Source organism: Enterococcus sp., assembly GCF_022711995.1.
In the GTDB taxonomy this organism is placed as follows: domain Bacteria; phylum Bacillota; class Bacilli; order Lactobacillales; family Enterococcaceae; genus Enterococcus_D.
Window position 1 is genome coordinate 1 of sequence record NZ_JALAHI010000136.1, and the last position, 45,045, is coordinate 45,045.

Here is a 45,045-nt window from a genome sequence, read left to right on the forward strand (position 1 = left end):
AAGTTAATGCCGCCTTTTGTTCATCAGGAGATCGGAAAAACTTCATTGTTCCAAAAGTATGTGTTTCTGTATTTTTAAATCCCTTCAAAGTCCATTCCGCATAACTATCTAGAACATAAACTTTTAAATATTCCTCATTGTATTTTTTTTGATCTGGATCCTGTATTTCTTTAATAGCTTCTGCAGCTCTTTGCACCATGTCATAACTTAGGTCATCCATTTTTAGCTTCTTACATTGAGGATCTTTAAATAAATTTTTCACTTCGCTAATTATGTAGTCTGATTTCATCGGCGTAGACTCTAATGTCCATTGAATGCTTGTGCTAATATTTTGAGCTTTAGCTTTGCTGGCATCAGGAATTGTAAGTGAAACATTTTCTAATTCTAAATCATATACGCCATTAACAAATTGTTCTCCGGTTGTATACATTACCGGTTTGTTTTCTTGTGTTAGTGTCACACTGTCCATTTTAGCTACTTCTTCTTTTCCAGTCTTTTCCACCTGGTTAGTTAGATCTTGTGGCTGAAATGGTTTTTCCCCGTCATTCATATTTCTTTTTACTTTATTTGTATTAGAATCTATTGAGATGGACATTCCTTCAGTATCTTCGCCTATTTCACTATTTAGTTTGGCATAAAGTGTCCAGTCATTTGTACTTACCCGTCGTTTATCTTTTACGCCTATATTAAAAGTTTTTTCGCTTGTTCGACTTTCCTCTGTACTTTTACTTTTTAAAGCATTGATAGTTTGTGAACCTACAGTATCCTCTAATTTTACAGAGCTAAAATCAAAGGTTTCTGGCACATAAGAAATACCAAAATAACTATTATTGATTGTAGTTTTTTTGTTTAAGTCACTCGGTGGATTGGGATCGTGGCCCCCATTTTCTGATAAATTTAGTTTTCCTTGAAGCGATGTAGTTGCTTCAGAAGGCTCCGGATTAGTATGTTCAGTCGCAGAAGCGTATGTACCACCTAATGCAAGCATACTACTCAAAGTAATTGCTTTTAGCACTGCCTTACTTACCCTCATTTGTTTCATCCTTTCTTTTATTCAAATTGACAAAAACAGTATAGCTGAGTCTCGTTTCTTCATTTTTTCATTTTTTTATAAATAGCTAGAACTATTTAAAAAAATATAAAATCTTCTCTCAACGGCTTAAAACAGCAAGTATAACTAGCTTCTTTATCAAAAGGTATACTTTTATCAAACGATGATACGCCTGCTATCTCTATTTATTTTCTTCAACTATTATTAGATCTTATTTAAACCACAAAACAATCCCACTGTTAATCAGCGGGCTGCGGGGTCGATTTCCCTATCCATTGGATGGTAAACTTACGAGGCTAGGACATCATTGACGCTAGGCAGCATTCGATAAGAATGTTCGTAGTTGCATTTTTTCATTTTTTTAATTGGCATAAAAGGCGATAGAAATTCTCACCTCCTTTATTAACTTGCAGAATAATTACATGACTATCATTAGTCCCTATTCTTAGTTTTGCCAAAGGTTTCCTACTTACGCCATGGTTTGAGTGAATCAGCACAAAAAAAAGCACGTCTTCAAAAACATGAAAACGCACTTCTATTTCTTTATTACAAACAACTCTTCTCGTTCTTCATTAATATCTACCAAAGGTTTTAAAATCACAAAAATAATGCTACTAGCAGATTTAAAATGTTGCAAAAAATCACTAGCCTCACTTAGTGAACTGAAACTATTCCCTATCAGGAACCAACTTCCAAGAAATAACGTTAGTAGCTAATCTTTTCTCAAGCAGATAACCACTCAGATACCATGATCTTAAGGATTGCAGCAATAGGTACTGCTAAAAACATCCCAACAATACCAAAATAAGCTCCGCCAATAGTTATGGAAACGATAATGATGATCGGATTGATATTTAATGCGCCACCCATGATCCTTGGGCCAATCACATTTCCATCAATTTGCTGCAAAACTAATAAAGCCAGAAGAATCGTGATTGCTTTACTTAGTCCTCCCGTAAATAATGTAACCAACCCGGTAATTAGCGATGCAACTATCGAACCAAAGTATGGAATCATATTACAAATACCTAAAAGTAATGCTAACGTAATGGCATACTTTATTTGAAAAAGAGATAAAATGATTGTAGATAAGAACCAGATGATACATGCATCTAAAAATTGAGAGCTAATAAATTTATAAAAAACCACATGTGTCGTATGGATCCATCTTTTCGAATTTTCAAATACGGTTTTTGACATTAATTTCTGAGCGACTAACGAGACAAAGCGGAATATCGAATCTTTGTAAATCAAAACATAGATAGAAACCACAATCGATAAAAAACTATTCAAGACAAAACTTGACAGATTTTTTGTAAGTCCCCCTAATGATGAAACAACTTGTAGCCAGTTTGAAGAAAGATTATCCGTTGAAATCTGATTCGTGATTTCTGATAAAAATTGCTCAAGAGGAACTTGTTTTAAGATCCCTCTTTCCTCAAGTTCTTGGGTGTATCTAAGCACTGTTTCTTGAATTTGTGGAATTGCTGCTATCAAATCGTTGATATTTTTAATGATTAAGGGAATCAAGTAACTTAATAAGATAAACAAAAGAAAGAGAATCGATAGATACAATACGAGAATACTCAAGGAGTGACTAGCCGATTGAATCCCTCGAATCGGAATTTTTTCCAATAAAATTTTAAAACGATTTTGTAATCCGCTCAGCAAATAGGCAATAATAAAGCCTAAAATAAACGGAGACAAAATATGTAAAAATCCACCTAAGTGATTGAGTACTATCTGATAGTTTAAAATGATTAATGTTGCAATGATGATACTCATACAAAAGATAAATTTACTTCCCCACTGATTCCAATGGACATTTAACTTTTTCATCAAGTCACCTCAAATTTCTATTCTTTTATTTTCTCATCTTTCTATGAGATTTTTTTCAAGAGTTCCTACCTATAGAATGATAGGATAACAATTTCATATTTGGTAAATAAATCAAATTCAATGACTCGGCTCTTTTCAATGAATTTCGCCTGTCACTTCTTATTTATGTGCTTTTAAGCAAGTGTTTGTTCTTTTCGATCAACTCTAGGAGAAATATTCTTCGCTGACAGTTTGCCTTTCTTACCAACCTTTCGAGGGTTCATTTCGTAATAAGGTATAGCTAGAATAGCTGCAGTGGTAGCAGCCCTAGTATCTGTTCTCTTTTGCTTGACGATAATCATACCGCTCAGATGTCCGCTTTTGCACATTCATTTACAGATAACTATTATTTGTGTGCTTATATCTGCAATTAATCATACTAAAGAATCTGCTCTTTAAATAGCCCTTTCTTATAAAAAAACAGCTAGGCATTTCTGCCTAACTGCTTCACTCATCCTCGCTAGTCACTTAATAAAACTGGCGTTAGATTCATGGATGATTTTAGATTTTCTCTTCATGCTTTACCGGACAGCTTTGATGGCAATCGGAACAACTGCCTTTTTTGACCATTCGATAAAGGACTTTTCCTGCATAGCCAAAGATCACTAGACTTAAAAGAATCGTTGCAATCATTTTTCGCCTCCGACTACTTGTAATAGTGGTGAATTTTTTTGTTGGGGTCTCTTTATCAAAGCAAACAGCAACAAGCCAAGAACAATCAATGCTGCCAAGGTTCCTACTGTCAGTTGTCCGCCTTCAAAGAAGACATGCCCGAATTGGTAAACAATTAGACTTGCGCAATAAGCCAGTCCACACTGGTAACTAATAGCCAACCAAGTCCACTTGCTATCCCCCATCTCACGATGGATCGCGCCAATCGCTGCAAAACAAGGGGCACACAATAAGTTAAAAATCAAAAAGGAGTAGGCGGCTACTGCGGTGTAATCGCCTCGCAGCACTTGCCAGATTTCGGTGCCGTTTTCTGACACACCACTTTGGCCGTATAAAATCCCAAACGTGCCGATAACATTTTCTTTTGCCACCAACCCTGTAATGGTGGCCACGGCACCTCGCCAAGTGCCCCAGCCTAGGGGCGCAAAAATCGGCGCCAACAAACGGCCGAAAAAGGCTAAGATGCTCTTTTCTTCCCCTACTCGATCAAAGGTAAAGTTGTAGCTAGAGGTAAACCAGATAAAGATACATGCAACGAAGATGATCGTTCCGGCTTTTTTGATGAAAGCTACTGCTCGATCAATCGCGCTTTTCAACACGGTTCCTAGTTGCGGCAAATGATAGGCAGGCAATTCCATGATAAAGGGTGCTGGATCCCCGGCAAAAAGAGCGGTCTTTTTCAGTGCAATGCCTGATAAAATAATGGCTCCCATCCCAATGAAGTAAGCCGATGGTGCGACCCATGAGCTTCCGGGAAAGAACGCCCCGGAAATCAATGCAATGATTGGCAGTTTGGCAGAGCAAGGCATAAAAGTCGTAACCATGACTGTCAAACGGCGATCTTTTTCATTTTCGATGGTTCGGCTAGCCATGACCCCTGGAACCCCACAGCCAGTAGCGATCAGCATCGGAATGAAGGATTTCCCAGATAAGCCAAACTTGCGAAACAAACGATCCATCACAAAAGCGATTCGTGCCATATAGCCGCAATCTTCTAATAAAGCCAAACAGAAGAACAGGACAAAGATCTGCGGCACAAAGCCGAGGACTGCCCCCACGCCTGCTACGATCCCATCTTGGATCAATTCTTGGAGCCATTGTGCCACTTGCCATTGTTCCATCAAGCGTTGTAGGGTATCCGGTACCCAACTGCCAAATAACACATCATTGACCCAATCTGTGCCCATCGTGCCTATTGTTTGGATGGATAAAAAGTAGATTCCCCACATGAAAAAAGCAAAAATCGGTAACGCCAATATGCGGTGGGTCAAGACACGGTCGATTTTATCACTTAAGGACAAACGATATTCCTCTTCCTTGATCGTCGCTAGATTCAACAACTGCTGAATGAATTCATACCGTTCATTTACTATAATCGCATCACTGTGCTCGTCAAAAATCATTTCCGTAATTTTGATGATTTCCGCTAATTCTTTTTCATTGCTGGGGGTCAAAGTGACTTGTTGACGAATCAATTCGTCACCTTCAAACAGTTTGATTGCAACCCACCGACGTTTGCTTTCAGAAATTTCTTCGGGCAAAAGGGCCTTGATCTCTGCTAAGGCAGCCTCTAACCGGGAATCATAGACAACCACTGAGTCGCCATTTCCGGCTTTTTTCTTTCCGGCATCGATCAGCTTATTCAGTCCGTGTTGTTTCAAGGCACTGATGCCCACAACCGGTACGCCTAAGCCATAGGCTAGCTTCTCAAAGTTGATTTGGATCCCTTTTCGCTTCAAAAGGTCGATCATATTGACCCCCACCACTGTTGGCAACTCCATTTCCAGTAATTGCAAAGTGAGATAGAGGTTTCGTTCCAAATTTGTGCCATCAACAATATCTAAGACAGTATCGATGGGGGCTTCTGCCAAATAGTTTCGGGAGATCACTTCTTCAGGGGTATAAGGGGATAAAGAATAGATCCCCGGCAGATCCTGGATCGTGATTTCTTTGGCTTTGCGGAGCTTTCCTGATTTCCGTTCGACTGTCACTCCCGGCCAGTTTCCTACGGTTTGCTTGGCGCCAGTCAGCTGATTGAAGGCACTTGTTTTGCCGCTGTTGGGGTTGCCAACTAATGCGAATTGATAGTTCATTCCTCTACTCCTTTTTCAACAAAAACAAACGCAGCTTCTTGTTTTCTCAATGACAGCTCATAGCCTCTGATACGAATTTCGATCGGGTCCCCCAAAGGAGCCAGCTTAACGACACGGATCGGAACATTTTTTGTGATGCCCATGTCCATCAATCGTCGTCGCAATGCGCCTGTCGTTGCGATCTTCGCCACATTGCCCCATTCTCCTACTTGCAGTTGATCTAGGGACGTCAAAACAGTCTGTTGTTTTTTCTCCGATACTTCAATTTGTGCCATGACACTTGCATCGAGAGCGATTCGATTGTCTTGATGCAGGATGATGCCGCTCTTACGACTTTTTTGAACCATGAGAATTTCAACGCCGACACGCAGGCCCAAATCATTTAAGTGCGCCGTAATATTCTTAGGTGTTGCGATCGCTTCGATTTGATAGATTCTGGAGGCCTCTGTTTGCGCCATTTTCATGATTTTTTACCCCTTTTGTGAAAAAATTCTAGACTTTTTTCTTGTTAATTGAGAATGATTATCATTATAATAGTGCGATTTATCAACAAAGTCAATCTTTTTTCAACATCGAAATTGAAAGTTCGTTCACAATTCGATTTTTTTTTACACACCACCACTGTATATTCTCGCTTCGAATTCACAATAAAGCGCGATTTTCTGGGAAAAATCACTGTTTTTCGCTTGTATAAAAACCAGATAGACACTATAAATTGTGTATGTTTTTTTCACAAGCACAATATGTAGTGTTTTTTCGTTGACTTTCTCCTAGACTTATTTATACTAGATTTATAACCATTACTGTCATGGAGGAAATCATTATGAATATTAAACTATTTTCAAAAAATAACTGTATGCAATGTAAAATGGCTAAACGCTTTTTAAGCGATAACCATATTTCTTTTGAAGAAATCAATATCGACAACCAGCCTGAAGCAATTGAGTTTTTGAAAGAACAAGGATTCCAAAGTGTTCCAATCATCACTTCTGATGCACAAACAATCATTGGCTTCCGTCCCGATCAATTACGTCAATTGGCCAGCTAAGTAGTCTTTTAACCAATGTGTTTTTGGAGGATTTGTCAGTCGTAAAGACCTGCAGATCCTTTTTTATACGATCAAAACAAGAAAAGAGGTTGCCTTTCTATGAGCTTAAAAGAAATCAAAGATGTAAGCTATTTTAAATTGAATAATGAGATCAACCGCCCCGTCGATGGACAGATCCCTCTACATAAAGATAAAGAGGCCTTAGCGGCTTTTTTTAAAGAAAATGTTGAGCCAAATACGATGACTTTCCCTTCGGTCACTGACAAAATCAATTACTTGATTGAACATGACTACTTAGAAGAAGCATTTATTCGGAAGTATCGTCCTGCGTTTATCGAAGAACTTTATCAGTTTTTATCTGAACAAAATTTTACTTTCAAGTCCTTTATGGCAGCATACAAGTTTTATTCCCAATATGCGTTGAAAACCAATGATAGCACAGCCTATTTGGAAAGCTATGAAGACCGTGTGGCATTCAATGCCCTCTATTTTGCAGATGGCGATGAAGAATTGGCTTTGGCTTTGGCAGATGAAATGATCTATCAACGCTATCAACCGGCAACCCCTTCTTTCTTGAATGCTGGTCGTAAACGTCGAGGAGAACTGGTTTCTTGTTTCTTGATCCAATTGACCGATGATATGAATGCGATCGGTCGGGGCATCAATTCCGCATTGCAACTTTCTCGGATCGGCGGCGGCGTGGGCATTACGTTGTCGAACTTGCGGGAAGCTGGGGCACCTATCAAAGGGTATGAAGGAGCTGCCAGCGGTGTGATGCCGGTCATGAAATTGTTCGAAGATAGCTTTAGCTACTCCAATCAGCTAGGTCAACGTCAAGGTGCGGGTGTCGTCTATCTGAACGTGTTCCATCCAGACATCATTAGTTTCCTGTCTGCCAAAAAGGAAAATGCGGATGAAAAAATTCGGGTCAAAACCCTTTCTCTTGGCGTGATCGTACCGGATAAATTCTATGAATTGACCCGGAAAAATGAAGATATGTATTTATTCAGCCCTTATAGTGTCGAAAAAGAATATGGGATTCCATTTTCTTACATCGACATCACCAAAGAATACGATAATTTAGTGATGAACCCTAAGATTCGTAAAACCAAAATCAAAGCTCGGGATCTTGAAAATGAAATCTCCAAATTGCAACAAGAATCCGGCTATCCTTACATTATCAATATTGATACGGCCAATCGTTCCAACCCGATCGATGGCAAAATCATTATGAGTAACCTTTGTTCCGAGATCTTGCAAGTGCAAGAGCCTTCAGTGATCAACGGCAAGCAAGAATATGAAGTGCTGGGTACCGATATCAGTTGTAATCTTGGTTCAACGAACATCGTCAACTTGATGGATAGTCCTGATTTTGGAAAATCCGTTCGTGCCATGACTCGTGCATTGACTTTCGTTACAGATGCCTCTGACATCGACGTTGTTCCTTCTATTCAAAATGGGAATGCATTGAACCATACGATTGGTTTAGGTGCGATGGGCTTGCATACCTACTTTGCCAAAAATCAAATGGAATATGGTTCTCCTGAATCACTGGAATTCACAGATATCTACTTCATGTTGTTGAATTATTGGACATTAGTAGAAAGCAATGCCATTGCCAAAGAACGGGGCGAAGTGTTCCATAACTTTGAGAAATCCGCCTATGCAGACGGCAGCTATTTCACCGACTATATTACCGGAAAGTATCAACCACAATCGGAACAAATCAAATCACTATTTGATGGGGTCTTTATTCCTTCTGGAGAAGATTGGGCGGCATTGGCAGAAGCAGTCAAAAAAGACGGCTTGTACCACCAAAACCGTTTAGCGGTTGCACCAAATGGTTCCATCTCTTATATCAATGATACTAGTGCCAGCATCCATCCCATCACACGAATGATCGAAGAACGCCAAGAAAAGAAAATCGGGAAGATTTACTATCCTGCGCCTTACTTGAGCAACGATACGATTGGTTACTATCGTTCAGCCTATGATATGGATATGCGTAAAGTCATAGATGTTTATGCCACGGCACAAAAACACGTGGACCAAGGAATGAGTATGACTCTCTTCATGCGTTCAGAGATTCCAGAAGGCCTTTATGAATGGAAAGAAACCAGCAAGCAGACAACCCGTGACTTGAATATTCTGCGCCATTACGCGTTCCACAAAGGAATCAAATCGATTTACTATGTACGGACCTTTACGGATGACGCAGAAGAAATCGGCAGCAATCAATGTGAAAGCTGTGTGATTTAATCACGGGCATGAAGCAAGCCATGCACTGACTAGGAACAAAAAAGCGAGCGGATTGAATTCAATCGTCTTTATCGCGGGATCAAAGAGCATCCCCAGAGATGACTGGCAGAAGCAACGAGCAATCAGGCGGACTTCTTTTGTTCCTGTCTCTTGTATCAAGATTACTATTGGAGGAACCTACGATGGGCAAAACTTATTATGAAGCAATCAACTGGAATGCGATTGAAGACATCATCGATAAATCAACTTGGGAAAAACTGACGGAACAATTTTGGCTGGACACACGTATTCCATTATCCAATGATTTAGATGACTGGCGGACACTTTCTGATCTGGAAAAAACGACAGTTGGTTATGTGTTCGGCGGTCTGACATTGCTGGATACCGTCCAATCAGAAAGCGGAATGGAGCAACTGCGTAAAGATGTCCGCACACCCCATGAAGAAGCTGTTTTAAACAATATTCAATTCATGGAATCCGTCCACGCAAAAAGTTATTCTTCCATCTTCAGTACATTGAATACGAAAGCGGAGATCGACGATATTTTTGAATGGACCAACACCAATCCTTATCTGCAAAAGAAAGCAGAACGGATCAATGAAATCTACAAAAATGGCACACCGCTTGAAAAGAAAATCGCTAGCGTCTTTCTCGAAACCTTTCTTTTTTATTCCGGTTTTTATACACCGCTCTATTACCTAGGCAATAACAAATTGGCTAACGTTGCCGAGATCATTAAACTGATCATCCGGGATGAATCGGTTCACGGTACGTATATCGGCTATAAATTCCAATTAGGTTTCAATGAGCTTCCTGAAGAGGAACAACAACGGTTGAAGGACTGGATGTACGATTTGTTGTATGAATTGTATGAAAATGAAGAACGCTATACCGAAGAATTGTACGATCCAATTGGTTGGACCGAAGACGTCAAAACGTTCTTGCGCTACAATGCCAACAAAGCATTGATGAACTTAGGCCAAGACCCGCTGTTTCCAGATACGGCCAATGATGTCAATCCAATTGTCATGAATGGGATCTCAACCGGAACCAGCAACCACGATTTCTTCTCTCAAGTAGGAAATGGCTATCTGTTAGGTACCGTTGAAGCCATGAAAGACGACGATTATTTCATCGGTCTTGATGATTAAAAAAAAGCTTGGCCCTCTATTGCTAAAGGGTCAAGCTTTTTTTCGCGTTTTGAAGCATTACAACATGCTATTTTTAAGGAAATCGAGGGTTTCATCCAAGCATTTCTGTGACTCTGCCAACGAATAATCAAATTGGTATTCGTGATTGACTGCTTCTGGTGCATCTTTATAAAACAAAGATTTGACCGGTACGTCTAATTCTTGCAGTTTCTGATCAAAAGCGATTCCTTGATCTTGGAAAGAATAGGCATTGCCGTCGGTGATATAGGTTGGCGGGAATTCTTTGGTCAATTTATTTACCAGTGAGACTTGCTGCAATTCTTTGCTGTTCTTCCAGTCTTTGGTTCCTAATAATGACCAAGCCACTGTTTTAACAAAGAATTTCATAAATCGATCATCCGAAGTTTGCTGGGCCATTTGTTTTAAATCAACAGGTCCGCAGTAGGAAATAAATCCTTTTAGGTCATCGACTGGTATCACCTGTGCCATCTTCATCTCCTCGGCATAATCCGGATTGCTCTGAATCGCTAAAAATTGGCCGGCGATTTGTGAGCCAGCAGAGTCTCCGCCAAAAATAACTTGTTTAAAGTCTAGCATCGGATACTGGTCAGCCGCTTGCTTGATCGATTGGTAGGCTTGATTGATTTGTTTGACTTGTCCTGGGTATTCTAAACTAGGTGCCCACTCATAATTCAGTGACACCACCGCCACTTGCCCACGATCTGCTGAATAAGTCGCAAATTCTTTGGTTCCTTCCTTGTCACCACCGACATAGCCGCCGCCATGTACCCAAAATACGACGGGTAATGCTTTTTCGGCTCCTTTGGGGTAATAAAGGTCAAAGGTACTCCGATCATAGTCAGAGGTATACGTCAGATCATTTTTTACCGTCACACGGGAGAGACTTTCTTGATAGGCGGTTTCATCTGTGATCTTCACCTCGTCATTAAACATTTTACCGATCAAATAAGCACCCGGACGTGGGGATACTTGAAAGGCAATCAGTACGACTACTGCTAGTGTCACTAGAATACCGACCAGCCATAAACAAACACGCAAAATTTTTTTCACACATAGGCTCCTTTTTTCTTTTTTCTGTTCTTTTTTCAGTTCTTTTTTCAGCTCTTTTATTTAACCACTTTTGGCTTAAAATTTCAATCAACCCAAGACATACACACAAAAAAAAGAATCGACAGCAGTCAAACAGACTGCCATCGATTCTTTGAGGAATAAGTCAATTAGAGGGGTAAAACCATGAATAGTCCAGCAGCTAATGCGGCACCGATAAATGGTCCTACGATCGGTACAAAGGCATAGCCCCAGTCTGAAGTCCCTTTATTTTTGATTGGCAAAATTTGGTGGGCGATCCGTGGACCTAAATCTCGGGCTGGGTTGATGGCATAGCCTGTAGGTCCCCCTAAAGAAAGACCGATTGCCAAAATCAAGATTCCGACTACGATGGGATTTAAGCCATCCGTAAAGGTATTTGCACCAAATGCCAATAAGCCAAAGACTAAAACAAACGTCCCGATCACTTCAGTCATTGTATTCGCGGCTAAGTTACGGACTGCAGGTCCCGTGGCAAAGGTTCCCAAGATAGCCCCTTGATCTTCTGTTTCATCCCATAATGGCAGATAGTTGAGCCAGACAAGAATTGCGCCGACGATCCCCCCTGCTAGCTGTGCCAGCATGAAAGGAACTGCCAATCCCCAAGAAAAATTCCCTGTCATGGCCATGCCTAATGTCACGGCCGGATTCAAATGTGCAGGTCCCATAAAACCAGAAGCATACACAGCAATCGTTACGGCTGTTGCCCAACCAGCCGCAATCACGATCCAGCCAGAACCTTCCGCTTTACTCTTTTTCAGATTGACCGCTGCACAAACACCATCCCCTAATAAAACTAAGATCGCTGTTCCCAGAAACTCACTAAAGATTTGTGTTGCATCACTCATATCATTCTCCTCCTTTTAAGGCACTCAAATCCGATTCCGCTATTACTTGATCCAATTCTTCGGCATACATTTGCTTATCTGCAGCTGTCCATTCAAAGTAATCCGCCATTGCATCGATCACCCCAACCTTGACTTCATCCAATGTGTCCCGCATAAAGAGAACATGATTGGTCCGTCGCAATAAATAATCTACCGGTGTCAGGACGAGTTCTTCCTGCAGTGCATAATTCAACGCCGTGCTTTCTTTTTCATCCAATCCGGCAAATGTCGTTTTATAAGTAAGAACTTGCGGTAAGTTCGATCCGTAAAGCTCTGCCAAGTAGCGCGCATCTTCTGGGGAAAAACCGGCAGCTTCTGCTGTTTGCGCCAGACGCTTCAGTTCTTCTTCCACATTGGCCGGATCAATCTCACCACCGGAGACCGGATAACGTGTGGAATCCACCAATTCAAAAGATTGTCCTTTTTCAGCCAGCAATTCATTGATCCGTTTGACAGCTCCTTCGGCCATTAAACGATAGTCGGTGATCTTGCCTCCTGCCAGTGTCAATAGGCCATCTTGAGACATTTCCAAGCTGCTGCCCCGAGAGACTTGCGAAGGATCCACACTGCTGGCCTCTAGCCGTTCTTCGGCTTGTTTGATGGCTTGTTCAACTTGCGGCCGTTTGCGATGATCCTCCAAATACGCTTCGACGGTTTGCACGATTTGATCAAAGCTTTCATCTGAAAGTTTGCTTTTGGCTCCGCCATTGTAATCAGAACCGCCATTTCCTGTGATCAATGGCCGTAGCCCTGCCCAGCTAGCTTCGATGTCTTCCAGTTGGATCTCAGCTTCCGGAAAACGATGATTGATGATTTCTAAAAGATAATCCACATCTTCTTGTGTCACTGTCGGATGGGCAAAATCGCCTGTATAATCGGTATCCGTCGTTCCAAAATACGTTTTGTTCTCTCTAGGAACCACAAAAACCATCCGACCGTCGTTTTTACCTGTATCGAAATACGTTGGTTGCGGTACTTTTAATTTTTCACGATCCACCACTAAATGGACCCCTTTGGTTGGGCGCATTTGCGGCGGTAAATTATCATTACTGTCTAATTCTCGAAGGATGTCAGACCATGGTCCAGTGGTATTGATGACCACTTTCGCATGGATAGCAAATTGTTCTTTTGTTAGTTGATCTTCTACTTGAACACCATTGATCTTGCCGTCTTCATCATGAAGCATACCGACAACCTTGGCTTTACTGATCATGGTCCCGCCATCTTGATGGGCTCGTTTGATATTTTCGATCACTAGACGGGCATCGTTGTTGCGGAAGTCCAGATAGACTCCGCCCCCCATCAAGTTCTCATGTTGCAACTGGGGTTCTCGCTCCAATACTTCTTCTTTCGTCAGGGTGTAATTGGCATATTGACTATCCGTGACATTAGCTAGTCGATCATAAAGATCCATCGCCACTTTGACAGAAAAAAGATTAAAGGTAGCACCAGGCTCATCATAAATCGGTAACAGCATCGGATCCGGTTTAGGGATATGAGGGGCAATCTGTTGCACGATCGCCCGTTCTCTGACTGTGTCGGCGACGACTTCAACATCAAAGGTTTTCAAATAGCGAATGCCTCCGTGAACCAGTTTCGTTGAGCGAGAAGAAGTTCCTTCGGCAAAATCCTGCATCTCCACTAGGATCGTTTTCATGCCGGCAGCCGCCGTTTGCACGGCGACTCCAGCACCAGTGATCCCGCCACCGATGATCAATACATCATATTCCTCATTCTTGGCTCGTGCCAAGGCTTGTTGTCGATCTTTGTAAGAAAAAGTCATGGCTTATTTGCCTTCTTTCTTGACTTTGAATTTAAACATCTGTGTGGCTGCCACAGCTTGTTTCCAGCCTTCATAAAGGTTTTCCCGTTCATCCGCAGGCATTTCCGGTGTAAACAGCTGACCATCTTCTGCCATTGCCTTTAATTCATCCAAGTCTTTCCAGAAACCAACGGCTAAACCAGCTAAGTAAGCAGCACCCAGTGCAGTGGTCTCTAGATTAGCGGCCCGTTGTACTTCAATGTCCAAGATATCTGCTTGGAATTGCATCAAAAGGTCATTCTTCGCTGCCCCACCGTCCACTTTCAATAATGGGATATCGATTCCTGAATCCTTCTTCATGGTGTCGATGACATCTTTCGATTGATATGCGACTGCTTGTAAGGTCGCCCGTACAAAGTCTTCTTTCGTCGTACCGCGAGTCAAGCCAAAGACGGCTCCTCGTGCATCAGAATCCCAGTAAGGTGCGCCTAATCCAGTAAAGGCTGGTACCACGTAGACTTCATTGGCGCCGGTGGCTTTGGCAGCCAGTTCTTCGGATTGCGGAGACGTTTCAATCATGCGTAAGCCGTCTCGCAGCCATTGAATCGCCGAACCGGCCACAAAGATACTTCCTTCTAGTGCATAATACACTTTACCGTTGATTCCATAGCCAATCGTGGTCAATAAATCATTGTCGGATAATTGTGGTTCTTCACCGGTATTCATGACGATAAACGCCCCGGTACCGTAAGTATTTTTGATCATGCCTTTTTCAAAGGCCATTTGGCCAAAGAGCGCTGCTTGTTGGTCTCCTGCCATTCCGGCAATCGGTACTTCACTGCCGTAAAAATGATAGCTGCGGGTATGTCCGTAGACTTCGGAATTGCTTTTAACTTCTGGTAACATGACTGCTGGAATATTTAATAAGTCCAAAATTTCTTTGTCCCACTCTAATTTGTGGATATTGTAAAGCATGGTCCGGCTGGCATTGGAATAATCGGTGACATGCACTTGACCATCCGTTAATTTCCAGACAAGCCACGAATCAATGGTCCCGAATAAGAGCTCTCCATTCTCGGCTTTTTCTTGCGCGCCTTCCACATGATCCAGCAACCAACGAATTTTCGTAGCTGAGAAGTACGCATCGATCACCAAACCAGTCTTTTCATGGATCATGTCTGTGTGACCATCTGCTTTTAGCTGATCTGCAATTGGAGAAGATTGCCGCGATTGCCAAACGATTGCATTGGCGATTGGTTGACCGGTATTTTTATCCCAAACAACTGTTGTTTCCCGTTGGTTTGTGATACCGATGCCAGCGATGGCTTCTGGGCGAATCCCAGATTCGATAAATGCCCCTGCGATAACCGATTGAACAGAGTTCCAGATTTCATTGGCATTGTGCTCTACCCAACCAGATTTTGGAAAATATTGCGGAAATTCTTTTTGTGAGCTGCCGACATTTTTCCCGTTGCGGTCAAAAATAATTGCTCTTGAACTTGTCGTCCCTTGATCGATCGCCATAATATAATTTTTCTCTGCCATATTTCTCTCTCCTTTAAATTTAATTGCTTGGATTTCTTGATACCGCTTTCTTACTTTTCATCTTACTCGAATTTTCAGTCGTGATCTCGTCAACTTTTTAGCGATTTTCTAAGAAATTGACGAAATCTGGAGAAACGCCTTTAGTTGAAGCGTTCGCGAATCATTTTTTTGATTTTTTCTCGATCATAGGTCGTCCCTAACTCACTGATACGATAGGTGGGTACCGCGGTTTCAATGGGATAATTTGTCAGGATCAAATCATAGTCTTGCTCTTTTGAATAACGCTCGACGACGACGCCGTTCAAATTTTTCAAGTATAGCAGCCACATGTAAAAAACAGCTTCTCTAAAAAGTGCATCCATCTTCAATGCGATCCCTACGCGAAATTCCCGATTGATTTGGTAGTCAATAATCGTCAGTACACTCAAATACTTGACCATCGTCATCATATACAGGGTATTGTCTTCTGATTCCTCCAGCTTCATTTCTTGGACAGCCGTGGTCAATAGCCGTTCACTGATTTGGCGAATATTACGACTCGATAGTTTCGCTTCCAACTGCCAGATATTTTCTCGGTCAAAAATTTCAACATCACCTTTGAAAAAAAACAAGCGGCTATGGATCTGAGAAAGATGAAAATAACAATTTGCTTCGATTTCTTGCGGAACAGCCGGTCGATACAAATGTAAAATGTGTTCCAAGATCAATGTATCGGTCAATGCTGTGGGAGTAAAACGGGAACGCTGCAACATATATTGACGAAAGTCCTGTTCAGAAAAGACGGAAAAGGAGAGTAAAAAGACAAAATGGAGCATCGCTTCTTCTTCCCGTACTTCTAACGCATAATGCCCAAAACTACGAAATACCAGCTCCCGTAGCTGCTGGTACAAAGGGTCTTTCTCGTAGAAGGCCATCTTTTCTCGCAACTGCTGAAAGGACTGGCCGGGTGCCTTCAGTCGATACTTCATGATCCTCAACCAGAGACTGACTCGTTGCTGTGCTTCCTCGGTAAAGGTCAGAGAAAGTCCGCGGGCGATCAGCCCGACAAGCTTCGTATCAATAGGTAACGGCTGGCTTTTGAAAGAATTTAAGTACCATAGCAGCTGAAAATAAAAGTAGCGAATCTGAGCTTCTTCGCCAGTAAGCTTCCCTTGCCAAATCTCTAGGCCAAACTCTGCCAATACTTGATTTAACTCTTTGATCTTCCGAAACAGTGAGGATTCACTGATCATTAACTTCTGGGCTAGTGGAATCGTAGCAAACTCTTGATTGATCAATAAATATTCCAGCACTTGAAACTTGATGGATGAATGATAAAACGCATATTCAATCTGATTCAATGAAAAATCCGGACTTGTTTCAAGGACCAGTGAAGAACCTTGGTAAGATAAACGACATTGCTCCGAATAAGGTGCTAAGTAAAGAAATAATTCATCGACGTATTTTTCTAAGGATGGCTTGCTGATCCTCAGATAACTCGCCATTTCATTGATATCCAGTTCGCCCCCAACTAAAAGCAGTTTTTTCAGTAGCTGTAGTTGCTTCGCCTCTTTTTTTTCCAATAATTGTTCAAACTTCATTGGCAGCACTTCCTAGAGCCATGGCATTGGATAATTCAAAGACATCGGTAAAATGAGGATGGAAAAAGAAATCTTTCTGCGCCAATTCCGACAACGTGCTCTTCTTTTCGATAGCAAAGGCCAGCAAGTTGATCTTTTCTAAAAGATTGAATTTCGATAACAATTGCGCCCCCAGCACTTGTCCGCTGGCTTTGGCAATGATCAGTTTGCCATGGATCGGTGTTGCATCAATCAGTGAAGCTTTGGCGGTGAATGTTTTCACTGTGATTGCTTGTTCATAAAAGAAACGATCCGACTCAGTCATGCCTGTACTTGCCAAGTACCAGCCAAACAGCTGGGTTCCTACCGTTCGCAAACCGCCACGAAAAGGGGCTTTTTTTTCCTGCAAATTACGGGCTGCTGCGATTCCGGAACGGAGGGCATTATTGACTAATGGCATATAGGCGGTGTCTCTGGTGATGGGGCTATAGATTTGAATCAAGTCTCCCACAGCAAAAACATCTTTTGCAGAGGTTTCCAGATAGTCATCCGTCCAAATCGTATGGTCACTATGCAAGTCCAACTGTTGAAAAGCTGGGTGAGGCCGAGGCCGTACATTGACCGTCGTCAATGCTAGGTCACTGACCAATGTGCGACTGGCGGTTTCCACTTTGAAGCCGGTTTCTGTGGATTCAATCGCAACGGTAGGTTCAGCTAGATAAAGCTGAAGATTTTCAACCTGAGATAACTCTCCTAAAAAAGGGGCTAAAAAGGATTGGTCAAAATATTTAAACAAGGGGTATGTCATGGATTCAACCAAATGGACTTGTTTCCCTAAAGCCGTTAATGTATTGGCCGCTTCCATACCTGCTTGCCCTGCGCCAACGATGGTGATACTTTTTGCTGATGCCAATTTCTGAATGAATTGCGTCGCTGCTTCGTAATCCTTATACGTCATAGGAGCTTCATTGATTGGTAACAAGATCTCCGACTCTTGTGAGGAGCCTGTTGCCAAAATCAAGCGATCATAGGTAATCCTGCGTTGATCGGTTTGGATCAAATGATTACTTGGATCGAGGGTCACCATGGTCTCTTGCAGGGAAACTTGGATTTGCAGCTGTTCCAGCTGTTCCTTGGTGCAAAAGAAGGCGTCTTGCAAAGAAGGGAGCTTCCCTTCTAAATAAAGAAGCATCCCACTCGGAATAAACCCAATGTGGGCTTTTTTTTCAATCACTAGAATCTCCGATTCAGGGTAAAGTTTGCGGGCTTCGATGGCACAACTGATTCCTCCAAATGAACCACCGATGATAACGATCTTCATATACTCACCTCTTAGACTAAGCTTAAATGAAACGCTCTCATTTGACGAGTAAAATGCTGTCGCCAACGAAAAATTCCACAAAATCGTCTTCTTTATGCTAAACTGAGGAAAAAAGCGAGGTGAAAGCAATGGTCTTTTTCTATCAATTTCTGCTAGGACTCATCTGTAGTAGTCTAGTGGCTGGATCTGCTTATCTCTTGCGGTGGTTGTCTTTATCTGGTGCGGCAGCGGCTGCCATCTGCGGAACCATCATCATTGCTTTTGGTCCTTGGTACAGTATCTTTTTGGTAGGTCTTTTCTTTGCCAGCTCCGGTTTTATCAGTCACTTCAAAAAAATTGCCAATGATCTGGTGGTCAAAGGATCTCGCCGCGATGCCGTCCAAGTTTTGGCTAATTTAGCCCCTAGTTTACTCGCATTGATCGGGTATGCTTCTTTCAACAATGAGACCTACCTCTGGGCATTTATTGTCGGGATCGCTAGCTGTACAGCTGACACTTGGGGATCAGAAATTGGTGTCTTGAGCAAGAAAGCCCCGCGGAATCTTTTAACGGGAAAAAAATTACCTGCGGGTCTTTCCGGCGGCGTCAGCCTCTTAGGAACCAGTGCTTCCCTTGCAGGTAGCGGCTGTATCGTTTTACTGCTTATAGTCTGTCTCTGGCTCAGCGGGCAGCCATTGCCTCTAAATAATTTGCTCTGGGTTTTCTTGCTCGGGTTTAGCGGCAGCATCATCGACAGCTTGTTAGGAGCCACGATTCAAGTACGGTACCAATGCACCGTTTGCCATCAATTTACCGAACAAAAAACCCACCACCAACAGCCCACAAAAAAAGTTCATGGCTACGCTGTGATCACAAACGAAGCAGTCAACTTTCTTAGCAATCTTGTTATTGTTGGAATCGCCTGTTTCTTTCTAAACTAAAAAAGAGCGTGGCACAAAAGAAAAAATACTTTTGTGCCACGCTCTAAATACATCTAAACAGCGAGAGCAGAAGCAACTCCTTCGGAAACAAGGAGTCGCTTCTGTCCTAGCCTCTGTTTTTAACTGATATCCACTAGTCGTAGCTTGGTGATATTCTTATAAACAGATAATTCTTCGATGACCTCTGAAAAACTCAAGCCCCGCGGCAAGTTGATGGTGTAAATATTGGTGTAGATCCGATAGTCTTCCATAAATTTCACATCAAAATTAACATCTTCGATTACGATTTCTCGCTCAAGAAAATATTCTGTCAAAAATTCCTTCGTTGCCGCACGATGAATGTACTGAATCTCCAATTTTTTGGCAGTTGGCACCCGTACGATCCGTTTGATCATAGTCAGCGCAAAAAAGATCCCGGCAAAGCTAGTAATGGAAATCGCATAGAAGCCCATCCCAATCGCAATTCCAAGGCCAGCAATCGCCCATAATGAAGCCGCGGTGGTCAATCCAGTCACCGAACGTTTTGTTACAATGATCGTCCCGGCGCCTAAAAAACCAACCCCACTGACAACTTGTGCAATTAAGCGAGCTTCATCCGAACGAATCACCCCTGCCAAATCTGGATGATTCAGTGCGTCTCGCATGGCACCACTCGCAATTTCCACTTGGATCAATGCAATGACACAAGCTCCCATGCACACCAAGATGTGGGTCCGCAGTCCCGCTGGTCGACTTTTGTATTGCCGCTCAAAACCGATGGCACCCCCCATGACCATTGCTAAAACAAGTCTAAGAATAATTTCAGGAATCGATAAAACCATATCAACCATAGAAACACCCCTTTTTAACTATACCACCTCTTTTTGAAAAATAAAAAGGAAGTATTCGTTTTCTTGTTTCAGCTTCCAGTTCACTTTAAACAAAAAAACCGAAGGATCAGCGAAGGCATCAGCGTTTCATCTTAACGACGAACTGGGGAAGTTGCTGATTTTCTTCGATGATCATTCGGGTTTTTACAATTGGGTTGGGGAATCTGTATAAAAGACCTAGAGTTTGCTGGCTGCTGCTTCGTCAACGATGACTGTTACATCCGGATGGTTTTGCAAAGCGGAAGCAGGAAGTTCAGTTGTTACTGGTCCTTCGATCATTCGTTGGATCGCATCTGCTTTCGCTGGACCAAAGGCCATCAAAATAATCTTTTTGCCTTTTAAAATCGAACCGATACCCATTGAGATCGCCGTAGTCGGCACATCTTCGACTTTATCAAAATAGCGTTTGTTGGCATTGATGGTTGATTCAGTCAATTCAACGACTGACGTTGTGCCATCAAAGGATGCGCCAGGTTCATTGAACCCAATATGACCGTTTTGTCCAATGCCTAAGATTTGGATATCCACAGGATGCTCCGCAATTACTTCATCGTATCGTTTGCATTCAGCGGCCAAATCTGTCGCTTTTCCATTTGGCACATACGTTTCTTTAAATGGTTTTTTATCAAATAAATGAGCATTCATAAAGTGACGATAACTTTGATCATCTTCGCCGCCAAGACCGACATATTCGTCTAAATTAACAGAAGTCATTGTTGAAAAATCAACGTCACTAGCTGTCATTTCCGCATACAACGTTTCTGGCGTGCTCCCTGTTGCCAATCCGAGAACTTTTGCTCCCTTCTCAACGCCTTGCTGAATCAATTCAAATGCCTTTTTTCCACCTTCAGCTGCATCTTTCACGCGAATAATTTCCATGATATGCTCCTCATTTCGTTTTGGTATAGTCCAATAATACCACACTCCTTTCTTTTTGACAAGAATTAGTCTAGACCATAACAAAAAAACAGCTGCATGTTTCATGCAACTGTTTCTGCGAATTACCAGTTTGTGTAAACGTCGATGCCGCTGTGTCCAACACCGGTATCATAGACTTTATATGCCCCTAAAGAAGATTGGCCTGTTGCGCCTTTAGGTTGGTTGTCACTTGCGACAACGATATAACCGTCTGCATCACGGATCGTTCCGTCAGAAGCAACATGTCGGCCAGGAATATTCAAGCCGCCACCAGCCAATACTTTTTGTGAATAGTAAGATTCTCTGACACCATTATAGTAATTGATGCCATCTACTGGATTCAAAACGCCGGAACCTGCATTTGGTGTACTTGCGGCGCTTGTGCTGGCAACGTTTGATTGTGTAGTTGCTGGTGCGGTTTCCGTTGATGCCGCAGCCGCTTCTGTTGTTTCTTGCGCTCGTGTCACTGGTTGTGCATCACTAAAAATCAGCAATGTTTCCCCATCAAAAATCAAATTAGGGTCTTGAATGGATTCATTCAATGCCAAAAGATCATCCACTGTTGTGCCATACTCCGTTGCTAGCCCTGACAATGTATCTCCAGGAGCAACTACATGGGTTTGTTCTTCCGCAGATGCAACAGTGCCTCCGATAAATAAACCTAATCCTGCAACAGCTGTAAATACAAATTTTTTCAAGTGAAAAAACCTCTCTTTTTGTGTATTTGTACCTCTCCCCAGGCACAACTAAAAGATTAACATTACAATATTGCAGATTGATTGCAATTCTATTTTTGTCTATCACAATTCTTCGACAGAAAATTACAGCGCACCGTTAAAAAACAACCTTACAAAAAACAGCCTTACAATAGTGTTATCTTTTTCGATGAAGGTTTTAAGCTGTTCCATGCTATAGTTTTCTCAGAAAAAAGAAATGGGGTATATCTATGAAAAAAATGTTGCTTGCACTACTTGTAGTCGTACTTGGTGTAGGAGGCTATTTTGGCTATAAATACTATTCGGAGACCTATCAAGGCGTTACTGCCTATGCCATCACACCTAATGAAATACCTGAAAAAAAACAAACAGTTGATGCTTCTGGGAAAAAAATCGAAGGCTATTCTTCCTATGAATACACCTTTGAATTCATTAAAGAAAATGGGAAGAAGCAAGTCATGACCTATGAATTATCGGATCAAAACGTCCACCCATATGCACCAAACACATTGGTGAAAGCGGAGATCAGCCAAAAACGAGTGATTTCCGGGCCTAATGAAGTCGCAGAAAAAGATGTGCCAGCTTCAATACTGAAACAATTGAAAAAATAAACAGTTTCTCTTCTAATTAAAAACTTCTGGATTCAGCGGCAGATACTTAGCGCCTGCTGGAATCCAGAAGTTTTTTTCATTATTAGTGATTCAGTTCCGCAACTTTTTCCTGTGATTGTACAAAGTTTGCTACGCTTTCTGCTGCTAATTTTCCAGAAGTCAAAGCCCATGCATTGTTTGCACCTGAAGGCGAGTCCGTTCCCATCACACCCCCGACAACTTCTCCTGCTGCAAATAACCCAGTAATTGGTTCTTGTGCTTTGGTCACTACTTCTAACTGTGTATTTGCCATCAAACCACCCATCGTTGTCGCAAAACGTGGTTTTTGCTCAATCAGATAATACGGACCTTCACCGATTGGCACTTGCAAGTATTCCGCCGGGCGATCAAATTCTTCATCTTTTTCATTTGCGACCCATTGATTAAAGCGCGTAACTGTTTCAGTCAAACTTTCAACAGGCATCGCCGCTTGTGCAGCCAACTCTGTTAAGGTCTCTGCCTTAAACGCAAGCGGAGTAGCAGTGCCCTTTTGTGCGATCCAGCGTTCCAAGTCTTCTCTTGTAATTCCACCTTCTGCAACCGCACTGCTGAAAATTTCAAAATGAGCAGCATCCAATAATAAGTAAAGCATTTGCGGAGATTGTGCCAACAAGACTTCTAAAATTTCTTTGTTGCTTGCACGCTCGTTGACGACCCGTTCCCCATTCGGGTTGACAAGCAAGCCATTTTCCTTCAAAACAGCCAGGTTGCCACCGATCGTTGATTTGGCATAGCCTTGAGAAACTTCAACCCCATTCGGGTAAATCTTGCCATACTCCATTAAGCGAGTCCCGGCATTCAACTCTGAGGTCGTTGCCATCAGTAAACCATCACCAGTTGCTGATTTTGGCCCATAATAGAGAACCTTATTCAGCTTCTCACTCAACAATTTGGCATTGTTGCCATAGCCCCCTGTCGTTAAAACAACGGCTTTGGCATAGATAAGATGTGTTTTTCCAGACTCTTCGATGGCTTTGATCCCAATGACTTTTCCTTGGCCATCCGTCAGTAATCGATCGGCTTTGGTTTGAAGATAGACAGCCACTTGACTATTATCCAATGCTTTTCGTGCACTAGCCGCAAACCCGTGTCCACCATGGTGATACGCCAACTCACGATTTTTTTGATATTCGGCCAATACATGCAATCCTTGTTCCATATCATAGTCGACACCCATATATTCATGGACCCAATCCGTTGTTTCACCGACATTTTCCGCCAGTAATGTCACCAACTCTTTGACATTCAAGCCACTTCCATTGGCAAGAAAATCTGCCACCATCAATTCCGGTGTATCATCGCTTACTCCAGCAGCATGCTGTAATTTTGAGCCGCTGACTACTTGATTGCCCCCACTGATGGAAATCGCGCCACCCACAAAACTCATTTTTTCTAATAAGATCGTCTTCAAGCCTAACTGATCTGCTCGCAGTGCAGCCGAGATACCAGCTGCGCCTGATCCAACGATCACCACATCCGTTTCTTCTTCAACCACTTCTTTTGACCACTTCACCACTGGCTTCGGCCGTGCTTTTAGCACTTCGACATCCGCTCCAGCTAATTGGACTGCTTCTGATACGCCGTCAATGACCCCTTGACTGGAGGCAGAAGCCCCTGAAATAGCGTCTACGTTTAACGTTTGTCCTTCAATGATTTGTTGCGGAATGCGCGTGAATACTTGATCGGATAACCCTTCAGATTCTTGGCCTCGGTCAATATCGATCTTGATGATCTGATCTTTAGAGAAGGTTACTTGCATTTCTAAATCGCTATTGTGTCCTTTTGTCAAAACAGAATACGTTCCTGGTTTGTACTCAACTTTGACATTTTGCAACTCTTTCAAGCGCTCGTGTTTTCGTTTTTCTTCTTCTGGATCGATGACCATATAGGACATGAAATCCCAAAGGGGCGTTGGAATCTTTAACTGCTGCTGCGCATTCACATGAGCATAATCAATTACTTCTTTACGTGCGTTGATTTGCTGTACCCAATCGGGTTCAACCAAAAAGCCCTTGCCCACGGCAATTAAATCGTAGCCAATTGCTAATGCATCGGCAGCATCCTCATATTGCAGGATCGAACCGACACCCATGATCGGAATAGTTGCTAATTCTGGTGAACGTAAGGCTAAATATTTCACGATCAATGGCTCAGAATCGTCTCCATCGATGATTGAAGAACGAGTGTAGGCACCCATTGAGAAATGGAAATAATCTGGCTTTTTCTTCGCTAATTGATTTAAGAGATACATCGTATCCTCAAAATTAATCCCTGGTTCCTCTAATTCTTCAGGAGAAAAACGGTACCCTACGATAAAGTTTTCGGCTTTTTCTTCCTCGATCACTTGTTGGATGGCCGCTAGCACTGCTAATGGGAATTTTGCACGTTTTTCGCGGCTGCCACCCCATTCATCTGTCCTGCGATTGGAATGCGGAGAGAAAAATTGTTGCAGCAAGAATGTATTTGCACCATGGATCTCCACACCATCATAACCTGCTTGGATCGCACGTCGGGTCGCGTCAGCGAAAAGACGGATCATGTCCAGAATTTGTTCATGGCTCATTTCTCTTGGTACGGGTGCATTAGGTCTTAGGGCAGCGACTGGACTAGCGGAAACAGGAACAGCTCCTCCATTGTATTCAGGCCATGCCATTCGTCCAGCATGATAAATCTGCATGATCGCTTTTGACCCTTTTTCCTGAATGGCTTTCGCTAGTTGCGATAAGCCAGCAATTTTTTTATCGCTGTCCACTCCTAGTGCTCCTGGAAACCCGCGACCATGGTCTTCCACAAAACAACTTTCTACAATGATGGCAGCAGCATCTCCTGAACGGAAGCGATAATAATCAATTATTTCTTTCGTGACCTCACCATCATAAAATGCCGACTGTGTCGTCATTGGTGACATAAATAATCTATTCTTAAAAACAGCTCCTGAATGCAGCTCAATCGTGTCAAATAATCCTCGAGACATAAGACTCTTCCTTTCTCTTTAGCGTTTTTTGGCATTACGAAATACACCCATCTTTTCTCAATTCTTCCGGTCAAAGATGCGTGTGTTTCGTATGCAGTTTTTCGTCTTTCTTAAAAGCTAATGCTTCCAAAAAATTTTATTGTTTTTTAGTTCTTTTTCTCAGGACGAGAATTGATGGCATATTCTTTGCGTCCACCTGGTTTAGGCACTTGGTCACCCATCATAATGCCGAAGCCACCTTCAACCCGCAACTCATGTCCATTTGTATAGTCAGAACGGTTGCTTGCCAGGTAAAGAACGGCATTTGCGATATCTTGTACATCACCAATACGTTTATTGGCAGTCAAACGCTTGCGGCCTTCTTCTACCTCTGGGTCAGCATAGAAGCTTTCTGATAGTGGCGTTTTAACAAAACAAGGCAAGACGCAGTTGCTGCGGATACCATATTGTCCCCACTCAGCAGCCATTTGTTTCGACATCATATTGACGCCTGCTTTACTAGGGCTGTAAGCACCGGAATACGTTTCTGGGCTTAATGAAGCGATTGTTGATACGTGAACCATCCGACCAGATTTTTGTTCGATCATCACACGACCGATACGTTGTGAAACAAGGAAATAGCCGTTCAAGTTTACATCGATCACTTGTTTCCACTCAGAGAAAGGCAGGTCTTCTAGTAACGAGAATTTCAGAATTGCTGCCGTATTTACCAAGATGTCAATGCGGCCAAAATCCGCTTTGACATTTGCAGCTAGTGCATCGACTTGCTCTTCGATCGTTGAATTGCACACATAACTCTTTACTTTCACGCCAAATTCGGAGGCAAGTTCTTCCGCATAAGCTTTTAGATTTTCTTCATTTAAATCAACCAGAGCAACTTGGGCACCTTGTGAAGCAAATTCTTGGGCGATTTTCTTACCCATCCCACCTAAAGCACCTGTAATGACTACTACGTCGCCATCAAGATCTAACCATGTTTTATCCATTCTTCGTTCCACCTTTTAATTTGTTATATTATTCACTAATAATATACCGTGATTTTCCTGTTGCGACTAATTCTTTTTTTCCATTAATCAATAGCTTATGTCAATATATCTCAGAAGCCTCTTTGCCAAGGAAAAATGCCAATTTCTGGACAGCCAACTGGGGATTTTTTGGGTAAAGCAAGCAGACTTCTAACAATGCTGGAGCATTCGTTAAATGAAAAAACTCTTGCACGAAACAAGAAGCAGCAATTTCACTTAATCCATAGACCCGCACAGACTTTTTCATAAAAGCGATCTGGTATTGGAGATGCTTTTCTGTCGTCCAAAGATTTTTCTTATATTCAACGGCATGAAAAACTTCATGCATCAGGACCAATTCTGATAGCGGTACTCCCGTCAAATCTAAGTGGTTGCTGTCCATAAAAGATTGTGCTTTTTCCAACAATCCCCAATCCAATGAAATCTGGTCTTGCTTATTGAATTCTGCAAAAGTATAAAATCGCTGTCCCTCTTTCGCTTCTGGAAGGTGTCGCAGATGAAGAGTTGCCATCAGTTCTTGCAACTCTTCTGTGTGCTGGCGATACCAACGAGCTTGCTTCTGTCCCAGAGTTGCCGCTTTTTTAATCAATCGAGCGCCTTCTGAAGGAGTGATACGGGCATAAAATGGATCTTGCTGAAGGATCAGCGAAAGATCAAAAGGCCGTGACCATAAATCGCGCACTTGTTCACAAAACTCTGTTTTTTCCACTGACAGCCTCCTATCAACTCATCCGATTTGCAGCAATAATAAGAACTTCCTCTGTTCCGATCAATTGACTTAACTCAATATCGATCAGCATCATCAATTGCGCATAATCCGTTGATGCGAAATCAAACAATCGCGGTCCTACACAAAGGTAAAAGTCGGGACGAATCACTAAATCACTTTGGTAATTGGCCATGCTTTCCCACAACAGAGAAATTTGTTCACTATAACTCTGAATGGTGGTTTTCACCACAACGGCATGATCCCGTTGAACACGAATAAATCCACGATGATCTACCAGACGAACACGATCGCCAGCTTTGCTTTTCGCACCAAAAACATAGAAATGCTCACTCTGAGCCAAAGGTTGTATCTCTTCAGAAACTTGAAGATCTGCTTTTGCTATCTCTTGTGCTTCTTCAAAAGTAATCTCATTCCGATGCTCCACTGCTTGAGCTGCCGTAGCACCGGAAGCCCGGGCAGTTATTTTCTGGGTCTGAGGATCGATTTCGATATGAACCTCGATACTATCTGCTGTCGCCCCACTTTCGATGGCTAATGTGGCTGCTTCTTGTTTGATGGCAGCAATATCTGCTTTTGTCGGATTGGGTACGATTCGTTCGACGACATCTTGCACCACCGATAAGGCGACACCGATGGAGGAAATCACTTCGGCATTTTCTGGTATTTTGTAATTCAATGAAAGTTTTTTCGCAGCGTGTTTGATCAGTGAAGACACACCGCCGCCAACTCCAACTAACGTCATTTGATTGGGCTCTAATTGATACTTTCTAGCAAAAGAATGAATCACTGGCTCAATTTTTTGGACCGCTTGATCGAGAATTTGACGCGCAACATCTTCTACGGTTGTTTGTAAATAATCCGCTAATGGCTGCATGGCTTTTCTTGCGGAGGAAACATTTCCATAGGAGAAGTCCTCTTCTGTCACATAACCAAGCACATTCGCTGCACAAGAATTGGTGATGGTCACACGCTTGCCGCTGGCTAGTCGGATCGCGACATAATCTGCCGGATCTCCTTCTTTCGGCGCGTAAAGTTCCAATTGAGGATCAACGATTTCGTCTTCTGGCGTATACACACTGTATTCCAACCCTGCAATATGGGCACTTCGAGGACCAACATCACTAACCCCTTTTTTATTGACACGGATCATACTTCCCCCTGCAACGCCTAGTACCCGAACATCTAGGGAGTTGACATAGGTTTTATGACCGGATATCTCCGAATAGTCAATGACCGGACGACCATTTTTGATAACGCCTAAATTGGTAGACGTGCCTCCTACCTCAAAGTAAATGCCGTTCGATGTTCTTAAATACATCAAAGAACCCATCACACTGGCCGCTGGTCCAGAAAGCATGGTCAAGACTGGCCGCTTCTTCATTTCTACGACATCCATCAGGCCGCCGTCTCCACGCATGATCATCAATGGTACATCCACCCCTGCTTGCCGAACACTACGCTCCGTTGACGTTGCGGTTTCCAACATCGTTGGCAAGATAGAAGCATTGATCGTTGCAGTTCGTGTTCTACGAGACAAGCCATAAAGCTTTGTCATCTCTGAAGCCAAAGTGACGTCAACCCCTTGTCTTTTAGCAACTTCGGCAATTTTTTCTTCTGTTTGCAAATCATCGACACCAAAAGCTGCGGAAGCGACGATCACTTCTACTTGTTCCTGCTGAAGTTCTTGGATGGCTTGTTCGATCTGCTGATCAGTCAACTGCTTCAATGGGATAAACCGGGTTGCAACATGAATACTGCGTCCAGTTCCCAGATCGATATCCTTCAGTGATGTCTGCCATTTGGCAAGAAGCCCCTCCACCCCATTCTTGGCTGTGCTGATGATCCCTACTTTTGCTACATCCCCTTCCAGTAAAGCATTTGTTGCTTGTGTGGTACTGTGAGCAACAAACACCACTTCTGCAGGTTGGATGTGGTTTTCATTTAAACATTTGATAAAAGAGGCAACTACCCCTTCGGCTACGCCTTGTTGGCTATCGTGGGTCGTTTTTACAGAAGATTTCCCGATGATTTCTTGGGTATCATTATTGATAGCGACCGCCTTAGTATGGGTACCACCTACATCGATTCCTATTCGTACTTTTCTTTGCATTCTCGACACCTGCACTTTCCTAAATCGGGCTATATAGCATGAAAGTCAATAGTTCCAGCAGAATGGCCACGACCATTCCCGGTAAGAACGCCACTTTCATGTAGTCTTTTGTATTGATATTATTAAATCCTAAGCCCCACGCATTCCATGAGATCGTCAAATCGAAATGTCCCATCCCAATCATGATCGAAATGAATAATGGATACAAGAAAGTCGTAGGATAATTAGTTTGATTGCTGATAACAGCTAATAAGGCTGCACCACAACCAATCAACGATACAGGCCCTCGGAACCATGTCAAAGGCGCTAACAGACCAAAAAGGAGACACAATGCGAATGGGTGAGTCGGAATGATTCCTCCCAATAAGGACTCAAAGTAAGGCGCCGCAAAAGTAGCCGCCGCATTAAACATTGCAAGGGTCATCCAGAATGCCACCAATGTCGCTGTATCCTTGACACCATCAGCAAAAATCCGTGTCAAAATCTGTGAATCTTTTCTAAAGCCAGCTTTCAATATGCCGCAGACGGCTAACGCATAAAGACTCGCTGCAATAAAACAAAAAATGACCGGTAACTTAAAGACAATCACACCGATTACCGGGATAAATGGCGTGATCAATGCGATTCCTGGAACATCCTGCACCTTTTTTTCGGCGCCAGCAGACCATGCGTAAGTCAAGCTTTCCACGCGTAAATAACCAATAGAAAACGCGGAGGAAACCAAGATCATGACAAAGAAAGCCAACAGCCCGAATGAAAAATAATCATTATATGTATATGTCAGGCCGCCATTTACATTCCCAAAAAAGGCTTGATATTGCGTGAAATTGATTGGATTTAGAAAAATCCCTGCCGCTACGGATGCCGTAAAACTGAAAAAAGCAACAACTTTCGGAATACCGATAGAGAACAAAATAGGTAACACAATCACAGCGATCGCGATGACAGATCCTGCACCAGACATCGATGAAAAAATAAATCCTGTAATCAAATTAACGATCACTAAGATAACCGCAGGGCTGTCTCCACCTAATTCAACACTTTTGCGGATAATCGTAGAAGCGATCCCCGTTTCTAGCAAAATTCTCCCAAAGAAAGCACCGACAAAAATGTTCATTTGAGAAGCGCCCCAACGTTCTGGTGCCTGCTGGTAAACTTGTCGCAACATCTCAGAAAACGTCAAATCTGCGAATGCTGGATTCGGTGACAGGAAATTTCCCACAAGAGGTAAAATCACCCATAATGTTGCCATTAAGATAAAACCAATCATTAGGTTGTAGCCTTTGATGCAATAAACAACCATGCCAATAAATGACGCAACTAATAATATTCCGATGAAACTATCCATTACGACTCTCCTTTTTTTGAAGCATACCATTTGTTATCTAAATACCACTAGCGCATTTCTAATGGATAAAAGCGGAAAAGGAGGAGGCATTTTCGCCTTCCTCCGACCCCCTTAGTCTTTTACCCGTTCAAATGCACTATAACCAAATACTTTTTTGTGCTGACCTAACAAGTAAACCATCATGAAAATGGATAGAACTCCTGCTGTTAGCAATAAGCCCATCATAATGAAAATGGCTTGCGTTTCTCCCACTGATTTTGTCATTGATGCAACAATATAGGGTAAGAAGGTACTCGCCAGACCCATCCATGTGTAGTAGATTCCCGTGTTGCGGCCTTTTGGTCCCGGACAAAACATTTGTCGAACACCAAGCCCCGTTTGTAGGGCACCACCTGCAGCAAAGAATCCTAAGAATGCAATACTGATATAGATCACAACAACATGTTGGACTAACAAAACTAACGCTAAAGCGATTGAAATGAATACCGCATCGATAAATAGCACTTTAAGTGGATTCCATCTCAATTTACCCATCATCATTGCCCAAAACAGCACTGCGATGATCGAACCAAATGTATAGATGGATGTTAATCCTGCAGACTGCATTTCTGTCAATCCTGCATTAGTCAAACCGAACGCTTTCGTGTATTGCTGTGCCCCATACATGATGAACATACAAAGGAAACCATAAAACATTGTCAAAAAGTTTACAGCAACATTTGGTTTTACAAGCATTTTGGCTTTTGCAGCATCGATTTCTTCTTGAACGGCATTTTTTTCTTGTCCGTTAACAGAAGTTTTTTCTTTCATCATATCGTCATAAGCAAATGGCGCAATCGCCGCTAAAACCGTACAAATGATCGATAATACTAATGGAATGATGATTCCGATCGATTGGCTTCCTGTTTTGATAAAGTTTACCACTAACAGTGGATAAATCACGCCAGATAACGAAACAAAGAATTTGATCCCTACCATTGCTGAAGCAGCGAATTTTGGTGCTGACTCTTGTGCAGCTGGATACAAAGAAGCATCCCAAAAACCAGAAGTAGCAACTCCGGCAATAAAGGCACAAACAGCAGCAACCATCATGTTCGTCGTTAATAGGAGTCCTAAGAAACATAACGTGTACAAAATAGCCCCAAGGACTGCCATTTTTTTCCGTCCGACTTTATCTGAGATCTCCCCGCCAATCCAAACCGTCAGAAATTTACCTAAACCGGTCGCCGTTATTGCTAATGATACTGCCGCAGCACCAGCGGATGGATCAGTGTATCCCCATTTTTCATAAAAATAGATGGCATTTTGACTTAAAATAATTGCTTGAATCCCGTGAGTAAAGTAACACATATAAACAGTGGCTAATGACAAAATATATTTTTTTGCTCTCATTTTCCCGCCCCTTCTAATGGCTAATACCATTCCTGTAGTTCAGTTATACTGCCCTACAGGAACGGATCATTCTACAGATTTATTTGTTTGGTCGAACAGGTAATTCTTTTCCGGTAAACAATTGGAAGGCTGCTTTTCCTTGTTCCAGCAGCATGCCTTTCCCACTGACAATCTGACAGTTATTTGCTTGCGCATCTTTCAGTAATTGCGTCAATGGCGGGTTATAGATCGCATCAGCTACAACCAAATCAGCGCGTAACAGGGAAGTATCTGAGATCAATGTTTGAGTGTTGCCTTCCCCCATACCTACTGTCGTTGCATTGACTAGGTAGTCTGCTTCATTGATTTTTTCTGCCAGTTTTTCACTGTCATTGACATCAATGATTTCGATCGCAAAGCCTGGGTAATACTCTTTTACACGAGCAACGGTTTCTTCCCCTTTTTGATAGAAATCATCTTTGGCGTTGAAAATCGTAATAGCCGCAGCCCCCTCAATCGCCAGTTGGACTTGAATAGCTGTCGCTGCTCCACCTGCGCCTAAAACCACAAATTTTTTGTCTTTGATTTCTAATCCATTGGCACGCAGATTAGCAACAAATCCTACCCCATCTGTGATATGACCGATAAGTTTTCCTTCATCGTTGACGATCGTATTGATCGCTCCAACCATTTTGGCAGCTGGTGTCAATTCATCCACGTAAGCTGTTGCCGCTGTTTTACATGGCATAGTGACATTTCCACTCATCTTAAAAGTGCGGAAAGCTTCGATAGCTTGTGCTACTTGCTCTTCTTTTACGTCAAAAGCTAAGTATACGGCATCGATCCCTAATTGTTCAAAGCCATAGTTATACATCGCTGGAGAACCAGAATGGCCCACCGGACTTCCTATCAATCCTAAAAGTTTTGTTTTTCCAGAGATACTTTCTAACATAGTCTTTCCTCTTTTCTTTGGCTTATGCTTCTTCTAACAATTCCGGCCAAGCTTTCTTGATGACATCAATACTTGTTTGGAAATTTTGTTCTGCTGCTTTTTGATAGCCTTGGCTCAAGATAGGATCAGAAATAACTTCCGTACCAATAACCCGTGGTTTGATGCCATGTTCTTTCAATGCCCGCAAGAAGCCTTCTGTATCTCCCCAGCCAGTACCAGGGCATAGACGGTCATGCATAGATTCATCTCTTAGAATTGAATCTGGGTAACGACGTTCTAACACGTCACAAATTTGGATGGAAACCACTTTTTCTGCTGGAACGTCTTTTAAGTCCGCGGCAGTCATGTTGGCTCTTGCCCAATGCCAAGTATCTAAGATCAGCATGCCATTTTCGCAGTCGGCTTTTTTAACGATATTCCAAGCACTGGCTAAATCTGGAACGCCACTATATGGCATAAATTCTAATCCAATCACCAATTCTTTGGCACGAGCACAAAGCTCTTTAAATGCTTGAATATGAACTTCTTCAGGATATTTTTCCATCAATCCGCAGTTGATGTGTCCTACTCCAAAAAGTCGCGCCATATGATAGATGGTTTGTTCTTTGAATTGTTGCAACAGTGTTTCTGCTGTTTCGGCCGTTTTGTTTGGATCAGCCCATAAAGTAATATACTCTACTTCAGTGACTTTCATTTCGTTTTCTTCTAAAATGGCTAACATTTTTTCATCTGTATAGCCTTGTTTGATTGCTAAAATATAAGTTTCTGCACGTAAACCAATGCCATCGTATCCTGCAGCTTTGGCTGTTTTGACACGTTCCTCAAAATCAATCTCTGTTCCTAGTGTGTAAGAGCTAATTGTCAATGGTACTTTTCTCATTGTTACTTCCTCCTTCAATAAATCCGAATACAGGCATTTGTTCTTTTATTCACAATCGATTGTTGAAAATGTCGGAATTCCAAGAAATAGAACTTGTGCTTATATTCACAATCCTTAACTAAAGCCATTATAGCTTTTAGCCGATTCCTTTTCTAATTGTTTTTTCTTTATCAATCTATAGATAAAAGATATACATTTTTGCTATACTATGGATAAGTTCAATCTAGAGGAGGACAACAATGAATCTTCAACATCTAAAATACTTCGACGTTTTAGCTAGAGAAGAGCATTATACACGTTCAAGCAAGCAGTTGAACATCACTCAGCCTAGTTTAAGTAACGCCATCTCATTACTTGAAGAAGAATTAGGCGTCCAACTATTTGAAAAAAACGGCCGTAATGTTTCCCTAACAAAACCGGGAAAAATCTTCCATGAACATGTGATCCGAACATTGGAAAGCCTTGATTCAGGCATTGACACCATTACAAAGATCAGCAAAGGCTTTGGTCATATCAGTCTGGCTTTTTTACAAGTTCTAGGAATTTCTTATGCACCAAAAATCACCAAAGAATTTTTATTGGCTAATCCTGACAAAAATATTCAATTTGAGTTTCATTCAGGTAGTGTCAGCACTGAAATTATCGAAGGCCTCAAATCTTTCCGCTATGATTTAGGAATCAGCTCTTATATTGCAAATGAACCCACCATCGAGTTTGTACCGATCGCTAGTCAAGAATTAGTGGTGATTACAGCGTTAGACCATCCTCTTGCACAATATGATGAACTAGCTTTGGATCAACTGACAGAGTACCCGCAAATCATTTTCAGCAAAAAAAGTGCGCTTCGGGGCATGATCGATGATATTTACCAACGGAAAAATCTCAGCTATAAAGTTGCCTATGAGGTAAAGATCGATCAAGTCATTGCCGGTTTAGTCAGTCAAAATTGGGGCATCGCCATCATCCCAAATATGACAATGCTCGACTCTTTACCATTGAAACGAATCAAGCTAACAGACATTTCCTGGGAGCGTTATTTCTATTTGGCCTACAATAAAGATACTTACCTACCACCTGTGGTAAAGAATTTTCGAGATTTTATCTTAGAACAAGCCGATCCCAAACAAATATTGTATTGACGCAATGCTTTTACAATTTTTTTGAAACCGCCGTCAAAAAAGCCTGTGAGACTTAGGAAAACAAACGTCTGCTGACAACTAGGAAAACAACAGTTATTTTAATACTTCTCATTGAAGAGACGCAATCCATTTAACAAGCCCCCTGATTTGGCGAGCAGATTGAACTGACTTGGCGTGATCATTTTAAAAAATGTTGATTTTTTCGCAGAAATTTGCTAAATTATTTTCTGTCTTTAGAGAAACTATTCCCTAGGAGAGTCAAATGCCTTTTATCGTTTATTTTTTCATTTCGTTGTTAGCGATCTATATTCCTCTGCCAACGCTGTTACTACTCTGTCAACGACTTGCAGTGCAGCATGATACGATCACTATGGTAAATAAATTTATCTTACTTCTTATGATACTGTTGGATTATTTTGTTACCTATTACTTACTGAAAAAGTGCAAGGTAAAAACGGTGCACTACGTCTTACTTGTCGGACTTAATCTTTTAGAATTCGCCGTGCACGGCTATCTTTACTGGCGGTTTGAAGCAGCTCCGCTCATGGTGATCATGCTTTTTCAACTTGTTTTATTACTCTGCATGTTTAGTTTCCCTTTCTCCAAAAAATTTCGCAGGTATCTGTTTGATTGAGGGATGAAGTGGATCCTTCTAGACATTTGGTTCATAAAATGAAAATGTAGAGGCTGTGCCATAAGTCTCCTATAAGTAATACTATCCGAACAGTAACTATTATTGCTTCTGCGGTGCAGTGGCTCTTCTTCGCAAAACTCCGAGGAATCTATCGCAATAGACTATGATTCGGTTTCACTTGTTGGATGATGACTTATGTCACAGTCCTCCCTTTAGGTTTGATAGGCTCCCATCCTAGTAGACTAGAAAAACGAAAGTTTCTAGTCTACTAGGATGGGAGTTTTTTCTTAGAAGTGTACTATTTTAGTGTAGAAAAATCGAAACGACTGTGTCTATGCTTGCAGTGTTAAGCGTTGCTGAAGTCAAAGCCGATGTTCCGCCGACTAGTTGAGAGAACCATTTGTAGGAAGTAAACAGGTAACTTCAATGACTCCTCTAGTTACAGGCAGCAAAAATTTTAGAAATATTTGAGAATTGATGAATAGTCTTTTGAAGTTTCAATTCTATACTAAATATATTCGGATAAGTTATTTGTTGCTTTAATGCACTCTCTTACATCAACAACTTACCAGAAGATAAGGAGGAATAACATGGAGTCAATTTTATCACTAAACCAAGTCACCAAAAAGTACGGTCAACAGTATGCATTAGATCAAGTTTCTTTAACGATCCAAAAAGGAGCGGTCTACGGCTTGATTGGTCGAAACGGTGCTGGTAAAACCACACTACTAAAAGCCATCACTCGTCTGATTTCAACAACCAGTGGCACCGTTTCACTGCTCGGGTCGAAGACAGATTCGGAATGGATCAAAGCTTTGCGACGCACTGGCTCGGTGATTGAGACCCCCGTGGCCTACGATCAATTAACCGCAAAAGAAAACTTAGAATACTACTGCAAATTAAGAGGCATCGTTGATCGTGGAACAGTGATTCAGGAAACTTTAGAATTAGTTGATCTAACCGATACAGACAACAAAAAATTCAAAGATTTTTCTTTAGGAATGAAACAGAAACTTGGAATCGCAATCGCTATTTTATCTAAGCCTGATCTGTTGATTTTAGATGAACCAATCAATGGCCTTGATCCGATTGCCATTGCTGCATTTCGTCATTTAATCAAACGCTTGAATGAAGAATACGGAATGACGATCATCATCTCTAGCCATATTTTAAGTGAGCTTTATCAAGTAGCGACTTGTTTTGGAATCATCAATAACGGTGTATTGATCAAGGAAATAGCAAAGACTGATTTTGATCAACTTAGCGAAGATTATATCGTTCTTAAAACTTCTGAAACGCCACAAGCAAGTGCATTATTAAAGGAAAACTTCTCGTTCAAAATGAAAATAATCAATCAAACAGAACTGCACTTATTTGAACGATCCCATCAAATCAACGAGATTACCCGCTTACTGGTGACAAACAATATTAGTATCGATGGGATCTATTATCAAAAACAAGATTTAGAAAACTATTTTACAAATCTGATTGATGACACGGAGGACATAACACATGATTAATACGATTCGAGCTGATTTCTTTCGCCTATTTCGTTCCAAAGGTTTTTATATCACTCAACTTCTTCTAATAGCTCTTGTTGCACTGTCAATTCTCACCAAGTCTTTAGGTTCCTCAGGAATGTCACTTGAACAGTTGACAGCTTTTCAAATCAATCTTCAAGATGCGACTTGGAATAGTTATCAAACGGTGATCGCCATGAGCACCATGGCTGCGTTCCTAATGTACTTTTGTCTTCCTTTGTTCGTAATGGTTTTAGGCTATGATTTAACAAAAAAAACATACAAAAATCAACTGGCGGTTGGGATTTCTCGTAAAGAATTCTTTCTTTCAAAATACATTATTTTCCTATTGGTTTCGGCTTTGCAATTCCTGTTCTATTATTTTTTCACTTTTTTGACAGCTGGAATCCGCTACGGCTTTGGTACAGCTCCCGATCACTTTTGGCTGGACTTTTTACGAATGATTCTTATTCAATTCATTGCATTTCAAGCTATTTTTACTATTGGACTATTTTTTCTCTTACTGACTTTTTCCAATGTAGCAGCAATCATCGCAGTCATTGTTGGTGGCTTAGTGACAGGTATCTTCACAGCTATTTTTCCCAACGCAGATTGGCTCAAATACTTGGACTTTCAATCAAACTTAAATCTTGCTTGGTTACAGGAGATGCCTGATCATTATTGGTTCAAAGCCATTGTTACTGCTTGTTTGTTTTCAGTGATTGTTCTCTTAGCTGCGTATCAACTCTTTCGAAAACGTGATTTATAAAAAATAGTTGTATATGAAGTGTCCTCAGGGCGAATGCCTTGCTGTTTTAGACACTTCATATACAACTATTTAGTTGCTTCTATTCAATCACTGGCCAAGAAATAGTCAATTCAAATTTTCGACCTTCGCTGGCCAACTCTAAATAACCATGACTTAATGTCATCAGTTCTTGAACAATAAACAATCCTAAACCTGATGAGTCTTCGATTTCCGCCAAATTTTCTGAATAAAAACGAGTAGTCAGCCGTTCAAGATCCCTAATAGGCTGCTTAGATTCATTCATTACTGACAATTGAGCAAATTTTCCTTTTTGCTGTAAGCGAATAGTTAACGTATTGCGTCCATGTTTCAACACATTACTAAAAATATTTTGTAAAATACGTACCAATAGTTCAGGGTCGTTCTCAATCCATAAATCTTCGGTAATATCTAATTTGACAGAAAATTTTTGTTTGGTTAACGAATCGTAGTAGGTCACTAATTGACGCTTAAAAAACTGGCTGAAATCTAGTGGAACCAACTCTGGCTTCACGTTGTTTTCCAATAAGTTTTGATACTCCAATAATACCTCTAAGCGATCCGCAACAGTTTTCAGGTTGCGATCAATCTTTTGAATGATTTGCGCCTCTTCTTCAGATAACTTGGTTTTTTTAAGCTGATAAAGATACCCATTAGCAATGGTTAATGGTGTCCGAATGTCATGGGTAATATTGTGAATGGCTAAATCCAATGTGGCTTTTTCTTGCTGCGAGGTAATTTGCAATGCTTGCAACTCTAAAAAAAGACGATTGAACTCTTGAATGATTCGATCGAAGGAACGACTATATGTCTTGGTAGTAAGTGACTTATTGGTGTTTGTTTCACGTTTTTCCTGTACGCTTTGTAATAAATGCTTTAAGCCAATTTGTTGCCGCAGGTACAAAATGCTTACCAACAAGCACATGAATGTTATGAAAACTGCATAATAAATCATTCTTTTATTTCCTTTAAGCGAACGCCCAATCCCCAAACCGTTTCAATGTACTCTCGTTGGTCATCGACACAAGCAATTTTTTTTCGTAAATTACTTAAATGGGTATTCAGCGTGTTATCTCCGGTCAGATAGGTCTCATGCCAAATCATTTCATAAAGTTGCTCTTTCGTAAAAATCTGTTGAGGATATTCCAACAAGCACTTAAAAATGGCAAACTCTTTTTTTCCTAACCGAACTTCATTTATTCCAGCTTTCAATGTAAAGTCACTTCCATCGAGCAACAAATCGTGATATTTCCAATAAGAGGTGCCAGAATTAAGTTGACTCTGACTATTTCGTAGCTGGACAGTGACACGTGCCACCACTTCATCTAGATCAAAAGGTTTCGTGATGTAATCATTTGCTCCATCTAATAAAACTTGACTCACTTTCTTTTTATCCCCCATAGCCGTTATCATAATAACTGGCACGTCACTCACTTTTCTAATTTCTCGCAATACATCCTCACCGCTTCGTCCCGGCAACATAATATCCAACAAAACTAAGTCAAACGACTCATTTTTAAAATAAAGCAATGCTTCTGTACCAGAATAAGCTGGCTGTACTTTGGAAAAAGAGCATAGTTGCTGACAAAGCAGCTCATTGATCTCATTTACGTCCTCTACAATTAAAATTTTAGTCAACCTTATCACCTCGATGATCAAACAAATTATCATTTATGCTATCCATTATAAAACGCCTTAGAAATTTTGTCTTGAACTAATTCAATTAGCCCCTGCTTGATTTGCTCTTTGCAGTGAAGATAACCAGCCTTTTTGTTGAACAAATGCAAAAGAAAATCAAAAACCGGAAATTGTTTTCCCGGCCATTTATCTCAAGTGATTTGGCAGATACAAACAAAATGGAAACACAAAGCTAGCAGGAAAATAATTTGTCTCTTTTAGTAGGAAAAACCCGGTATCACTGAAAAGCAAGCGTCTCTTGCGCTCTGTCAAATCAAATTTCCTTGAACGATCTTACCTTTCGTATTATTTTATTATTGAAGGAGGCACATTGAATGTTTGCACAAATTTTAAAGGATAGGAGAACCGAATTAGGTATTACACAACAGGAGATGGCTGAAAAATTATTTGTTACCCGACAAACAATTTCAAACTGGGAAAATGGCAAAAACTTTCCAGACATCCCAACTTTGATTTCCATTAGTGAAACCTATTCCCTCTCGCTTGACTATATGTTGAAAGGAGATCCTATGTATATGAAGAAAGTAGAAGAAGATTATAAATTGATCAAGAAAAAAAGGAGTGAGCGCATCTCTCATTATATTGTTGTTACCTCCCTACTATTAATCGCGCTTATTTGTCTAGTAATTGTTTTTTTGAATGACTATGTGAACGAGAATATTCTAGGGACTATCGTCATTCTCATCTGCATTCCCCTTATGGGCGCAAGTTATGTTGTCTATAAATCTTTTTATCAAGCAAACGGCGCGCAACCGCTCTTTATTCCTAAAGCCTATGGGATAGGATTAACGATAAATCCTAACCATCCTATGGGAAAAGTGATATGGCTTCTTATTGGAATAGGATTACTCGCATTACTTTTCTCTTCCATAGCATCTATTTAGTCGAATCATCAGTAAAAATTATGACGACTTTTCAAAAAAATGACGACGTGGATTGCTGGTTAGCAGATCCACGTCGTTTTTTTGAGTAAACTCTCCACTCATCTCATTCAGTTAATTGTACTTATGCCATAGTTTTTGAGAGCACAAATTTTTCAATGATGGATTTCGTCACACTCATTGCAGTCTCCTACTTGAATCTGGTGTACCTATCAAAGAAGTTCAAGAGCAAATGGGTCATACAGATATAAAAACAACAATGAATGTGTATGCTTATGTAACCGATAAAAAGCAGGAAGAGACAGGTAATCGCTTTGCACAATTCATGACGAATCAAGTAAAGATAATATCGCAACAAGAAACGCAACATGCACAAAAAAAGAGATGTCCCCAGTAAAGGAAAACATCTCTAAATCGTTGGTAAACCAACGTTCTAACCTTGTTAGAATTATTCTGCAGCGTTGGCGTCTTTGAGGCCGTACTTTTTGTTGAAACGGTCCACACGTCCATCTGCTTGTGTGAATTTTTGACGTCCAGTGTAGAATGGATGTGAATCAGATGTTACTTCGACACGGATCAATGGATACGTGTTGCCATCTTCCCACTCAACAGTTTCTTGTGAATTCTTTGTTGAACCTGATAAGAATTTGAAACCAGTAGTTGAGTCCATGAATACAACTGGATGATAATCTGGATGGATATCTTGTTTCATTTCTTCTTCTCTCCTTTGCCCTGGTCCATTTGCTGTACCAGAGTTGATTTGTCGATTTTACAACATGACTATCTTACCATGTTTCGTTTTTCGATGCAATTATCTTTTGAGATTTCTTTTTGGTCGTTTATCGCCGAAATGAACATCATGAAACGCGGTTAAGAAATCCGCATTGGTTTTCGTTTTTCTTAAAAACTGAATAAATTGTTCTGTGAATTCCAAGGATTCTCCGGTCATATTGTTGCGTAAGCGCCAGGTTTCTTCTAATTGTTCGCTGCTCATCAAAAGTTCTTCTTTTCGTGTACCGGACTTCTTGATATCAATGGCTGGGAAAATACGGCGCTCGGCTAAGTTGCGTGAAAGCTGTAGTTCCATGTTTCCAGTTCCCTTGAATTCTTCATAGATGACATCATCCATGCGGCTACCAGTATCAACCAGTGCCGTAGCTAGAATCGTCAGACTGCCGCCTTCTTCGATATTCCGAGCGGCTCCGAAAAATTTCTTTGGTTTGTATAGTGCGGCTGGATCGATCCCGCCACTCAAAGTACGACCGCTTGGCGGCACGACTAAGTTATAGGCACGTGCCAAACGAGTGATACTATCCATCAGTATCACAACATCGCGCTTGTCCTCAACTAAACGCATAGCACGTTCAAGGACCAATTCAGAGACCCGAGTATGGTTACTTGGCTGTAGATCAAAGGTCGAAGAAACAACGTCTCCTTTGACACTTCGTTCTAAATCAGTTACTTCTTCCGGACGTTCATCAATCAATAAGACGATCAATTCTACATCCGGGTGATTGTCAGTGATCCCGTTTGCGATTTCTTTCAAGATACTGGTCTTGCCCGCTTTTGGTGGGGCAACGATCAATCCCCGTTGACCAAATCCAACTGGCGCCAACATATCGATCATCCGTGTTGACAGACGTCCGGGTGTGGTTTCCAAATTCAAATGACGATTCGGATATAGCGGCGTCAAAGCCGGAAAATGGGGACGTTCTTTTGCTTCTTCTGGATCTTTGCCATTGACAGATTCAACATGCATCAATCCATAATAACGTTCTGACTCTTTTGGAGGTCTGGCTTTCCCGGCTACCTTATCGCCATTTCGCAAACTGAAACGGCGAATTTGAGAAGAAGAAATATAGATATCTTCCGCACTGGGTCCGTAATTGATAGGACGTAAAAAGCCGTAGCCTTCTTGTCCAACAATATCAAGAATACCTTCCATGTAAAAGAAGCCTTGCTTTTCTGCTTGGGCCCGAATCACAGCCAGCGATAATTCTTTTTTGTTCATTTGGCTGTAATAAGGAATTCGAAATTCTTTGGCAAACGTATAGATTTCTTTTAACGTTTTATTCTCCAGTTCTGCCATTGTTAAATAATCGCTCATAGTTACTCCTCTACCATTTGAATGTCTGCCCCTAAGGCTGTAAGTTTATCGATTATATGATCATATCCTCGTAAAATATATTCGACATTGAAAACTGTGGTGGTTCCTGTAGCCATCAATCCAGCAATTACCAAACAAGCTCCTGCTCGCAAATCAGAAGCAACGACTTCAGCACCATGAAGTTGGCTTGGGCCATGAAGCAAAATCAGATTGCCTTCCGTTGTTGCTTGTGCGCCCATTCGGGCCAATTCTGGTATATGATTGACACGTTTGGCATAGATTGTATCCAAAATTTCTGACGTGCCATTTGCTTTCAAGAGTAAGGGAGTGATCGGTTGTTGCAAGTCAGTAGCAAAACCAGGATATGGGTATGTTTTTACATTGGCAGGCTTTAAGTCTTGCGACGGATAAACATAGATTTCATCTTCACTGATATCCATACGCACACCAATTTCTTCTAATTTAGCGATGTAGCTTTCAAGATGCTCATAAATGACATTTTTGATGGTGATCCCTTCTCCAGCAGCTGCTGCCAAAGACAGGTATGTGCCTGCTTCAATCCGATCTGGGATGATCGAATGACGACACCCGTGTAATTCTTGAACGCCTTCGATTCGGATCTCGTTGGTCCCTGCGCCACGAATTTTAGCTCCCATGTTGTTTAGTAAAGTTGCCACATCAATGATCTCAGGTTCACGAGCAGCATTTTCAATGATGGTCTTGCCTTTGGCTTTGACGGCTGCCAGCATGACATTGATCGTCGCTCCAATAGATACCATATCTAAGAAGATTCGTTCTCCAGCAAGGCCTTCTTCACTGGTCCGCAAATACATCGCGCCATGTTCATTGGTGACTGTAGCTCCTAGCGCCTCAAAGCCTTTGATATGCAAATCAATCGGACGTGGGCCTAAGAAACAGCCGCCAGGCAGGCCTACGACACCTTCACCGAACTTGCCTAATAGTGCCCCCATGAAATAATAAGAAGCACGCAAACTATTGATTTTGCCGCTTGGCATCGGAATCGAAACGATCTGTGTGGGATCGATGGTTAATGTGTTTTCTTCAAAGTGCGTTTGAACACCCATAATTTCTAAAATTTCAATCAATGAGTGCACATCTTGAATATCCGGCACTCCTTCTAATACGACAGGAGAATCAGCCAAAATAGCCGCAGGAATCAAAGCTACCGCACTATTTTTTGCCCCACTGATCGTGACTTCTCCTTTTAAGGGACGATTGCCTTGAATGACAATTTTTTTCATCTATATCCACCTATACTTTAAAGTTTATGTGTATCATGCCAATTTTAGCATAGAACAGACAAAGAAAAAAGCAGGATTTCCCCACAAAAAAAAGAACGACCAAAAGTGATCGTTCTTTTGAACTGAAATGGATTAAGCTTTACCAGCTGAACCGAACCAGTCAATGTGTTCTTCTGCATCTTTAACGATTGCAGCAACACCTGGTGCTAATAATTTACGAGGGTCGAATCCTTTACCTTCTTTATCTTTGCCAGCTTCGATGTATTCACGAGTTGCTTTTGCAAATGATAATTGGAATTCAGTATTTACGTTTACTTTAGATACACCCATTGAGATTGCTTTTTCGATTTGGTCTTGAGGAATACCAGAACCACCGTGTAATACTAATGGTACATCAGAACCTACTGCATCAGCGATTGCTTGTAAGTGGTCAAAAGCAAGGCCTTTCCAGTTTTCAGGGTATTGACCGTGAATGTTACCAATTCCGCAAGCTAGGTAATCGATACCTGTTGCAACCATTTGTTTACATTCTTCGATGTCTGCTAATTCACCAGCTCCGATGATTCCATCTTCTTCGCCGCCGATTGAACCAACTTCACATTCAACAGAAACGCCTTTAGCATGTGCTTTTTCAACAACTTCTTTAGCTAATTTCAAGTTTTCTTCAAATGGTAGATGAGAACCATCGAACATAACTGAAGTATAGCCAACTTCGATACATTCCATTGCAGCATCGTAATCGCCATGGTCTAAGTGGATCGCAACTGGAACAGTGATGTTCATTGATTCAACTAAATCACAGATAAGATCTTTAGCAAGTTTGTATCCGCCCATGTATTTTGCAGCACCCATAGAAGTTTGAATAAGAACTGGCGCTTTTTTCGCTTCAGCAGCTTTTAAAATCGCTTGAGTCCATTCTAAGTTATTTGTATTGAATCCACCTACTGCATATCCGCCTTGACGAGCAGCTTTTAAGAATTCAGCTCCTGATACTACTGGCATAAAAAATTCCTCCTAAGTTTTAAAAAACTTTATTTGTTAAGCAATGCTTAACCGACACTGCTATTTTAGCAAACATTTGCGGTATTTGCTACTAAAAGATGTAAATCTCTTTTCAATAAAAGATTGCACAAATTAAAAATTCTTTGCTTTTCATTTTCTTTTCTGAAAAAACTTTGTGAAACTAGCCTCTCTTCTTACATTTGTTTGCATACAATAACA

38 protein-coding genes and 1 pseudogene are annotated in these 45,045 nt (G+C 41.4%); 11 read left to right on the forward strand and 28 right to left on the reverse strand.

The window, feature by feature from the left end; all coding sequences use genetic code 11:
• The 5 genes from Q0A12_RS13445 to Q0A12_RS13465 form a co-directional block, all read right to left on the reverse strand.
• Positions 1-1,033: WxL domain-containing protein (locus tag Q0A12_RS13445; protein WP_291293144.1), on the reverse strand; the 1,033-nt coding region annotated here is incomplete at its 3' end.
• Positions 1,034-1,774: 741 nt separating this feature from the next.
• A complete protein-coding gene (locus Q0A12_RS13450) occupies positions 1,775-2,890 on the reverse strand; it encodes an AI-2E family transporter (protein WP_291293145.1) in 1,116 nt (371 codons plus the stop codon).
• Positions 2,891-3,430: 540 nt separating this feature from the next.
• Positions 3,431-3,562, reverse strand: coding sequence for a FeoB-associated Cys-rich membrane protein (locus tag Q0A12_RS13455; RefSeq protein WP_071870149.1), 132 nt, complete (start codon positions 3,560-3,562; stop codon positions 3,431-3,433).
• Complete coding sequence (gene feoB, locus Q0A12_RS13460) at positions 3,559-5,694, reverse strand: ferrous iron transport protein B (RefSeq protein WP_291293146.1); 2,136 nt, start codon at positions 5,692-5,694, stop codon at positions 3,559-3,561. Before feoB ends, Q0A12_RS13455 begins: the two co-directional genes overlap by 4 nt.
• A complete protein-coding gene (locus tag Q0A12_RS13465; RefSeq protein WP_291293147.1) occupies positions 5,691-6,158 on the reverse strand; it encodes a ferrous iron transport protein A in 468 nt (155 codons plus the stop codon). Before Q0A12_RS13465 ends, feoB begins: the two co-directional genes overlap by 4 nt.
• Before the next feature lie 359 nt (positions 6,159-6,517).
• Between Q0A12_RS13465 and nrdH the strand changes: the two genes are divergently transcribed.
• The 3 genes from nrdH (at position 6,518) to nrdF (ending at position 10,152) form a co-directional block, all read left to right on the forward strand.
• On the forward strand, positions 6,518-6,742 hold the full coding sequence (gene nrdH / locus Q0A12_RS13470; protein WP_003127409.1) for a glutaredoxin-like protein NrdH: 225 nt from the start codon (positions 6,518-6,520) through the stop codon (positions 6,740-6,742).
• A gap of 99 nt (positions 6,743-6,841) precedes the next feature.
• Positions 6,842-9,001, forward strand: coding sequence for a class 1b ribonucleoside-diphosphate reductase subunit alpha (gene nrdE / locus Q0A12_RS13475; RefSeq protein ID WP_291293148.1), 2,160 nt, complete (start codon positions 6,842-6,844; stop codon positions 8,999-9,001).
• Between the two features lie 182 nt (positions 9,002-9,183).
• Positions 9,184-10,152: a class 1b ribonucleoside-diphosphate reductase subunit beta gene (gene nrdF / locus Q0A12_RS13480; protein WP_291293149.1), complete on the forward strand. Its 969-nt coding sequence runs from the start codon at positions 9,184-9,186 to the stop codon at positions 10,150-10,152.
• Between the two features lie 57 nt (positions 10,153-10,209).
• Here nrdF and Q0A12_RS13485 read toward each other — a convergent pair whose 3' ends face one another.
• From Q0A12_RS13485 to Q0A12_RS13510, 6 genes are all read right to left on the reverse strand, one after another.
• Complete coding sequence (locus tag Q0A12_RS13485; RefSeq protein WP_291293150.1) at positions 10,210-11,223, reverse strand: alpha/beta hydrolase; 1,014 nt, start codon at positions 11,221-11,223, stop codon at positions 10,210-10,212.
• A 167-nt stretch (positions 11,224-11,390) separates the two neighbouring features.
• A complete protein-coding gene (locus Q0A12_RS13490; protein WP_291293151.1) occupies positions 11,391-12,107 on the reverse strand; it encodes an MIP/aquaporin family protein in 717 nt (238 codons plus the stop codon).
• A 1-nt stretch (position 12,108) separates the two neighbouring features.
• On the reverse strand, positions 12,109-13,929 hold the full coding sequence (gene glpO / locus Q0A12_RS13495) for a type 1 glycerol-3-phosphate oxidase (protein WP_291293152.1): 1,821 nt from the start codon (positions 13,927-13,929) through the stop codon (positions 12,109-12,111).
• A 3-nt stretch (positions 13,930-13,932) separates the two neighbouring features.
• The gene (gene glpK / locus Q0A12_RS13500; RefSeq protein ID WP_291293153.1) at positions 13,933-15,453 is read right to left on the reverse strand and encodes a glycerol kinase GlpK; all 1,521 of its coding nucleotides are present in this window, start codon (positions 15,451-15,453) and stop codon (positions 13,933-13,935) included.
• 140 nt (positions 15,454-15,593) lie between these two features.
• Entirely contained in the window at positions 15,594-17,033 is a 1,440-nt protein-coding gene (locus Q0A12_RS13505) for a helix-turn-helix domain-containing protein (protein WP_291293154.1), read from the reverse strand.
• Positions 17,023-18,333, reverse strand: coding sequence for an FAD/NAD(P)-binding oxidoreductase (locus Q0A12_RS13510; protein ID WP_291293155.1), 1,311 nt, complete (start codon positions 18,331-18,333; stop codon positions 17,023-17,025). The genes Q0A12_RS13505 and Q0A12_RS13510 overlap by 11 nt, the downstream gene beginning before the upstream one ends.
• Positions 18,334-18,461: 128 nt before the next feature.
• On the opposite strand from Q0A12_RS13510, the gene Q0A12_RS13515 reads away from it, so the two are divergent.
• The gene (locus Q0A12_RS13515; protein WP_291293178.1) at positions 18,462-19,253 is read left to right on the forward strand and encodes a DUF92 domain-containing protein; all 792 of its coding nucleotides are present in this window, start codon (positions 18,462-18,464) and stop codon (positions 19,251-19,253) included.
• 119 nt (positions 19,254-19,372) lie between these two features.
• Here Q0A12_RS13515 and Q0A12_RS13520 read toward each other — a convergent pair whose 3' ends face one another.
• From Q0A12_RS13520 to Q0A12_RS13530, 3 genes are all read right to left on the reverse strand, one after another.
• On the reverse strand, positions 19,373-20,083 hold the full coding sequence (locus Q0A12_RS13520) for an MgtC/SapB family protein (RefSeq protein ID WP_291293156.1): 711 nt from the start codon (positions 20,081-20,083) through the stop codon (positions 19,373-19,375).
• 216 nt (positions 20,084-20,299) lie between these two features.
• Positions 20,300-21,001, reverse strand: coding sequence for a glucosamine-6-phosphate deaminase (gene nagB, locus Q0A12_RS13525; protein ID WP_291293157.1), 702 nt, complete (start codon positions 20,999-21,001; stop codon positions 20,300-20,302).
• Between the two features lie 122 nt (positions 21,002-21,123).
• Positions 21,124-21,738, reverse strand: coding sequence for a LysM domain-containing protein (locus Q0A12_RS13530; RefSeq protein ID WP_291293158.1), 615 nt, complete (start codon positions 21,736-21,738; stop codon positions 21,124-21,126).
• 248 nt (positions 21,739-21,986) lie between these two features.
• Between Q0A12_RS13530 and Q0A12_RS13535 the strand changes: the two genes are divergently transcribed.
• Positions 21,987-22,367: a DUF1093 domain-containing protein gene (locus tag Q0A12_RS13535; protein ID WP_291293159.1), complete on the forward strand. Its 381-nt coding sequence runs from the start codon at positions 21,987-21,989 to the stop codon at positions 22,365-22,367.
• A gap of 82 nt (positions 22,368-22,449) precedes the next feature.
• On the opposite strand, the gene Q0A12_RS13540 is transcribed toward Q0A12_RS13535, so the two are convergent.
• The 8 genes from Q0A12_RS13540 to Q0A12_RS13575 all read right to left on the reverse strand — a co-directional run bounded on the left by Q0A12_RS13540 (position 22,450) and on the right by Q0A12_RS13575 (position 33,796).
• On the reverse strand, positions 22,450-25,380 hold the full coding sequence (locus Q0A12_RS13540) for an NADH-dependent flavin oxidoreductase (RefSeq protein WP_291293160.1): 2,931 nt from the start codon (positions 25,378-25,380) through the stop codon (positions 22,450-22,452).
• Positions 25,381-25,526: 146 nt separating this feature from the next.
• Positions 25,527-26,366, reverse strand: a complete 840-nt coding sequence (locus Q0A12_RS13545; protein WP_291293161.1) for an SDR family oxidoreductase — start codon at positions 26,364-26,366, stop codon at positions 25,527-25,529.
• A gap of 100 nt (positions 26,367-26,466) precedes the next feature.
• Positions 26,467-27,114 (reverse strand): hypothetical protein, encoded by a 648-nt coding sequence (locus Q0A12_RS13550; protein ID WP_291293162.1) that lies wholly within the window; start codon positions 27,112-27,114, stop codon positions 26,467-26,469.
• Between the two features lie 13 nt (positions 27,115-27,127).
• On the reverse strand, positions 27,128-29,245 hold the full coding sequence (locus tag Q0A12_RS13555) for a hydantoinase/oxoprolinase family protein (RefSeq protein WP_291293163.1): 2,118 nt from the start codon (positions 29,243-29,245) through the stop codon (positions 27,128-27,130).
• A gap of 19 nt (positions 29,246-29,264) precedes the next feature.
• Entirely contained in the window at positions 29,265-30,593 is a 1,329-nt protein-coding gene (locus tag Q0A12_RS13560) for a citrate transporter (RefSeq protein WP_291293164.1), read from the reverse strand.
• A 111-nt stretch (positions 30,594-30,704) separates the two neighbouring features.
• Positions 30,705-31,985 (reverse strand): MFS transporter, encoded by a 1,281-nt coding sequence (locus Q0A12_RS13565; RefSeq protein WP_291293165.1) that lies wholly within the window; start codon positions 31,983-31,985, stop codon positions 30,705-30,707.
• 79 nt (positions 31,986-32,064) lie between these two features.
• On the reverse strand, positions 32,065-32,916 hold the full coding sequence (locus Q0A12_RS13570) for a shikimate dehydrogenase (protein WP_291293166.1): 852 nt from the start codon (positions 32,914-32,916) through the stop codon (positions 32,065-32,067).
• 22 nt (positions 32,917-32,938) lie between these two features.
• Entirely contained in the window at positions 32,939-33,796 is an 858-nt protein-coding gene (locus tag Q0A12_RS13575; protein ID WP_291293167.1) for a sugar phosphate isomerase/epimerase, read from the reverse strand.
• 239 nt (positions 33,797-34,035) lie between these two features.
• Here Q0A12_RS13575 and Q0A12_RS13580 point away from each other — a divergent pair, with 239 nt between their 5' ends.
• From Q0A12_RS13580 to Q0A12_RS13595, 4 genes are all read left to right on the forward strand, one after another.
• Positions 34,036-34,935 carry a LysR family transcriptional regulator gene (locus Q0A12_RS13580; RefSeq protein WP_291293168.1) on the forward strand — a complete coding sequence of 300 codons (900 nt, stop codon included), beginning with the start codon at positions 34,036-34,038 and terminating at the stop codon, positions 34,933-34,935.
• Positions 34,936-35,197: 262 nt separating this feature from the next.
• Positions 35,198-35,569 (forward strand): hypothetical protein, encoded by a 372-nt coding sequence (locus Q0A12_RS13585; protein ID WP_291293169.1) that lies wholly within the window; start codon positions 35,198-35,200, stop codon positions 35,567-35,569.
• Between the two features lie 590 nt (positions 35,570-36,159).
• Positions 36,160-37,089 carry an ABC transporter ATP-binding protein gene (locus Q0A12_RS13590; RefSeq protein ID WP_291293170.1) on the forward strand — a complete coding sequence of 310 codons (930 nt, stop codon included), beginning with the start codon at positions 36,160-36,162 and terminating at the stop codon, positions 37,087-37,089.
• Positions 37,082-37,858, forward strand: a complete 777-nt coding sequence (locus Q0A12_RS13595; RefSeq protein ID WP_291293171.1) for an ABC transporter permease subunit — start codon at positions 37,082-37,084, stop codon at positions 37,856-37,858. The genes Q0A12_RS13590 and Q0A12_RS13595 overlap by 8 nt, the downstream gene beginning before the upstream one ends.
• A 79-nt stretch (positions 37,859-37,937) precedes the next feature.
• On the opposite strand, the gene Q0A12_RS13600 is transcribed toward Q0A12_RS13595, so the two are convergent.
• Both Q0A12_RS13600 and Q0A12_RS13605 read right to left on the reverse strand, forming a co-directional pair.
• Positions 37,938-38,831 carry a HAMP domain-containing sensor histidine kinase gene (locus Q0A12_RS13600; protein ID WP_291293172.1) on the reverse strand — a complete coding sequence of 298 codons (894 nt, stop codon included), beginning with the start codon at positions 38,829-38,831 and terminating at the stop codon, positions 37,938-37,940.
• The gene (locus tag Q0A12_RS13605; protein ID WP_291293173.1) at positions 38,828-39,514 is read right to left on the reverse strand and encodes a response regulator transcription factor; all 687 of its coding nucleotides are present in this window, start codon (positions 39,512-39,514) and stop codon (positions 38,828-38,830) included. Before Q0A12_RS13605 ends, Q0A12_RS13600 begins: the two co-directional genes overlap by 4 nt.
• A 374-nt stretch (positions 39,515-39,888) precedes the next feature.
• On the opposite strand from Q0A12_RS13605, the gene Q0A12_RS13610 reads away from it, so the two are divergent.
• Together Q0A12_RS13610 and Q0A12_RS13615 are read left to right on the forward strand one after the other, a co-directional pair.
• Positions 39,889-40,458 carry a helix-turn-helix transcriptional regulator gene (locus tag Q0A12_RS13610; protein ID WP_291293174.1) on the forward strand — a complete coding sequence of 190 codons (570 nt, stop codon included), beginning with the start codon at positions 39,889-39,891 and terminating at the stop codon, positions 40,456-40,458.
• Between the two features lie 160 nt (positions 40,459-40,618).
• A pseudogene (locus tag Q0A12_RS13615) lies at positions 40,619-40,852 on the forward strand (tyrosine-type recombinase/integrase); the annotation flags it as partial.
• Positions 40,853-40,903: 51 nt separating this feature from the next.
• Here the strand turns inward: Q0A12_RS13615 and Q0A12_RS13620 are convergent.
• From Q0A12_RS13620 to Q0A12_RS13635, 4 genes are all read right to left on the reverse strand, one after another.
• Positions 40,904-41,167: a type B 50S ribosomal protein L31 gene (locus tag Q0A12_RS13620; RefSeq protein WP_005228304.1), complete on the reverse strand. Its 264-nt coding sequence runs from the start codon at positions 41,165-41,167 to the stop codon at positions 40,904-40,906.
• 99 nt (positions 41,168-41,266) lie between these two features.
• Positions 41,267-42,562 carry a transcription termination factor Rho gene (gene rho / locus Q0A12_RS13625; protein WP_291293175.1) on the reverse strand — a complete coding sequence of 432 codons (1,296 nt, stop codon included), beginning with the start codon at positions 42,560-42,562 and terminating at the stop codon, positions 41,267-41,269.
• Positions 42,563-42,564: 2 nt separating this feature from the next.
• Positions 42,565-43,824, reverse strand: coding sequence for a UDP-N-acetylglucosamine 1-carboxyvinyltransferase (locus Q0A12_RS13630; protein WP_291293176.1), 1,260 nt, complete (start codon positions 43,822-43,824; stop codon positions 42,565-42,567).
• Between the two features lie 132 nt (positions 43,825-43,956).
• Complete coding sequence (locus Q0A12_RS13635) at positions 43,957-44,826, reverse strand: class II fructose-bisphosphate aldolase (protein WP_291293177.1); 870 nt, start codon at positions 44,824-44,826, stop codon at positions 43,957-43,959.
• Positions 44,827-45,045: the final 219 nt, after the last annotated feature.

Excerpts from the sequence above, each read along its gene's own strand:
- rho (WP_291293175.1), bottom strand. The coding sequence starts at position 42,562 with ATGAGCGATTATTTAACAATGGCAGAACTGGAGAATAAAACGTTAAAA.
- Q0A12_RS13490 (WP_291293151.1), bottom strand. The coding sequence starts at position 12,107 with ATGAGTGATGCAACACAAATCTTTAGTGAGTTTCTGGGAACAGCGATC.
- Q0A12_RS13585 (WP_291293169.1), top strand. The coding sequence starts at position 35,198 with ATGCCTTTTATCGTTTATTTTTTCATTTCGTTGTTAGCGATCTATATT.
- Q0A12_RS13595 (WP_291293171.1), top strand. The coding sequence starts at position 37,082 with ATGATTAATACGATTCGAGCTGATTTCTTTCGCCTATTTCGTTCCAAA.
- Q0A12_RS13560 (WP_291293164.1), bottom strand. The coding sequence starts at position 30,593 with ATGGATAGTTTCATCGGAATATTATTAGTTGCGTCATTTATTGGCATG.
- Q0A12_RS13610 (WP_291293174.1), top strand. The coding sequence starts at position 39,889 with ATGTTTGCACAAATTTTAAAGGATAGGAGAACCGAATTAGGTATTACA.
- glpO (WP_291293152.1), bottom strand. The coding sequence starts at position 13,929 with ATGACTTTTTCTTACAAAGATCGACAACAAGCCTTGGCACGAGCCAAG.
- Q0A12_RS13570 (WP_291293166.1), bottom strand. The coding sequence starts at position 32,916 with ATGTTAGAAAGTATCTCTGGAAAAACAAAACTTTTAGGATTGATAGGA.
- Q0A12_RS13540 (WP_291293160.1), bottom strand. The coding sequence starts at position 25,380 with ATGTCTCGAGGATTATTTGACACGATTGAGCTGCATTCAGGAGCTGTT.
- Q0A12_RS13465 (WP_291293147.1), bottom strand. The coding sequence starts at position 6,158 with ATGAAAATGGCGCAAACAGAGGCCTCCAGAATCTATCAAATCGAAGCG.
- Q0A12_RS13545 (WP_291293161.1), bottom strand. The coding sequence starts at position 26,366 with ATGGATAAAACATGGTTAGATCTTGATGGCGACGTAGTAGTCATTACA.
- Q0A12_RS13515 (WP_291293178.1), top strand. The coding sequence starts at position 18,462 with ATGGTCTTTTTCTATCAATTTCTGCTAGGACTCATCTGTAGTAGTCTA.
- Q0A12_RS13505 (WP_291293154.1), bottom strand. The coding sequence starts at position 17,033 with ATGAAGTTTGAACAATTATTGGAAAAAAAAGAGGCGAAGCAACTACAG.
- Q0A12_RS13535 (WP_291293159.1), top strand. The coding sequence starts at position 21,987 with ATGAAAAAAATGTTGCTTGCACTACTTGTAGTCGTACTTGGTGTAGGA.
- nagB (WP_291293157.1), bottom strand. The coding sequence starts at position 21,001 with ATGGAAATTATTCGCGTGAAAGATGCAGCTGAAGGTGGAAAAAAGGCA.
- Q0A12_RS13630 (WP_291293176.1), bottom strand. The coding sequence starts at position 43,824 with ATGAAAAAAATTGTCATTCAAGGCAATCGTCCCTTAAAAGGAGAAGTC.
- nrdF (WP_291293149.1), top strand. The coding sequence starts at position 9,184 with ATGGGCAAAACTTATTATGAAGCAATCAACTGGAATGCGATTGAAGAC.
- Q0A12_RS13620 (WP_005228304.1), bottom strand. The coding sequence starts at position 41,167 with ATGAAACAAGATATCCATCCAGATTATCATCCAGTTGTATTCATGGAC.
- glpK (WP_291293153.1), bottom strand. The coding sequence starts at position 15,453 with ATGGCAGAGAAAAATTATATTATGGCGATCGATCAAGGGACGACAAGT.
- Q0A12_RS13635 (WP_291293177.1), bottom strand. The coding sequence starts at position 44,826 with ATGCCAGTAGTATCAGGAGCTGAATTCTTAAAAGCTGCTCGTCAAGGC.
- Q0A12_RS13600 (WP_291293172.1), bottom strand. The coding sequence starts at position 38,831 with ATGATTTATTATGCAGTTTTCATAACATTCATGTGCTTGTTGGTAAGC.
- Q0A12_RS13450 (WP_291293145.1), bottom strand. The coding sequence starts at position 2,890 with ATGAAAAAGTTAAATGTCCATTGGAATCAGTGGGGAAGTAAATTTATC.
- Q0A12_RS13520 (WP_291293156.1), bottom strand. The coding sequence starts at position 20,083 with ATGGTTGATATGGTTTTATCGATTCCTGAAATTATTCTTAGACTTGTT.
- feoB (WP_291293146.1), bottom strand. The coding sequence starts at position 5,694 with ATGAACTATCAATTCGCATTAGTTGGCAACCCCAACAGCGGCAAAACA.
- nrdH (WP_003127409.1), top strand. The coding sequence starts at position 6,518 with ATGAATATTAAACTATTTTCAAAAAATAACTGTATGCAATGTAAAATG.
- nrdE (WP_291293148.1), top strand. The coding sequence starts at position 6,842 with ATGAGCTTAAAAGAAATCAAAGATGTAAGCTATTTTAAATTGAATAAT.
- Q0A12_RS13590 (WP_291293170.1), top strand. The coding sequence starts at position 36,160 with ATGGAGTCAATTTTATCACTAAACCAAGTCACCAAAAAGTACGGTCAA.
- Q0A12_RS13510 (WP_291293155.1), bottom strand. The coding sequence starts at position 18,333 with ATGAAGATCGTTATCATCGGTGGTTCATTTGGAGGAATCAGTTGTGCC.
- Q0A12_RS13580 (WP_291293168.1), top strand. The coding sequence starts at position 34,036 with ATGAATCTTCAACATCTAAAATACTTCGACGTTTTAGCTAGAGAAGAG.
- Q0A12_RS13555 (WP_291293163.1), bottom strand. The coding sequence starts at position 29,245 with ATGCAAAGAAAAGTACGAATAGGAATCGATGTAGGTGGTACCCATACT.
- Q0A12_RS13565 (WP_291293165.1), bottom strand. The coding sequence starts at position 31,985 with ATGAGAGCAAAAAAATATATTTTGTCATTAGCCACTGTTTATATGTGT.
- Q0A12_RS13575 (WP_291293167.1), bottom strand. The coding sequence starts at position 33,796 with ATGAGAAAAGTACCATTGACAATTAGCTCTTACACACTAGGAACAGAG.
- Q0A12_RS13455 (WP_071870149.1), bottom strand. The coding sequence starts at position 3,562 with ATGATTGCAACGATTCTTTTAAGTCTAGTGATCTTTGGCTATGCAGGA.